Annotated in this window: 51 protein-coding genes and 1 pseudogene (2 of these 52 cut by a window edge); 23 read left to right on the forward strand and 29 right to left on the reverse strand. The window is 39.8% G+C overall.

The window, feature by feature from the left end; translation table 11 throughout:
- The 3 genes from FHR28_RS12400 to FHR28_RS12410 form a co-directional block, all read left to right on the forward strand.
- Positions 1 to 1,013, forward strand: partial view of a 3-oxoadipyl-CoA thiolase gene (locus FHR28_RS12400; protein ID WP_004721463.1) — the 3' portion only. It extends 193 nt beyond the left edge of the window; only the last 1,013 of its 1,206 coding nucleotides appear in the window; its start codon lies off the left edge, out of view; the stop codon is at positions 1,011 to 1,013.
- A gap of 121 nt (positions 1,014 to 1,134) precedes the next feature.
- A complete protein-coding gene (locus FHR28_RS12405; RefSeq protein ID WP_004721464.1) occupies positions 1,135 to 1,977 on the forward strand; it encodes an IclR family transcriptional regulator in 843 nt (280 codons plus the stop codon).
- An 88-nt stretch (positions 1,978 to 2,065) separates the two neighbouring features.
- Positions 2,066 to 3,241, forward strand: a complete 1,176-nt coding sequence (locus tag FHR28_RS12410) for an MFS transporter (RefSeq protein WP_166782702.1) — start codon at positions 2,066 to 2,068, stop codon at positions 3,239 to 3,241.
- A 63-nt stretch (positions 3,242 to 3,304) separates the two neighbouring features.
- On the opposite strand, the gene FHR28_RS12415 is transcribed toward FHR28_RS12410, so the two are convergent.
- Positions 3,305 to 4,276 carry an NAD(P)H-dependent flavin oxidoreductase gene (locus FHR28_RS12415; protein WP_004721466.1) on the reverse strand — a complete coding sequence of 324 codons (972 nt, stop codon included), beginning with the start codon at positions 4,274 to 4,276 and terminating at the stop codon, positions 3,305 to 3,307.
- Between the two features lie 50 nt (positions 4,277 to 4,326).
- Here FHR28_RS12415 and FHR28_RS21930 point away from each other — a divergent pair.
- Positions 4,327 to 4,452 (forward strand): annotated as a pseudogene (locus FHR28_RS21930) (enoyl-CoA hydratase); the annotation flags it as partial.
- Between the two features lie 95 nt (positions 4,453 to 4,547).
- Here the strand turns inward: FHR28_RS21930 and FHR28_RS12425 are convergent.
- On the reverse strand, positions 4,548 to 5,393 hold the full coding sequence (locus FHR28_RS12425; RefSeq protein WP_166782703.1) for an IclR family transcriptional regulator: 846 nt from the start codon (positions 5,391 to 5,393) through the stop codon (positions 4,548 to 4,550).
- 190 nt (positions 5,394 to 5,583) lie between these two features.
- Complete coding sequence (locus FHR28_RS12430) at positions 5,584 to 6,801, reverse strand: CaiB/BaiF CoA transferase family protein (RefSeq protein WP_166782704.1); 1,218 nt, start codon at positions 6,799 to 6,801, stop codon at positions 5,584 to 5,586.
- A gap of 329 nt (positions 6,802 to 7,130) precedes the next feature.
- On the opposite strand from FHR28_RS12430, the gene FHR28_RS12435 reads away from it, so the two are divergent.
- The 4 genes from FHR28_RS12435 to FHR28_RS12450 all read left to right on the forward strand — a co-directional run bounded on the left by FHR28_RS12435 (position 7,131) and on the right by FHR28_RS12450 (position 12,335).
- A complete protein-coding gene (locus FHR28_RS12435) occupies positions 7,131 to 8,282 on the forward strand; it encodes an acyl-CoA dehydrogenase family protein (RefSeq protein ID WP_166782705.1) in 1,152 nt (383 codons plus the stop codon).
- A gap of 61 nt (positions 8,283 to 8,343) precedes the next feature.
- The gene (locus FHR28_RS12440; RefSeq protein WP_004721472.1) at positions 8,344 to 9,594 is read left to right on the forward strand and encodes an MFS transporter; all 1,251 of its coding nucleotides are present in this window, start codon (positions 8,344 to 8,346) and stop codon (positions 9,592 to 9,594) included.
- 173 nt (positions 9,595 to 9,767) lie between these two features.
- Complete coding sequence (locus FHR28_RS12445; protein WP_166782706.1) at positions 9,768 to 11,480, forward strand: electron transfer flavoprotein-ubiquinone oxidoreductase; 1,713 nt, start codon at positions 9,768 to 9,770, stop codon at positions 11,478 to 11,480.
- Between the two features lie 264 nt (positions 11,481 to 11,744).
- Positions 11,745 to 12,335: a tetratricopeptide repeat protein gene (locus FHR28_RS12450; RefSeq protein ID WP_228722066.1), complete on the forward strand. Its 591-nt coding sequence runs from the start codon at positions 11,745 to 11,747 to the stop codon at positions 12,333 to 12,335.
- A gap of 77 nt (positions 12,336 to 12,412) precedes the next feature.
- On the opposite strand, the gene FHR28_RS12455 is transcribed toward FHR28_RS12450, so the two are convergent.
- Positions 12,413 to 12,742, reverse strand: coding sequence for a hypothetical protein (locus tag FHR28_RS12455; protein WP_004721480.1), 330 nt, complete (start codon positions 12,740 to 12,742; stop codon positions 12,413 to 12,415).
- 729 nt (positions 12,743 to 13,471) lie between these two features.
- On the opposite strand from FHR28_RS12455, the gene FHR28_RS12460 reads away from it, so the two are divergent.
- Both FHR28_RS12460 and FHR28_RS12465 read left to right on the forward strand, forming a co-directional pair.
- The gene (locus tag FHR28_RS12460) at positions 13,472 to 15,151 is read left to right on the forward strand and encodes an arylsulfatase (RefSeq protein ID WP_166782708.1); all 1,680 of its coding nucleotides are present in this window, start codon (positions 13,472 to 13,474) and stop codon (positions 15,149 to 15,151) included.
- Positions 15,148 to 16,152, forward strand: a complete 1,005-nt coding sequence (locus FHR28_RS12465; protein WP_056512937.1) for an SUMF1/EgtB/PvdO family nonheme iron enzyme — start codon at positions 15,148 to 15,150, stop codon at positions 16,150 to 16,152. The genes FHR28_RS12460 and FHR28_RS12465 overlap by 4 nt, the downstream gene beginning before the upstream one ends.
- A 127-nt stretch (positions 16,153 to 16,279) precedes the next feature.
- Here the strand turns inward: FHR28_RS12465 and tatC (FHR28_RS12470) are convergent, their stop codons facing one another.
- The 18 genes from tatC (FHR28_RS12470) to FHR28_RS12555 form a co-directional block, all read right to left on the reverse strand.
- Positions 16,280 to 17,053, reverse strand: coding sequence for a twin-arginine translocase subunit TatC (gene tatC / locus FHR28_RS12470; RefSeq protein ID WP_166782709.1), 774 nt, complete (start codon positions 17,051 to 17,053; stop codon positions 16,280 to 16,282).
- Positions 17,050 to 17,568, reverse strand: coding sequence for a Sec-independent protein translocase protein TatB (gene tatB, locus FHR28_RS12475; protein ID WP_166782710.1), 519 nt, complete (start codon positions 17,566 to 17,568; stop codon positions 17,050 to 17,052). The genes tatC (FHR28_RS12470) and tatB (FHR28_RS12475) overlap by 4 nt, the downstream gene beginning before the upstream one ends.
- A gap of 17 nt (positions 17,569 to 17,585) precedes the next feature.
- Positions 17,586 to 17,810, reverse strand: a complete 225-nt coding sequence (tatA, locus tag FHR28_RS12480; RefSeq protein WP_056512930.1) for a Sec-independent protein translocase subunit TatA — start codon at positions 17,808 to 17,810, stop codon at positions 17,586 to 17,588.
- 148 nt (positions 17,811 to 17,958) lie between these two features.
- On the reverse strand, positions 17,959 to 19,722 hold the full coding sequence (locus FHR28_RS12485; protein WP_166782711.1) for an alkaline phosphatase D family protein: 1,764 nt from the start codon (positions 19,720 to 19,722) through the stop codon (positions 17,959 to 17,961).
- 106 nt (positions 19,723 to 19,828) lie between these two features.
- Positions 19,829 to 20,842: a lipase secretion chaperone gene (locus FHR28_RS12490; protein WP_166782712.1), complete on the reverse strand. Its 1,014-nt coding sequence runs from the start codon at positions 20,840 to 20,842 to the stop codon at positions 19,829 to 19,831.
- 76 nt (positions 20,843 to 20,918) lie between these two features.
- Complete coding sequence (locus FHR28_RS12495; RefSeq protein WP_166782713.1) at positions 20,919 to 22,142, reverse strand: alpha/beta fold hydrolase; 1,224 nt, start codon at positions 22,140 to 22,142, stop codon at positions 20,919 to 20,921.
- A 718-nt stretch (positions 22,143 to 22,860) separates the two neighbouring features.
- On the reverse strand, positions 22,861 to 23,901 hold the full coding sequence (locus FHR28_RS12500) for an NAD(P)-dependent alcohol dehydrogenase (protein ID WP_166782714.1): 1,041 nt from the start codon (positions 23,899 to 23,901) through the stop codon (positions 22,861 to 22,863).
- A complete protein-coding gene (locus FHR28_RS12505; protein ID WP_166782715.1) occupies positions 23,870 to 24,085 on the reverse strand; it encodes a hypothetical protein in 216 nt (71 codons plus the stop codon). Before FHR28_RS12505 ends, FHR28_RS12500 begins: the two co-directional genes overlap by 32 nt.
- Before the next feature lie 8 nt (positions 24,086 to 24,093).
- The gene (locus tag FHR28_RS12510; protein ID WP_166782716.1) at positions 24,094 to 25,275 is read right to left on the reverse strand and encodes a maltoporin; all 1,182 of its coding nucleotides are present in this window, start codon (positions 25,273 to 25,275) and stop codon (positions 24,094 to 24,096) included.
- 188 nt (positions 25,276 to 25,463) lie between these two features.
- Positions 25,464 to 26,978, reverse strand: coding sequence for an aldehyde dehydrogenase (NADP(+)) (locus tag FHR28_RS12515; RefSeq protein ID WP_166782717.1), 1,515 nt, complete (start codon positions 26,976 to 26,978; stop codon positions 25,464 to 25,466).
- 30 nt (positions 26,979 to 27,008) lie between these two features.
- Positions 27,009 to 28,007, reverse strand: a complete 999-nt coding sequence (locus FHR28_RS12520; protein WP_004721504.1) for an ABC transporter permease — start codon at positions 28,005 to 28,007, stop codon at positions 27,009 to 27,011.
- A 49-nt stretch (positions 28,008 to 28,056) separates the two neighbouring features.
- Entirely contained in the window at positions 28,057 to 29,586 is a 1,530-nt protein-coding gene (locus tag FHR28_RS12525; protein WP_228722067.1) for a sugar ABC transporter ATP-binding protein, read from the reverse strand.
- Between the two features lie 46 nt (positions 29,587 to 29,632).
- Complete coding sequence (locus tag FHR28_RS12530; protein ID WP_166782718.1) at positions 29,633 to 30,742, reverse strand: sugar ABC transporter substrate-binding protein; 1,110 nt, start codon at positions 30,740 to 30,742, stop codon at positions 29,633 to 29,635.
- Between the two features lie 242 nt (positions 30,743 to 30,984).
- Complete coding sequence (rpiA, locus tag FHR28_RS12535; protein WP_004721510.1) at positions 30,985 to 31,698, reverse strand: ribose 5-phosphate isomerase A; 714 nt, start codon at positions 31,696 to 31,698, stop codon at positions 30,985 to 30,987.
- Positions 31,699 to 31,745: 47 nt separating this feature from the next.
- Positions 31,746 to 32,585 (reverse strand): MurR/RpiR family transcriptional regulator, encoded by an 840-nt coding sequence (locus tag FHR28_RS12540; RefSeq protein WP_004721513.1) that lies wholly within the window; start codon positions 32,583 to 32,585, stop codon positions 31,746 to 31,748.
- Between the two features lie 39 nt (positions 32,586 to 32,624).
- Positions 32,625 to 33,272: an HAD family hydrolase gene (locus FHR28_RS12545; protein WP_004721514.1), complete on the reverse strand. Its 648-nt coding sequence runs from the start codon at positions 33,270 to 33,272 to the stop codon at positions 32,625 to 32,627.
- Between the two features lie 16 nt (positions 33,273 to 33,288).
- The gene (gene xylB / locus FHR28_RS12550; protein ID WP_166782719.1) at positions 33,289 to 34,806 is read right to left on the reverse strand and encodes a xylulokinase; all 1,518 of its coding nucleotides are present in this window, start codon (positions 34,804 to 34,806) and stop codon (positions 33,289 to 33,291) included.
- Positions 34,807 to 34,809: 3 nt separating this feature from the next.
- Positions 34,810 to 36,294: an aldehyde dehydrogenase family protein gene (locus FHR28_RS12555; RefSeq protein ID WP_166782720.1), complete on the reverse strand. Its 1,485-nt coding sequence runs from the start codon at positions 36,292 to 36,294 to the stop codon at positions 34,810 to 34,812.
- Positions 36,295 to 36,585: 291 nt separating this feature from the next.
- Between FHR28_RS12555 and FHR28_RS12560 the strand changes: the two genes are divergently transcribed.
- The 6 genes from FHR28_RS12560 (at position 36,586) to tatC (FHR28_RS12585) (ending at position 41,538) form a co-directional block, all read left to right on the forward strand.
- Entirely contained in the window at positions 36,586 to 37,731 is a 1,146-nt protein-coding gene (locus FHR28_RS12560) for a fumarylacetoacetate hydrolase family protein (RefSeq protein ID WP_166782721.1), read from the forward strand.
- A complete protein-coding gene (locus tag FHR28_RS12565; protein ID WP_166782722.1) occupies positions 37,731 to 38,684 on the forward strand; it encodes a C-terminal binding protein in 954 nt (317 codons plus the stop codon). Before FHR28_RS12560 ends, FHR28_RS12565 begins: the two co-directional genes overlap by 1 nt.
- A 25-nt stretch (positions 38,685 to 38,709) precedes the next feature.
- Positions 38,710 to 39,471, forward strand: coding sequence for an SDR family NAD(P)-dependent oxidoreductase (locus FHR28_RS12570; protein ID WP_166782723.1), 762 nt, complete (start codon positions 38,710 to 38,712; stop codon positions 39,469 to 39,471).
- A gap of 566 nt (positions 39,472 to 40,037) precedes the next feature.
- Positions 40,038 to 40,256 carry a Sec-independent protein translocase subunit TatA gene (tatA, locus tag FHR28_RS12575; protein WP_004721526.1) on the forward strand — a complete coding sequence of 73 codons (219 nt, stop codon included), beginning with the start codon at positions 40,038 to 40,040 and terminating at the stop codon, positions 40,254 to 40,256.
- A 17-nt stretch (positions 40,257 to 40,273) separates the two neighbouring features.
- Positions 40,274 to 40,756 (forward strand): Sec-independent protein translocase protein TatB, encoded by a 483-nt coding sequence (tatB, locus tag FHR28_RS12580; protein ID WP_166782724.1) that lies wholly within the window; start codon positions 40,274 to 40,276, stop codon positions 40,754 to 40,756.
- Positions 40,753 to 41,538: a twin-arginine translocase subunit TatC gene (gene tatC / locus FHR28_RS12585; protein ID WP_166782725.1), complete on the forward strand. Its 786-nt coding sequence runs from the start codon at positions 40,753 to 40,755 to the stop codon at positions 41,536 to 41,538. Before tatB (FHR28_RS12580) ends, tatC (FHR28_RS12585) begins: the two co-directional genes overlap by 4 nt.
- A gap of 118 nt (positions 41,539 to 41,656) precedes the next feature.
- Here tatC (FHR28_RS12585) and FHR28_RS12590 read toward each other — a convergent pair whose 3' ends face one another.
- The 3 genes from FHR28_RS12590 to FHR28_RS12600 all read right to left on the reverse strand — a co-directional run bounded on the left by FHR28_RS12590 (position 41,657) and on the right by FHR28_RS12600 (position 45,237).
- A complete protein-coding gene (locus tag FHR28_RS12590; RefSeq protein ID WP_166782726.1) occupies positions 41,657 to 42,772 on the reverse strand; it encodes an NAD(P)-dependent alcohol dehydrogenase in 1,116 nt (371 codons plus the stop codon).
- Between the two features lie 33 nt (positions 42,773 to 42,805).
- Entirely contained in the window at positions 42,806 to 44,260 is a 1,455-nt protein-coding gene (locus FHR28_RS12595) for a benzaldehyde dehydrogenase (RefSeq protein ID WP_166782727.1), read from the reverse strand.
- A 95-nt stretch (positions 44,261 to 44,355) separates the two neighbouring features.
- Positions 44,356 to 45,237, reverse strand: coding sequence for a transporter (locus FHR28_RS12600; protein ID WP_166782810.1), 882 nt, complete (start codon positions 45,235 to 45,237; stop codon positions 44,356 to 44,358).
- A 637-nt stretch (positions 45,238 to 45,874) separates the two neighbouring features.
- Between FHR28_RS12600 and FHR28_RS12605 the strand changes: the two genes are divergently transcribed.
- Genes FHR28_RS12605 through FHR28_RS12615 form a run of 3 tightly spaced genes read left to right on the forward strand, consistent with a single transcriptional unit; the run spans position 45,875 to position 47,449 of the window.
- On the forward strand, positions 45,875 to 46,189 hold the full coding sequence (locus FHR28_RS12605; protein WP_166782728.1) for a hypothetical protein: 315 nt from the start codon (positions 45,875 to 45,877) through the stop codon (positions 46,187 to 46,189).
- A complete protein-coding gene (locus tag FHR28_RS12610; RefSeq protein WP_166782729.1) occupies positions 46,182 to 46,700 on the forward strand; it encodes a PAAR domain-containing protein in 519 nt (172 codons plus the stop codon). Before FHR28_RS12605 ends, FHR28_RS12610 begins: the two co-directional genes overlap by 8 nt.
- Positions 46,694 to 47,449: a hypothetical protein gene (locus FHR28_RS12615; protein WP_166782730.1), complete on the forward strand. Its 756-nt coding sequence runs from the start codon at positions 46,694 to 46,696 to the stop codon at positions 47,447 to 47,449. Before FHR28_RS12610 ends, FHR28_RS12615 begins: the two co-directional genes overlap by 7 nt.
- Before the next feature lie 835 nt (positions 47,450 to 48,284).
- Here FHR28_RS12615 and FHR28_RS12620 read toward each other — a convergent pair.
- From FHR28_RS12620 to FHR28_RS12630, 3 genes are all read right to left on the reverse strand, one after another.
- Positions 48,285 to 50,081: a sigma-54-dependent Fis family transcriptional regulator gene (locus FHR28_RS12620; protein WP_166782731.1), complete on the reverse strand. Its 1,797-nt coding sequence runs from the start codon at positions 50,079 to 50,081 to the stop codon at positions 48,285 to 48,287.
- A gap of 584 nt (positions 50,082 to 50,665) precedes the next feature.
- On the reverse strand, positions 50,666 to 51,358 hold the full coding sequence (locus FHR28_RS12625; RefSeq protein ID WP_166782732.1) for an LrgB family protein: 693 nt from the start codon (positions 51,356 to 51,358) through the stop codon (positions 50,666 to 50,668).
- Entirely contained in the window at positions 51,355 to 51,747 is a 393-nt protein-coding gene (locus tag FHR28_RS12630; protein WP_081409330.1) for a CidA/LrgA family protein, read from the reverse strand. Before FHR28_RS12630 ends, FHR28_RS12625 begins: the two co-directional genes overlap by 4 nt.
- A gap of 344 nt (positions 51,748 to 52,091) precedes the next feature.
- Between FHR28_RS12630 and FHR28_RS12635 the strand changes: the two genes are divergently transcribed.
- The 3 genes from FHR28_RS12635 to FHR28_RS12645 are packed head-to-tail and all read left to right on the forward strand — an operon-like array spanning position 52,092 to position 54,683.
- A complete protein-coding gene (locus FHR28_RS12635; RefSeq protein ID WP_056513011.1) occupies positions 52,092 to 53,549 on the forward strand; it encodes a cytochrome ubiquinol oxidase subunit I in 1,458 nt (485 codons plus the stop codon).
- Positions 53,542 to 54,546, forward strand: a complete 1,005-nt coding sequence (gene cydB / locus FHR28_RS12640) for a cytochrome d ubiquinol oxidase subunit II (RefSeq protein WP_034617970.1) — start codon at positions 53,542 to 53,544, stop codon at positions 54,544 to 54,546. Before FHR28_RS12635 ends, cydB begins: the two co-directional genes overlap by 8 nt.
- A gap of 14 nt (positions 54,547 to 54,560) precedes the next feature.
- Positions 54,561 to 54,683: a DUF2474 family protein gene (locus FHR28_RS12645; RefSeq protein ID WP_004721553.1), complete on the forward strand. Its 123-nt coding sequence runs from the start codon at positions 54,561 to 54,563 to the stop codon at positions 54,681 to 54,683.
- A 585-nt stretch (positions 54,684 to 55,268) separates the two neighbouring features.
- Here the strand turns inward: FHR28_RS12645 and FHR28_RS12650 are convergent.
- Positions 55,269 to 56,534 (reverse strand): OprD family outer membrane porin, encoded by a 1,266-nt coding sequence (locus tag FHR28_RS12650; RefSeq protein ID WP_166782733.1) that lies wholly within the window; start codon positions 56,532 to 56,534, stop codon positions 55,269 to 55,271.
- Between the two features lie 555 nt (positions 56,535 to 57,089).
- On the opposite strand from FHR28_RS12650, the gene catA reads away from it, so the two are divergent.
- Positions 57,090 to 57,671, forward strand: partial view of a catechol 1,2-dioxygenase gene (catA, locus tag FHR28_RS12655; protein WP_004721555.1) — the 5' portion only. The gene runs 363 nt beyond the window's last position; only the first 582 of its 945 coding nucleotides appear in the window; its start codon is at positions 57,090 to 57,092; the stop codon falls past the right edge of the window.

A 57,671-nucleotide genomic window follows, 5' to 3' on the forward strand; every position in this document is an offset into this window, starting at 1 on the left:
ACGTTGCCAGAAATGCCCTATTAATCGCAGGCTTACCTGTAACTGTTCCCGGCCAAACTGTAAACCGTTTATGTGCAAGTGGTTTAGGTGCTGTGATTGACTCTGCACGTGCCATTACCTGTGGCGAAGGCGACTTGTATATTGCAGGTGGTGTAGAAAGCATGTCACGTGCCCCATTTGTGATGGGTAAAGCTGAATCTGCCTATAGTCGTGAGGCCAAAATTTACGACACCACAATTGGCTCACGCTTTCCAAACAAAAAGCTGATTGCGCAATACGGTGGTCACTCAATGCCTGAAACTGGTGACAATGTCGCAGTTGAGTTTGGCATTACCCGTGAACAAGCAGATTTATTTGCTGCCCAATCACAAGCCAAGTATCAAACAGCCAAACAAGACGGCTTTTTTACTGGTGAAATTACCCCAATTGAAGTCTTTCAAGGCAAAAAGTTACCACCAAAACTGGTTTCTGAAGATGAGCACCCTCGCCCAAGCTCAACGGTTGAAGCCTTAACCAAATTAAAACCATTATTTGAAGGTGGTGTCGTCACTGCTGGAAATGCATCGGGTATTAACGATGGTGCTGCTGCATTGCTCATCGGTTCCGAAGCAGCGGGCCAAAAATATGGCTTAAAGCCAATGGCAAAAATCTTGTCAGCAGCAGCAGCAGGTATTGAACCTCGTATTATGGGTGCTGGCCCAATCGAAGCAATCAAAAAAGCCGTTGCACGTGCAGGGCTAACTTTAGATGATATGGATATCATTGAAATCAATGAAGCTTTTGCTTCACAAGTATTATCTTGCTTAAAAGGTTTAGATGTCGATTTTAATGATCCGCGTGTCAACCCAAATGGTGGTGCAATTGCCATTGGCCATCCACTTGGGGCTTCTGGTGCACGTCTTGCACTGACAGTTTCGCGTGAGCTGATCCGCCGCAATAAGAAATATGCTGTCGTTAGCTTATGTATTGGCGTAGGACAAGGCTTAGCCATGGTGATTGAAAACGTGTCATAACATTGACTGTTTAATCACTAACCGAGTATCCATTCATCACAACAGCGCAGTGATGAATGGATTTATTTTGCAGAGCGAAATATAATAGCCAAACTGTTGCTTTATTATATTTGAGTATTGAATGTCTCAGAATTCAGAAACTGAACAACCTATAAATTTTGATGAGATACGTCTTGATCCTATTTCACATATTCATCGGGAAAATAACCCCCAATTTATCGCTTCTTTAGCACGTGGTTTAGAGCTATTACGTTGTTTTTCTGCCAACAATCAAGTCTTGGGTAACCAAGAACTGGCAAAAATGACGGGTTTACCAAAACCAACCATTGCGCGGATAACCAATACCTTAGTGTCATTAGGCTATTTAAAACAACTACCTAATTCCACCAAATATACCTTGGATATCGGTGTTTTATCTTTAGGCTATGCAGCCTTGTCCAATATTTCTATCCGTAATATTGCACATCGCTATATGGAAGAAATGAGCCAATATGTACAAGCACCTGTTGCAATGGCAACCCGTGACCGTTTAAATATGGTCTATATCGATGTGGTTCAGATCGAAACCGCTTTAAATATGCGCCGTCCCATCGGCTCAACCCTACCCATTCACAGCAGTTCCATGGGTCGAGCTTGCTTGGCGGCTACACCTGAACGTGAGCGTAATTTTTTACTGGATGCGCTTAAACAAAAAAATGCTGAAAACTGGCCTGCAATTAAACGTTCTTTAGAACGAGCTTTCCGAGATTATCAAGATTACGGATATTGCCTTTCTTTAGGTGAATGGCATAAAGAAGTAAACTCTGTTGCTGTACCTTTAGTCAGCTCCAAACATGGTCTTTATGTGTTTAACTGCGGTGCACCAAGTTTTCATTTAAACCCTGAAAAACTTGAAGGTGAAATTGGACCCCGTTTAATCCATATGGTGCACAACATTCAAGATGCTTTGAGTGAAACGCCTTAACAACGATGTTTAAAATCAGATGCTTAAAATCAGCAGATACATGGTTGTGTGGATTAAAGTTCCGATTTCATAATGACAAACCATAGGCATGATGAAAAACACTCTCTATACCCCAACCATTATTTTAATGGCAGTTGCAGCAGGCATCTGTACTGGTGGGAATTATTTTAGCCAACCACTGATTCATTCCATTAGTCTAAGTTTAAATTTAGCAGATACCACCACAGCATGGGTGCCTACTTTAGCGCAAATCACCTATGCAGCAGGTCTGCTATTTTTAATGCCTTTAGGGGATATTCTTGAAAAGCGTAAGTTGTTGTTTATATTTATGCTGCTTGCCTCAATTGGGCTAATTATTAGTGGTTTTTCCCACAATATTTATCTGTTAATGTTCGGTACCATCATTACAGGGTTATTTTCTAGTTCAGCCCAACTGTTGTTACCACTGGCTGCCAGTCTGGTTCCAATTCAACATAGTGGTCGTGTTGTTGGTTTTTTACTGAGTGGGTTAATGATGGGTGTCTTATTGGCACGCTCATTATCAGGGATGATGTCGACGCTTTTTGCTTGGAATGTTATTTATCTGCTCAGCGGTTTTTTATTATTGCTCATTGCGATTATTTTGTACCGTAATATTGGCTTATTTCCTCCAACCAAATCTGAAAATTATCTCAAAACAATTCACTCACTGCCGCAAATCTTTATTCAAAATCGTCGCCTAAGAATCAGAACCTATATTGGTGGATTAACCTTTGCCTGTGTAAGCTTAACCTTTACCACCATGTCTTTACTCTTAGCTCCTGCGCCTTATTTTTTCAGTGATTTTACGATTGGCTTATTTGGGTTTGTCGGTGTTTTAGGGACATTCGTTGCCAATTTTTCAGGTAAATTTATTGATCAAGGCTATATTCATAAAATTTCGATATGTTGTGGTATCGGTCTGATTTTAAGTTGGCTATTGTTTTTGTTGCTCTCTTATAATTTTATCTTTTATATCATTGCCTTACTTATCCTTTATGCTTCGCTCTCGGCTGTTCATGTCACCAATCAGAGTATTGTCTTTAAGCTTAACCAACAATTGCGTTCACGTTTCAATGCCATCTATATGACAGGTTATTTCGCTGGCGGTGCTTTAGGGACCACGAGTGGAAGCTATGCATGGAAACATTTTGGCTGGACAGGTGTATGTATCTTGGGCTTAGTTTTTGCCCTGCTGTGTCTATATTATTGTCTTGCAGATGCTAAAAATCAGCACAATTCATAGTGTTGTGCTGATCTTTAAAAGCAGTCTTTCATCATCGAGATAAAGCTGAACTCAAATAGATGTTTATAAAAGCCCGAATAAACGTCCACGAATAATGTCTTCTGCATCTTTTACAATACGGTTGACCAGTTCATCACATGTCGGAATGTCATGGATCAGACTGGCAACCAAACCACATGACCACGCCCCAGCATTGACATCACCATCGATCATCACTTTAGGATAAACACCTGCAACTTCTTCAATGATATCTTCAAATTTAATCTGGTCACCAAGTGCTTTTTCTTTGGCTACAATTTTTTCTACAGCTGCATTATTCATAACGCGCTCAGTATTACGCAAAGCGCGCATAATTAAACGAGTATCTCTTTCTGTAGCATTCAGGATCGCCTGTTTCACATTTGCATGTACTGGCGCTTCTTGAGTTGCAATAAAACGTGTTCCCATATTAATACCATCCGCCCCCATGGCTAAAGCGGCAGCAAGTGAGCGTCCATCAGCCATACCACCTGATGCAACAAATGGAATTTCTAAGGTATCGGCAGCTAAAGGCAATAAAATCATATTCGGTACATCATCTTCACCGGGGTGCCCACCACACTCAAAACCATCGACAGAAACAGCATCACATCCAATTTTTTGAGCTTTTAGACTATGCCGAACCGAAGTACATTTATGAATCACTTTAATTCCAGCGGCCTTTAAATAAGGCATGACCTGTTCAGGATTACGACCTGCTGTTTCTACAACTTTTACCCCACCCTTAATAATTGCCTCGACAAAACCCGGATAATCAGGTGTATTGACTGTGGGTAAGAAAGTTAGATTGACACCAAAAGGCTTATCGGTCATTTCTCGACATCGGGCAATTTCTTTTGCTAGATTTTCAGGTGTTCGCTGGGTTAAACCGGTAATAATGCCTAACCCACCCGCATTTGAAACTGCAGCAGCCAGCTCGGCAAAACCGACATAATGCATACCGCCTTGAATAATCGGATGTTCAATTTCAAATAATTCTGTAATTTTGGTTTTCATATTCTTTCCACTCACTATTTTATATTTAGAGGCTCATTTCTTAGCATCCTATGCTTGTCGATAATTTATTAAATCTGATCGATCATGAGTCCACTGTATTCTCACTTTGTTTGCAAGGTGACGAGTTTAAACAAGCTCTGAGTACCTTGATGAAAAAAAACACCCATTTTCCGTAAGCAAACTATTTAACATGCATCTTATTAACATGCATCTTATTAAAAAGGCCAACAATGCAGATCGTTGCTGGCCTTTCAGTTTTAAAGCAATAAAATTAGCTAATTTCAGTGCGGATATTATTCACCATGTGGAGAAGACGCGGTGCAATATCCTCTTCAAGTTTTTCGCGGTTCATAATAAAGCTTGGTCCACCGCAGTTAAATACCAATAGACCATGTTGTTCATGAATCAAGGGAACTGCCACTGAATTGACATCTTTATGCCATTCACCAATTGAAAAACAATAGCCAAAATCTTGATAATCTTTAAATGCTTTGTCTAAATCACGGTTAATCTTGATCCAATCGTCTTTATGTTTGCTACGGATTGCATCAAGTAAAAACTCTCTTTCATCTTCAGCCATTGCAGCCAGACATGCACGTCCCATTGAACTTAAATGAATCGGCAAATAAGTACCGACTTGACGACGCATAGTCATATTACCCTTGCCTTGTACCACATCCAAATAAATCATATTTAGACGATCACGCGTTGCCATTGCCACAGCAGCACCTGCATAATCCGCTAAGTTTTTCATATAGGGATGTGCAATATTACGGATAGACACATTAGAAAGCATGGAGTAACCAAACGCCAAAACCCCAACTGAAAGTTGAAATTTGCTTGAATTTGGGACCTGCTTAATATAGCCCAAACGTGACAATGTGTGCGTTAAACGGGTAATGGTCGGTTTAGGCAAACCGGTCATTTGTGATAACTCTTGATTACCCAAATGCTGATGTTTTGGGGTAAAGCAACGTAAGAGTTCTAAACCACGTCCTAAAGCTGTAATAAATTGACGATCATTTTCATCTTGCATATCTTCAATCGGATGCAATAACTCATGCCTCAAAGGCGCTAATAATTTTTCTGTTTGTTCTGCATCTACGGCATCATTCATGGTTATACCAATTCACATATTTGTTTCGCACTGCGAAAATTATAATCTATTTTTTCTATAAATAGCAAAAAGCAATCATCTGATTCACTTTGAAAATAAAACGATGCATCTATCTCGATGTGAAAAGTCTAAATTTGCTTATTTTATTGAAAAAAATGGCTTTAGACTGCTCACATCATCTATTTAAAAACTATCCTATCACGCCTTTGGCTTTTAACTCATCAAGTTTTGCTGGAGAGATAATACGGCTTAAGATTGTTTGAGTATGTTCGCCTAATAAAGGAGGCGCATTTCTATACTCTACAGGTGTACGTGAAAGCTTAATCGGGGAACCGACCACAGTAAGTTTTTCACGTTGAGGATGTTGCATTTCTACCAGCATCTCTCGCGCAATTACTTGAGGTTCATTAAAAGCTTGCTCTAGATTATTAATCACACCAACAGGCACTTTAGCAGCATAAATTGCACTCACCCACTCATCGGCAGTCTTGCTTAAAAAATGCTTTGATAAAATTTCTATTACTTCATCACGATGCTTAACACGATCTGCATTACGGGTAAATCGAACATCATTGGGTAACTCTGGCAAACCAATACTTCTGCACAGTTGAATAAACTGGGTGTCATTACCACAAGCAATGATAAACTCTCGATCTGCGGCTTTAAATAATTGATAAGGCACAATATTGGCATGTGCATTGCCATAACGTACCGGCACTTTTCCAGATGAAAGATAATTCATTCCTTGATTTGCCATTGTGGCAATTTGCACATCAAGTAAAGCCATATCTATATGTTGCCCTAAACCCGTCATATGACGATTGAGCAAAGCCGCTTGTATGGCAATGGTTGAATATAATCCCGTTGATAAGTCTGAAAATGCGACACCTACTTTTTGCGGACCACCACCGGGTAAATCATCTTTTTCACCCGTGATGGACATGAGTCCACCCATTCCTTGAATGATAAAATCATAGCCAGGTTCTTCTGCTCTCGGTCCATTTTGACCAAAACCCGTAATCGAGCAATAAACCAGTTTAGGATTAATTTCTGATAAAGAAGCATAATCCAAGCCATATTTTTTCAAAGAACCAGCTTTGTAGTTTTCAATGACCACATCGGTATCTTGAATAAGTGCTTTGATGAGCGCCTGCCCTTCAGGATTTGCAATATCAATTGCAACAGAAAGTTTATTACGATTGGTCGACTGATAATAAGCGGCTTCTCGTGTCTCTTGTCCAGCGTCATCTTTCATCCAAGGTGGTCCCCAAGAACGCGTATCATCACCTAGTTTCGGTCTTTCAACCTTAATCACTTCTGCGCCTAAATCGGCAAGAATCTGTCCACACCACGGTCCAGCCAGTACTCGACTTAAGTCAAGTACACGAATTCCATTTAAAGCACCCATGTTTATTCCACTAACCTTTGATTAATTTCCTACAGGAAAATTTATTTAACATAAATTTCGCATAGCGATATATATTTTTAATATACACAGAAAAATTTAAAAATAAAACTTAATTTTTTCATCAAAAGTGATGATTTTTATTCAACAAATATAGATTAATTAAATCAAATAATTAGCCAACTGAAAAACAAGCACAATATACCGCATTGCGAAATTAATTTTCAAAATATATTGTTTTCTACTGATCCTTTGATTACTATCGCATCAATATGCAGGGTTTTAGCAACATCAGCTCGATGTTTTCAACATGTTGTACAAAGGACAAGACTATGATTCGAGATCAGGAAACACTCAAACAATTAGTAGATATGATTCGACAGTTTGTAGATGGTGTCCTTATTCCTCATGAGAATGAAGTCGCGGAAACAGATCAAATCCCTCAAGCCATCATTGAGCAAACGAAAGCTTTGGGTTTGTTTGGGCTGACGATTCCAGAAGAATACGAAGGTCTTGGCTTGACCATGGAAGAAGAGGTGTCCATCGCTTTTGAACTTGGACGTACTTCGCCTGCCTTTCGTTCACTGATCGGCACCAATAATGGAATCGGTTCGAGTGGCCTGATTATTGATGGTACCGAAACTCAAAAATCATTTTTCTTGCCCCGTTTAGCACGTGGTGAAGTGATCAGTTCTTTTTGCTTAACTGAACCAGATGCAGGCTCAGATGCTGCCTCTTTAAAAACCAGTGCTGTAAAAGAAGGTCAGTTTTATATTTTAAATGGCACCAAACGCTTTATTACCAATGCACCTCATGCAGGGGTATTTACGGTGATGGCACGAACCAATCCAGACATTAAAGGTGCTGGTGGAATTTCTGCTTTTATCGTAGATCGCAAAACCGCAGGAATCTCTCTAGGTAAAACAGATAAAAAAATGGGGCAAAAAGGTGCCCATACCTGTGATGTGATTTTTGAAAACTGTCGGGTTCCTGCTTCAGCACTGATTGGCGGTGTCGAAGGTGTAGGATTTAAAACCGCAATGAAAGTCTTGGATAAAGGTCGTTTACATATAGCCGCAATCAGTGTCGGTGCTGCCATACGTATGTTAGACGATACCTTAAAATTCGCCCTTGAGCGTAAGCAATTTGGACAAGCGATTGCTGAATTTCAACTGATTCAAGCCATGCTTGCTGACTCCAAAGCAGAAATTTATGCAGCGCAATGTATGGTTTTAGATGCAGCAAGACAACGTGATGCTGGGCACAACGTTAGTACAGAAGCATCATGCGCAAAAATGTTTGCCACTGAAATGTGTGGTCGCGTAGCCGATCGTTGCGTACAGATTCATGGTGGCTCTGGCTATATCAGTGAATATGCAATTGAGCGTTTTTACCGAGATGTGCGTTTATTCCGTCTCTATGAAGGCACCACCCAAATTCAACAAATGATTATTGCTCGAAATATGATTCGCGCTGCGTCTTAATTAATTTTTAGGCACTTTAAAACGATTTGAAGTGCTGTAAATCAAATGTAGGTAATGGATTATGGCGACAAACTACAATACACATCTCTCTTCAATACAACCTCACACTTGGAAAATTGCATTTGTTTTTGCATTTTTAGCCTTGTTGGTGGATGGTGCCGATCTGATGCTGCTGTCTTATAGTCTCAACAGTATTAAGGCAGATTTTGGTTTAAGTTCCGTGCAGGCAGGTATGCTGGGTAGTTTTACCTTGGCGGGTATGGCTGTCGGTGGAATATTTGGGGGATGGGCATGTGACAAATTTGGTCGAGTACGGATCGTGGTTATTTCTATTCTCACCTTCTCACTACTTACATGTGGACTAGGCTTTACCCAAAGCTTTCTTGAATTTGGACTATTACGCTTTTTTGCTTCTCTCGGACTTGGCTCGCTTTATATTGCCTGCAATACCTTGATGGCGGAATATGTACCTACACGTTACCGTACAACGGTATTGGGTACCTTACAAGCAGGTTGGACGGTTGGCTATATTGTTGCAACGCTACTCGCTGGATGGATTATTCCAGATCATGGCTGGCGTATGCTGTTTTATGTTGCCATTGTACCGGTGTTAATTGCTGTTTTAATGCATCTTTTGGTACCAGAACCACTCGCATGGCAACAGTCTCGTTTACAACAACCAACACGCGATAAAAATTCTGAGGAAACTTCAGCATTTAAACTGATTTTTAAAGATAAACGAAATCGCAATATGTTTATCTTGTGGGCGCTCACAGCAGGCTTCTTGCAATTTGGTTATTATGGGGTAAATAACTGGATGCCTTCATATCTAGAAAGTGAATTAGGCATGAAGTTTAAGGAAATGACCGCATATATGGTCGGTACCTATACCGCTATGATCCTCGGTAAAGTCCTTGCGGGGATGATGGCTGACAAACTTGGTCGTCGCTTTACTTATGCCTTTGGTGCGATTGGGACTGCTATTTTTCTACCACTGATTGTTTTTTATAACTCACCCAGCAACATTTTATATTTATTGATCGCTTTCGGATTTTTATACGGTATTCCTTATGGTGTAAATGCCACCTATATGACGGAAAGTTTCCCAACAGCGATTCGTGGTACAGCGATTGGTGGTGCCTATAACGTGGGGCGTCTTGGTGCAGCACTTGCGCCTGCAACGATTGGCTACTTGGCGTCGGGTGGTTCTATTGGTTTAGGTTTTGTGGTGATGGGAGCTGCATATTTAATTTGCGGCGTTATTCCCGCCCTCTTCATCAAGGAAAAACTCTACGATCCGCAAAAATCGTAAAAGTAACCTTGTAAAATCAGTTATCCCATTTTAAAGCCAGCTAAATCTAGCTGGCTTTTTTGTGGGTATCATTTTGAATTTGCTCATCAAGCAGCCCTTTTTTGATGCTTTTTTATTTGATATTTTTAGCCCAATAAATTAAAATACCGCTAAGCGAAATAGGATTTCTTTTTATGAAAGATTTACAACGAGAGTCAATGGAGTTTGACGTAGTGATCGTAGGCGCAGGCCCTGCGGGTCTTTCTGCTGCGATTAAAATTCGTCAATTAGCGCTTGAAAACAATCTTCCAGACCTTTCCGTCTGTGTGGTTGAAAAAGGCTCTGAAGTTGGTGCGCATATCCTTTCTGGTGCTGTACTTGAACCTCGTGCAATCAATGAACTTTTCCCTGACTGGAAAGAACAAGGTGCACCTTTAAATGTACCTGTGACTGAGGACAAAACTTATTTCCTCATGTCTGCTGAAAAGTCACAAGAAGCACCGCATTGGATGGTTCCTAAAACCATGCACAATGATGGTAACTATGTTATTTCATTGGGTAATGTAGTGCGTTGGTTAGGTCAAAAAGCGGAAGAGTTAGAAGTTTCTATCTTCCCTGGCTTTGCTGCCTCAGAAATCCTTTATCATGAAGATGGTTCTGTAAAAGGTATCCAAACTGGTGATATGGGTATTGGTAAAGATGGTGAGCCTACTCATAACTTTACTCCTGGCTATGAACTTCATGCAAAATACACAATTTTTGCAGAAGGTTGCCGTGGACATCTCGGTAAACGTCTGATTGCAAAATACAACTTAGATCAAGATGCTGATCCGCAACATTACGGTATCGGAATCAAAGAACTTTGGGAAATCGACCCTGCAAAACATAAACCTGGTTTAGTGATGCATGGTTCAGGCTGGCCTTTGGCAGAAACAGGTTCTTCAGGCGGCTGGTGGTTATATCACGCTGAAAACAACCAAGTGACCTTGGGTATGATTGTTGATTTATCTTATGAAAATCCACACATGTATCCTTTTGCTGAAATGCAACGTTGGAAAACACATCCACTGATCAAGCAATATCTTGAAGGTGGTAAGCGTATTTCTTATGGCGCACGTGCAGTTGTTAAAGGCGGTCTAAACTCTCTACCTAAACTGACCTTCCCTGGCGGTTGCTTAATTGGTGATGATGCTGGTTTCTTAAACTTTGCTAAAATCAAAGGCTCTCATACTGCGATGAAATCGGGTATGTTGTGCGGTGAAGCTGTATTTGAAGCAATCCAAGCCGGTCATGAGAAAGGTGGTGATTTAGCGGTTGCGCGTGTCGCTGAAGGCGAAGACTTCTTTGCTAAAGAATTGACTGCATATATGGACAAATTCAACAACAGCTGGTTAAAAGAAGAGTTACATCGTTCACGTAACTTTGGTCCAGCAATGCATAAATTCGGTTTATGGATGGGTGGTGCATTTAACTTTATCGATCAAAATATCTTTAAAGTGCCATTTACACTACATGACCTTGCACCTGACTTTAGTGCATTAAAAACTGTAGATGCTGCGACATTAAAACCTAACTATCCAAAGCCAGACGGTAAATTAACCTTTGATCGTTTATCTTCTGTATTTGTATCCAATACCGTACATGAAGAGAATCAACCAGCTCACTTAAAGCTGACCGATGCTTCGATTCCAATCAATGTCAACTTACCAAAATGGGATGAGCCAGCTCAACGCTACTGCCCTGCTGGTGTTTACGAGATTATGGAAAATGATGATGGTTCTAAGCGCTTCCAGATTAATGCTGCGAACTGTGTTCACTGTAAGACTTGTGATATCAAAGATCCATCTCAGAATATCACATGGGTAACACCGGAAGGTGGTGGTGGGCCTAACTATCCAAATATGTAAGCTGGATACTTAGGACGATGCTTTAATGCTGCTCACCACTAAACATGCGAGTGTTTAGATAATTTTGTGTAGTATTAACAGCGTCTTTTACCCCAATTTGTCGAGTGATATAAGCTCTTCATTTTCATTATTTAGGTAAGTTTAGTTCCCTAGGGAGCTAAGCTTGAAAGACAAAATAGACTAAGTCTTGGCTCAAATTAAGTTGACTATAACTTAATTTTGCACTTTAATTTTATTGATTAAAAGATACAAATGATTGAAAAAATGAAGAAATTTAAAATTAAAAAACTGATGTACCCTCTGATTATTCTTACATTTTTTCCCACTACACTTGTATTTGCAGAAAGTTTTGAAGCCCTACTCGAAAAAGCCAACAATGGGGACGTAAAAGCGCAATACCAAGTGGGTTATCTTTATAGCAGTGGCAATCAGGGTGTGTCCTTTGATGAAGAAAAAGGTGTTTTTTGGTTTAAAAGAGCCTCAGAAGCGGGTGATTCAGAATCTCAACTCAGTTTAGCAATGAGTTATTTATGGGGCTCAGGTGTCGGTAAAAATACCCGTAAAGGTATTGAATGGCTGACCAAATCTGCAAATCAGAACAATGCGATGGCACAATACAATTTAGCTGAAGAATATTCAGATGGGAAAAATATCAAGAAAGATCTAGATCTTGCAAATTATTGGTATCTTAAGTCGGCTGAAAATGGTGATGTGACAGCACAATTTAAATTGGGATCTCTATACTTAGATGGAAATTTAGGTCTACCTCAAGATATCAATAAAGCAAAAGAATGGCTGAAAAAAGCCGCAGATCAAGGCTATGAATTAGCACAACGGCAATTGGCTGTACTATGATTGAAGACAATAAAACGACCAACTTACCAATTTATAGAATTGATTTTTAATGATTATTTATTTTGACTGATACTTTTTTAAATCAGCGGTTTTACAACATTTAAAACCTCATGACTTTTAACAATTAAACAAATACATTGATCAAAAATGGCTTTTGAATTTTGTATAAATTCATCTTCCATCGCATCTAAATGTAAGTGGCTTTCTTTTTGGACTTTTTTGTACAAGGCAAATAAATCATGCTTATACTGAGACTTACAACTGAGATTGAAGTCCTTGAGTTCTTGCTCAAGTTCTAAACGCATATTTTCAATAAAATGCTGACGTGAAGCTTTATTATTCTGAATATAAAATAAGCGTGTTTGTTCATAAGTTCCTTTATGAAATATCATTTCATAAATTTTCATCGTAATACTTACCTATAGATTTGTATTTTCACTCTTAAAAGCAGAATTCATACAAATGTGTTATTTTATAAAATTTATCTATGTTCCCATTGAGATAATGTATTTTCAGTCTTTTATAAACATCTTTATCTGTTGTTTTTTATTAATCCTTAAAAACTCCTATTTCCCTTGGGGAAGGGAAATAGGATCAAGGCATCAAGAATCTTTAAAAAAGATCTCCCTCTAATTCTGTAGAATTTATCACATTAATCTTCAATTAATCAATACACCATCAACATAAAAACAGACAGTTCTGTATATTTTTGTTTAAAAAACATTCATTCGCAATCAAAGTGACTTGTTTATTTACATCGGCGTTTAAAGTTTAATCAGATTAAATTGTAGAACTGGATAAATTCAAATTGTTGCTATGCTAAAACCAATGATATTACAAAGGTGTATTTGAATATCATGTATTAAACTATCACGAATATAAAACTTTCCTAATATGCCTAAAGCATATCCAAGGCCTTGCTATAAGCTGATGGTGCTCATTTTTTTAAGCCTAGAAGTATTTTGGTTTTATTAAACAGCTCAACATACTTCCTTTTAAATGATTTCAACATCTATTCGGAAGCATATTGAGGGCTTTTCTTTTTTTCAGATTAACAATCAAATTTTAATTATTTTTACCATAAAAATTAACGCTCTAAACTCAGCCTAATTTTTTAAAAAACCAAGTCGACACGTATGTCTCATAAAAATCTGCTTACAACACTTTCTATTGCATTAATCAGTCTTTCTATTTCAGCATGTAATAATGATTCAGACCATTCAAATACTGTGGTGGAAACCAAGAAACAACCGAATATTTTATTTATCATGGCTGATGATTTAGGTTATTCGGATTTAGGGGCATTTGGTGGAGAAATACACACCCCAAATATTGACGCACTGACCAAAGAAGGTCGTATTTTAACGGACTACCATACTGCCCCAACCTGCTCACCGACGCGTTCACAATTAATTTCGGGTACAGACCATCACTTAGCTGGCATTGGGGCTATGGCTGAGCTCACTCCTGCCCACTTAAAAGGCCAGCCGGGTTATGAGGGCTACTTAAATGAGCGCTCACTCTCAATAGCAGAAGTGCTTAAAGATAATGGCTACCGAACCTATATCAGTGGAAAATGGCACCTCGGTTTAACCGCTGAAACTAACGCACATGTAAAAGGCTTCGATCATTCATTTACGCTATTGCAAGGTCTAGATTTACACTTTAAACAAGCGCCTAGTGCATATAAACGTAATGCCACCTATACGGAGGATGGTAAAGTTGTTCCAATTTCAGCATTACCCGATGACTTTTTCTCAACCAATTACTTCACCGATAAGCTAATTAGTTATTTAGAGTCAGGTAAAAATTCAGGAAAACCATTCTTTGCCTATGCTGCTTACACCGCACCTCATTGGCCATTACAAGCCCCAGCTGAATATCGTGACCGTTATCGTGGCGTTTACGATGCTGGTTATGATGCGATCCGTAATGGTCGTATTGCCCGCCAAAAACAACTTGGTCTAATTCCAGCTAACTTTACTGCAGCCGAACCGATTGCGACAAAAAATGCACCACAAAAATATGGCAAATGGAATGAACTTTCCACAGAGCAAAAAGTCTTAGAAGCACGCAGAATGGAAATCTATGCGGGTATGGTCGAAAACCTTGATGCCAATATTGGACGCGTGATTGAGTATTTAAAACGCAATAACTTATACGACAATACTTTAATTTTCTTTGTTTCAGATAATGGAGCTGAAGGCTTTATTCGTGGTAGTTATGGGGCTGAATCAGGTTTTGATAATCGGGTGAACAATGTCGGTACATCCAGTTCTTATCACTATGTCGGTCCGCGTTGGGCTGAAGTCAGTGCTGCACCTTTCCATTTATGGAAAGATACTGCGGGTGAAGGTGCAACCACAGCACCAGCCATTGTTAAACTTCCTCATCAAAATAAAGCGCAAGCAACCTATCATGGTTTTGCTTCAGTGCTCGATGTTTTCCCAACTGTTTTAGATTATGCCAATATTGCTGTCCCACAAAGTCAATATAAAGGTCGTCAGATTAATACCCCAAGCGGTTACTCGTGGAAATCGGTGCTTGAAAATAAAGCACAGGCGATTCGTCCTGTAAACTTTAGTTTTGCAGATGAATTGCATGGCAGTAAATATGCGCGTCAAGGCGAATGGAAAATTGCTTTACAAGGTAAAGCAGAGCTAGGAACGGGAGCTTGGGAATTATATAACTTAAAAAATGACCGTGGTGAAACCCAAAACCTTGCACAAAATAACCCAGTAAAACTACAAGAACTACTTGATGTGTATAACAAATATACCCAACAAAATGGGGTGAAGGAATACAACATTCAATGAAGTTTAGCCCTCTTTTAATTTCACTGTGCAGCCTGTTCCTTGTAACAGGCTGCAATAAAGCTACGCCCGACTCGCACCATTCTCCCAAACAAACCAGCAAAGCTTCTATACCACTTGGTTCATTGCAGCAATGCGAACACTATTCAGGTTTACCCAATGCATGGCAAAAAAAGCCAACAGCAGGTATGGTTTGGATTGCCAAAGGTTCATTTCAGCTCGGCTCCGATAAAGCCTATCCCGATGAACTCAATTTTGGGCAAAAACAACGTCAAGTTGAGGGTTTCTGGATCGATCAAACCGAAGTGACTGTGGCGCAGTTTAGTAGTTTTGTAAAAGCAACAGGCTATGTAACCGACGCAGAGCAACAGAAACAGGCAGCTGTATTTTCACCAGATGCCAATAAGCCTAATCAGTGGTGGCAACTCAAGTCTGATTACACTTGGAAAACGCCCAATGGCGCTTCGGGTCAAGCTCCACGCCCTGCTGAACCTGTTCGCTATGTGACCAAAAATGATGCTGAACATTACGCAGTTTGGTTAGGACGAGATTTACCTACCGAACAAGAATGGGAATATGCTGCAAAGGCGGGCTCAAAAACCGATACGCCACTGCATCAAGCGCCTCAGGATGCCCATCAACATCCACAAGCCAATTATTGGCAAGGTGAATTTCCAATGCATAATTCTGTTGAAGACCATTTTGCAGGTGTGGCACCTGTCGGCTGCTACCCTGCCAATGCGTTCCAATTGTTCGATATGATTGGGAATGTCTGGGAGTGGACCTCTTCTGTATATCAAGGCGCGCATGATCAACATATGGGAAATTATACTGATCTGCGTCAGCAAAGCATCGCAGCAACCCAATATGTGATTAAAGGTGGTTCTTTCTTATGTGCTTCGAGTTATTGCTCTCGTTATCGAAATAGTAGTCGATATCCGCAAGAGTTTGATTTGGCTGCAACGCATGTGGGGTTTAGAACAGTATTACGAACTCACCCATGAGACAAGGATAGGTTAAAATCTAGAGATCTGGCGAATTTATACACTTAAATATAAATTCGTCTGCTTTAAAAAAGAAGGGTTGAATAGAACAAAGCAACACTTAACCACTTTCGCTACAAATCAGCACTTATACACGTTTACGTTTTTCAATCATCTTGCCAAATACCAATCCCAATTCAAACAACATCCACATTGGAATTGCCAACATGATCATCGAAATAGCATCTGGTGGCGTGGCAAACATCGCAATAAAAAAACAGCCCACAATAATAAAGCGTCTTTTTTCCACCAGCGTTTGCGTGCTGACCAAACCGATTAAAATCAATACCAGTGTAATAATTGGAATTTCAAAAGTGACCCCAAACACCAAAAAGAGTTTTAAACAGAAACTTAAGTAACTATTAATGTCTGTCATTGGCGCAACGGTATCAGGTGAAACACTGATAAAAAAATGCAGAATCGAAGGTAAGGCAATAAAATAGGCAAAGGCAATCCCTGAATAAAACAAGCAAATACTGCTCAATAACAATGGGAATGCCAGACTCTTTTCTTTTTCATACAACGCAGGTTTAATGAATGCCCAAATCTGATAAATAATAAAAGGCATCGCCAGCATCAGCGCAATAAAGAAATTCAGTTTAAAAGGTGCCATAAATGTTGCAGTTACATCTGTAGCAATCATGGTCGAACTGGCAGGTAATTGGGCACGTAGTGGTTCAGATAACATTGAATAAGTTCTGTTTGCAAATGGCAACAAACAGAAAAAAAGCACAATCAATACCCCGATAATTTTAAACAGATGCTGACGCAACACCATCAAATGTCGGGTGATTGGCATTGCTTCAAGCTGAGTCGCTTCTTCGGAAACTTGCTCTTGTAGCTGCGGTATCATTGATGTCATACGGCCACCTTCAATTGCGATATTGACTTGGATTGAACAATATCAATACTGAGTTTTTCATCATTACATTGAACTTGTTTTAGCCAGATACTTGGCAAATAGACTGTAGGAATATCACGTGAGACAGGTTGATAAATCTGCTTCACTCTCAGCTGGGCTATTTGCTGTTCTTTTAATTGCGGTTGCTCTAATTGCTGTTTCTCTAATCGTGCTGGCGCTTGCTCTTGCTGTATAGCATCTCCAGGCATAGCCGATAATTGCTGTAGCTCATGCATCTGCGCCTGCATTTTTTGCTCTAATTCTTGAATACGCTGCATCTCATTCTGCATCTGTTCGCGCAATTCAGATAAGCGTAATTCACGGTCAATGTCGTTCTGAACATTGCTGATGAGACGTTTCAATTTACTGTACCATTTCGCAACAAAACGCGCAGCTTCAGGGAGTTTATCAGGTCCTAACACCAACAGCGCAATAATCCCAAAAACCAATAATTCAGAAAATCCGACATCAAGCATGTGTTAGTTCTCCAGTTTTAGTGCTTTACCGTAGAGTTCACATCAGCATTACTATTTTGATGTTCCTGTGTTCTTGGTTCATTCAATGCAGCAGTGGTTGTTTCATCATCTTGAATTGATTTTTTAAAATCCTTCACCGCACCGCCGACATCTTTACCTAAATTTTTTAATTTAGATGTGCCAAAAAGTAAGATCACCACAATTGCAAAAATAAGTACGTGCCAAATCGATAATCCAGCCATGGTTTTTTACTCCTGATATTCTTGTGTTATTTCAATCATTATGTGTACAAAGACAGTTTAGCCATGTACTACTGAAGAAATGATGTGATAGCAATAGCATCTAAATCTTCTTCAGTAGTCAGGCGATATAAAATTAAATAGTCTTTTGTTAAGCAGTTTTCTTAATCGAGCGGGCATTGACCAATTGATTATTCAACACCACTTGATGCCCACGTTTTGTATCCACAGTATATTGCGGCTCTTTAATGGTATCGACATAGATCCAGTCCGCTTGAACCTGCGTTGCAGTAAAGCTGACATTCAGATAACCACGTTGATTTAGGTTGGTATAATCCAATTCATCAATCAGTGTGGTAAACGCCATTTCAAACTGCTGTAACTGTTCCACTGGAATATTGAGATACTTTTCAATTCCCGGCGATGACACTGAACTTGTCGCCAGCTCAACACCGACAAAATCACCCGCCTGACTATACAACTCTGATGACCATGCATTATGGGTATCACCTGCCAGCACTACGACCTTCTTGTTCAATGCTTTTAAGGTACCATACAGAATTTCACGTTCAGCATAATAACCATCCCAAGCATCTAAATTATAAGGTGCGACAGTGGTTAAACGTGCCTTTTCAATTGCTGTCAATGTTGGATCGCCCTGTAGCACACGCATTTTCAGTTGCACTAACTCCATGATCATCGTATTGATTTGATTTAAAACCTCTTGAGTTGCGTTTCCACTCAGAACTGCACTCAACGGTACCAGTAATTCAGCAGGGATTAATATCTTACCCATCAACACTTGCTGACCCAATACATTCCACGTTGCCTTGGATTGAGCCAACTTTTGCTGTAACCATTCACGTTGGGTATACCCCATCAAGGTTCGATTCTGATTGGTTAAGTCAGTCTGAAAACGTTGAAAATCCATACCAGAAGCGGTGATATAATCGGTATATTCCAGTTGCTTATCTCTGGCAAGGATACGGGTATCTAACATGGTCAATTGCACCAGTGAACCAAAGTCAAACTGGCGATAAATATTGAGATGATCATTTGCGGAAATAGGACGAATCGGCATCCATTCAAAGTATGCTTGTAATGCAGCAAGTTTACGATCGAGGAAAGCCCCTTCATTGGCTTGGTGATTTTCAGCACCATCTCGCCATGTATCATTTGCCAACTCATGATCATCCCAAATCACAATAAATGGATGACGGTGATGCAATGTTTGTAAATCTTTGTCTTTACGATATAACGCATAGCGTTTGCGATAATCATCTAACTTGATAATTTCTTGATTATTGTCCGCAGCCAAAGTACGTCCTAACTTCACTGCATCTTCTGTTGCATAACCACCTTGACCATATTCATAAATATAGTCACCCAAATGAATTACCACATCAACATCTTGCTTGGCCATTTCACGATAAACATAGAAATACCCTGCTGGATAATTCGCGCAAGAACATACCGCAAAACTGACTTTGCTGGGGTTGATTGGTAGCGTTTTGGTTTGTCCAACTGGTGAAACTTTATTGCCAAAGCTAAAACGATAGAAATAGCGTTGATCTGGTTTTAAGTTTGTGGCATCAACTTTCACCGTGAAGTCTTGTGCTTTTGCTGTGGTGACTTTGTCTGTTTTAATGATTTGCTTGAATTGATCATCTAAAGCAATTTCCCAAGTCACTTGCAAACGTGCGCTGCTATCATTGGGCGTTAAGCGTGTCCATAAAATCACGCGATCTTGTAAAGGGTCTCCACTGGCAACCCCATGTTCAAAATTGACTTGTAGTGTTGTTGATTCTCGATCTGAACTGTCATTACATCCCGTAAAACCCGTAGATAAAGACAGTGCACCAAAACCGAATAGGCTTTTTTGAATAAGTTCTCGTCGTGTAATTTTGGCTGTCATACTTTACTCCTTAAACTATGGCTAGATTACAAATACTAAATAAGACCTAAATTTATTTATTCTCTACGGTCCCATTAACTAGATTGATTCATTGAATACACTTACATTAATTGAGAATATCTAGCGATTTTTCCGTATCATAAATTTTTTCCAAACTGATAATTCTCCGTTTATCATATCTGTCACTAAAAATTTCTTTTCTAAGCGCTTCAATTGATTTTTCCTGATCAAGCATATTTAAATCACGTTGCAAAATTTCACCTCGCTTTTGCATATATATTTCTGCTTGGTTTTTAAATTGCACTCTTGATTTATCAACAGCTTCCATGCGCTCGGTCACTTCAGGACCAAACACTTTTAACCGCTCCTTGCGTATATCTTCCTGTGAACCTCCTCTATTTTTTATTTCCTGAACTTTACGAGATACATCGTTAAAGTCTTTATTAAACTTTATGGCCTTTCTAGATTTTTCAGGCAGATTGTTTATCGCTGCATTGAGTTCCTGTTCGATTTCATCATCTGTCTTCCCTGTAGATTCATTTATTTTTAAAACAACCAACTCATAATCTTCAATTTTGTCACTTGCACCAAATAATGCCTTTATCTCAAAGGGGGTGAAAAATCTTGCTCGGATAGATCGAATCGCATCTACCAGTTTTTTCGCATTTATATAATTCGCTTGATTTTTCGAATGTGCCTTATGCGTTAAAATGACCTGATCGGTATATTTGACATACCTTATCCATAAATCCTTTACAATGCTTTGAGTCGGATCAACCAACAGCTTATTGAAAAAATTTAAACCAAAATTGGTAGGATCAGATTCAGTTGGATTATTTTTTAACAACTTATCAAAACAATCCTTGGTCATATTATCCAAAACAAAAGTTTGATTTGCATCAAAACTTAATTCACAGTAAATATTCCCTCCAAACGCATCAACCGCAATGGGTATAAAACCACTGTTTGGTTTTATACTGCCTATATTTAAAGCGGCCGCTTGATCTGGCTTCAAATCCTCCTGATTACTTATTTGTTTATCTGTTTGCTTAAACATAATCCATAGAAAACAAACAATAACCACTAGAAAAAAAGATGAAACTAAAATACTTTTTTTCATTTAAAATCCCTGATTTTTGTTTTAAATAAAATCAGACTATATTTATTCTTTATAGATCAATATAGCCCAAAGTCAATCACATATTATTTTCCTTTAAATAATTTGCATGATCTTTTAAAACATCAATTGGGTTTGGAATTGTTGCCCATTTTGTCGGTGTTTGAACCCAACCCCAATTCCAAGGCCAGCCTGAAACTGAGAATGATTCATCGTATTTATTAAACGTTCCTGACTGTTCTCTATGTTTCCAGTTATAAATTCCTTTTAAGTTTCCTAGACGACTACTACATACCGAGACCGTACCATCATGTGCTTGGTTGGGAAATAAATTTACCACTTCATCAATTTTTCCCGTCCACGATGTCATATAAATAGGATAGGAATGTCCATCGGATCCTTTGATAAAATATCGATCAGGTGTATTAGGTAAATTATAATCGCTTGGATTAGCTGTCTGTTTTAGACATTGAGCGGAAATGGGAATACCTTCAGGGAATAAAGTATTAAAATCTTGCATACTTTTGGCACTATTGGCTCGGATCCCTTCAAGCAAATTAATATAATTTAGACTGTTACGACGATAATCTTCATCTGGTAATTTTCTAACACCCTCACCGCCCCACACCCAGAACGAGGTGTTGGCATTAAAGGTTTTAATATCATTTTCATCTAATCTGCCATCAATTATAATTTTATGAAGTGCACTTAAAAAATCATGTCTATAAATGATATTTTGCAAAAAATTCAACACAGACTGTAGCGAAGAATAAGGCAACATACTGCTAATATCTAATTTTCCAGTTGCTTCATATTCTTGGATATTTTGATCAGCAAATGGACTTCCCCGATGTGGAGAACCAACAGTCGCGATGGAGGACACCAACTCAGGTTTAACCCCAAGCGCATAACGAGATGTCGGTCCACCTTGACTATGTCCTACTAAATTAAATTTAACGTCATCACGATAGTAAGTCGTTTGAATATACTGTAAATGCTTGATTAATTCTTCACCACGATATTCATTGCTATTTAAAGGACTTATAGAAACTGCTATCGCTGGTGTAGACTGTTCAGCCAATTGAGTTAATGTTGAGCCCCAGTAGTCATAAATAGAAAATTTTCCTAAAAACTTTACATGTTCTGCCCCTGCTAAGCCATGTACAAGCACAATTGGTTGAGGACTATTTTTATTTTCATAGCTGTCTACAATTGGATTTACATTAAAACCCGCAAAAGAATAGCTTGAATAAACTACTGTTGAAATTAAAAATGCCCACTTGGATAAATTAAAATCTTGCATACGTACTCCAATTTATAAAAATTTTCTTGTCATGGTCTATATCGTCGTCTCAAACTAAAATACATACCAAGATTCACAAATCCTTCGTGCTGTCTTATCGATTGGTATTGATTTAAATCATTTCTTAAAGTTATAAAAGTTGTGGAGTTTTATTGATAAATATTCACAACACAGTGTTAAAGTATAAAATTTAGAAATATGCGTATTGACATTTCACCACGAATTCATTGACAAATTACGACAAATATAAAGACCGATATGTATAAAGTATTTTCTTTTAGGGTTTTAGTAAATTCAATTGAATTAAACATACAAATAAAAATCACTTGAATAATAAAAAACTTATTATCTTAAATGCTTAATTATTATTTATGATGATCAAAAAATTCAGACTATAAATAAAAAATTAAAATCATACCATCCAAGGTTATTATTTAATTTTCATTTGATTAATATAATAAATACAACCAAACCAACGCATTATTTATACAAGTGATTTATATCTAGTCATTGATCATAAATAAAGCATATATTTTTGTATAAACTTTTAGATACTATTGGTTATTAATTCGTTTTTTGTACTTTTGAATCCTAGATGGTTGTCCTACCATAGGGCGACCTAGATGTCTCTGTTGGTAAGGGGCACATATTTTTAAACACTACATTTTTAAATAAAAGCATCCCTCCTCGCCTATTTAAGTGCTTAATGATTCAGAAATTAAAGATCAAAATCAATAATAATTTTAATCATATCTGCAGGTGCCGATGCCGCCAACTCAAATGCTTGAATACTTTGATTAAAATGAAAATTTTTTGAAATTAGAGGCTTTACATTAATTTGACCAGAAGCAATCAGCGCAATAGAACGCTCATAATCATTTGCATAACGGAAAATTGAAATCGTCTCAATCTCTTTGACTTGCATGGCAACAATATCCATCGGCACAGCGTGTTGTGGCATTCCAACAAAAATCAGTTTTCCCGCAGGTTTTAGACAATCGGGCGCTGCTGTAATTGCACTTGCATGACCACTACAATCAACAAATAGGTCGACACCACCGACAAAGTGCCGTTGCACAAAGCACTTTAAATCTTCCTGTGCGACATTACATGCAATTAAACGCTCACCATAATGCTGGACTAAAAAATCCAACTTCTGTTGTTTTATATCCGTAATGATGACTCGACTACAACCTGATGCGAGTAATGCCAATGCCATTAAAGCACCAATCGTCCCTGCACCAGTAACCACAGCAGTATCTCCAGGTGAAATACCCACTTTGCGAGCCACATGTACACCTGAGGCCAAAGGTTCAACCAGCACCGCTTCTTCAAGGCTGACATGATCTGGTAACTTAAAGGTTAAATTTGCAGGATGAACCACAGACTCACGCAATACACCATGTACAGGCGGTGTTGCCCAAAACTGAATATTCGGATCAAGATGATACAAACCCTGCATCGCTTCTGGAGAATTTGGCTCAAAAACCCCAGGCTCCATACATACACGATCGCCTATTCTTAAATGTTGAACTGCTGAACCTACTTCAACAATGATCCCACTCGCTTCATGCCCCAGAATCATTGGTGCATTGACAATAAAATCACCAATTCGACTATGCTGATAATAATGCACGTCACTGCCACAGATACCCACTTTGGCAATTTTAATGCGTACATCAGTTGCGCTTAGATATTCATTGATCTCAATATCACGAATTTGCAGTTTATCTTTTTCTTCCAGTACCAATGCTTTCATTGTGATTGCTTCCTTGGGTGTTGTTTTCCGTTGTTGCTTTTTTTGTTGTGCCTTTCTGCTGCTGACTTATTCCACTGGGTTGTGTTGCAATGGTTGATGTCATTTTTAATTGAGTCATATTTTCAATTGAGACGCATTTTTTAAAATGAGCGATCTTATAAGACCACTCATTTTGAATAATCAATTAAAGCCTTACCACCAATATTCCAATTGAGCACCAAAGTTTGAACCACGATTCACATTGTGAAAATTGTTATTCGGCATCACCAAGTCACGCATTTTTTGCTCATTATCGTTCCAAAATGCATAGGTATAATAAAGGCGCAGTTCTGGACGATCATAATAGCCTGTGCCTTTTATCGACCAGGTTGGTGCCAGTGTCAATTTGGTCAGATTACGGGTTTGGTCATTGGCCTTGATTTGGTCATAGCCAATTTCAGTGGAAATTTTAAAATGATCTTGAACCACATAAGCCACCCGAGAGCCCACTGAAATCCAATCACGATCTTGTTGATTCTTTAGTTGGTCTTTTTGGTAAATAAATTGAGCTTGTCCATTGAATTTCTTACTGTCTGAGGTCCAATCCAAGATTTCAAGAAAGCGCAGTGAAGAAGTATCACGATCCAGCTCAGGGTTACCGGTATAACTCAGCCCGATCCCAGCGCCTTGACCATATTGTAGCGCCACGGTATTTTTACCATTCAATACCTCAGCCGTGACATTTTGCACAGTCAGTGCCCAGCCCATCTCATCTGCATCAATCAATGACAAACCAGTATTGATTGTATTTTTAGAACCGATTGGAATCCCTTTCACTGTCACATCATGTCGATTGATATATTTTTTCTGAAATACATTGTCTTTTCGGGAAAATACATAACTTAAGGACAAGTCATTGATTTTATAATCATCAATACCGAAGCCAGTAGCACTCTGATTCCAATAAAAGAAATCGGACATGTGAATGTCATTACGTTGATAAAATCTCCTGCCTGCCCAGACATTTGCCCCATTCAGATAGGAAATATTTCTCCAATCCAAATAAATTTGGTTCATTCGGGTAAAACCATTGTCGTCATTAAAACTTAATGTTTGCCCATATCGGTTATAAAACTGAAGCATTCCGTTGATGTTAATTTCGGAATTATCTTTTAACTTGATCAGGTTTTGTTTGGCAAAAAACTCACCGTATTGTTCACATTCATTTCCAAGACGATACTTGGTCGGCGCTCCCGTGAGTTGAAAACACTCTTGTGTTTTGCCATTTTCAGTTGCACCGATTCCCGTACGAAAATAGCCACCAAATTCAATCGCAGATGCAATTTGCGACAATAAAAAAACCCCTGTTCCAACAATCCATACGTTTGTTTTCATGTTAAATTCCTTTTTTAAGCATGAGTTTGCCTTATCCCTCTGATTCATTCAGTTGGATGGAGTAAAGAGCGCACTCATTAAAATTATATTTATTTCAATTCGGGTTAGAGTTTAATGATGAGATAAAACCATCTCCTTTAATTCATCTCATTGCCTTTATTTTCAAGCACATTGCGCTTGATTTTTACTTAACGTAAATCCACAGGAAGTAAGTCTTCCGTAATATTTTGATAACACACAGGACGCATAAAGCGACGAATCGCCAGCGTACCTACAGAGCTTGCACCAAAGTTTGTTGAAGCTGGATAGGGTCCACCATGAACCATGGCATCACATACCTCAACCCCAGTCGGGAAACTATTTGCAAGAATACGACCTGCTTTACGTTCCAGTACAGGCAGTAATTGACTTGCAACATGATGATCTGCTTGATCAAGATGAAGCGTACAAGTAATCTGCCCCTCAAGGGACTTCGCCACGTGCATCAATTCATCGATATTTTTAACAATAACCACTAAACCCAGCGGTCCAAATACTTCTTCTTCTAAGGTCTTATTCTCCAGCCATGCTTTGCCTGTTGTAACAAACAGATAAGGACTCGCATTACGCAAATCACTGCTTGAACTAAAGACTTCACTTACATCTGCTGTATTTGCCAAACGTTTATGCCCTTCACGATAAGCCTCGGCAATCGCATCGGTTAACATGACCTGTGCTGGAACAGATTCAAGTGTTTTTACAACAGTTTGAATATAGGCTTCTGCTGCTAAACCTTCGATCAACACGGCGACCCCGGGATTGGTACAGAATTGACCAGCGCCTAATGTCAATGATTCCGCCCAGCCTTTGGCAATTTCAGCACCACGATTGGCAATCGCATTGGGCAAAATAAACATTGGATTGACAGAACCCAGTTCACCAAAGAACGGGATCGGTTCTGAACGTGCAACACAAAGATCATATAAAGCACGTCCACCACGCAACGAACCTGTAAATCCAACCGCTTTAATCAACGGATGTTGTACTAAACTTTGACCAACATCTAATGCTCCACCGTGGACTAAACTAAATACACCAACGTGCAGTCCACATTTTTCAATCGCAGCATGAATCGCTTCAGCAACAATCTCCGCTGTACCTGGATGTGCCTCATGCCCTTTAACCACAACTGGACACCCTGCGGCCAATGCCGATGCTGTATCCCCGCCTGCCGTTGAAAATGCCAGCGGAAAATTTGATGCACCAAACACTGCAACTGGTCCGATTGGGCGTTGCATCAAACGAATATCTGGACGTGGCAGTGGCTTTCGATCCGCAAGTGCAACATCATGACGGCGATCCAAAAACTCACCTTTCAAAATATGTGCAGCAAAAAGTCGCAGCTGCCCCACAGTGCGTCCACGTTCTCCTTCCAGTCGAGCCTTGGGCAACCCTGTTTCTTGGGTTCCAATCTGGGTAATCGCATCTGCTCGAGCTTCGATTTCATCAGCAATGACATTGAGAAAAGTCGCGCGCTGCTCAAGCGTTGAGTAACCATAAGTGCAAAAAGCATCTTCTGCCGCTTGGCATGCTTGATTGACAAGTTCACGATGACCGACAGAAAAACGAGATACTGAACCATCAATCGGGTTATTGGTAAAAGTCTGATCAGTCGCAATCCACTTCCCTGCGATTAAGTGCTGACCATGTGGTTGAAAAGACATTGTGCTTTTTCCTCGATCAAGTTGAGTAAATTAACCAAAATAACGGACGCGGAAAGCATCAATCAGTACTGCAATAAAAATCATGATTCCTCCAATCATTCCGACATAAAAAGAAGGCACATTGATAATTGCAAGTCCGACCTGAATGATCGTGAGTAGCAATACACCACCCAATACGCCTTTCACATTGCCACGCCCACCAAATACACTGACACCACCAATAATGGGCGCCGCAATCGCATAGAGTAGATAGCTTGAGCCTTGATTTGATGTAATCGCCATTTGCCATGAAGCCAGTAAGAATCCCGCAAGAGCAGCAAGAAACCCAGAAATGGTATAGGTCATAATTTTGATACGCTTCACTCGGATTCCCGCAGAGAGTGAAGCAGCAGGATTTCCACCTACAGCATAGATTGAACGACCCAAAACGGTATGTTTCAACATCACGCCAATAATCAACAACATGATCAGAAATACCACCGGCATTAATGGCCAAGTCCCGAGGGTTGCTTGCCCAATCCAGGTATAAGCTTCTGCAAAATTATTCAGCGTTTTGCCTTGTGTTAAGGCCAAAAGTGCACCTTGAAGGATGATCATCATTGCTAGGGTTTGGATCAACGCAACCATTTTTAATTGGGTGATACACCAACCGTTAAAGAACCCAATAAAAGTACCGACCAATAAGCCCAGTAAAATCGCGGCAAACCAAGGTAATCCCCAATCAGAATAAGCAAGTGCACCTACAGCAGCGGAAAAACCGGCATTTGCTGGAATTGAAAGATCGATTTCAGCAATCAACAATGGCAATGCGACAGCCAAACCCAAAAGCCCTAAAACGGTTGCCTGCACCATGATATTTTGCAAATTAAACACGGTAAGAAAGTATTCATTAAATGCACCAAAAATGATGACCAAAGCGATCAACCAAATCCAGACCACGTTGTGGAGCACCCAACCTAAAATTTCGCGAGTATTTTTCTTTGCTGTAATGTTGGTGATCTTATTGTCTGCTGCTATTTCATTACCCATTGCATCTCTCCTTACTCATTGCATCTATCCTTATTATTGTCTCGTGACATCACGCCTGAACGGATGCGCGTAGACGGTCGACGGTAATCTCCTGCCCCGTCAATGTTTCTTTTACAGTCCCTTGATCAAAAATACACACGCGATCGACCACACGAGCCAATTCGTCCATATCGGTTGAAACAATGATGACCGCAACACCAGCACGACTAAGTTCATCAATGATGCGCAATACATCTTGTTTCACCCCAATATCAATTCCACGTGTCGGTTCATCCACCATCAGCAATCGTGGCTTTGCTGCCAACACTCGTCCCAAGCACACTTTTTGCTGATTACCACCACTCAATGTATCCACTGCATATTCAGCATTCGGTGCTTTCACCCCCATTGCGTTAAAATAATGCTGAATCACCGAATCCTCTGCCTGTTGATCGATAAATCCCAATTTTGAGCGTTGCAATAAAGAAGACAGCGCAATATTCGATCCAATTGACATCTGTCCAACCGCCCCATCATGACGACGATCATCAGAAAGATAAGCAATTCCCATATCAAAGGCTTCATGTGGAGATGTTGCTAAAGCTTGCGCATCTTCACCATGCATTGAGATCGAACCTTTTGCAGGATGCAATCCAAAGATTGCCCGAGCAATTTCTTTGGCGCCTGCGCCAGGCAGACCAGTAAATCCAATCACTTCGCCTGGACCTATGTTCAGTTGTTGCAAGGCCAAATCTTTGCCATATATATTTTGTAAACGAACAGCAGGGATTTGACTGGTGTAATCACATCGCTCCCGTTGAAAAAGCGCAAGGTCTCTCCCGATCACCAACTCAGTCAGTTGTTCAGCGCTCATGTTACTCACATTGTCAGAACCACCTGCCAAACTGCCATCACGTAATACAGTCACCGCATCACAAATTTCAAGAATTTCATCGTTGTAGTGTGAGATAAAGATAAACGTTACCCCCGTAGCTTTTAATTTATGCATAAAATCAAATAACTGACGGCGATCAGCAACAGTTAATGCCGCTGTTGGCTCATCCAAAATAATCACCCGACCACCAGAGAACATCGCCCGTAGAATATTTAACTTACGTCGTGCCACCGCATTTAAATGCCCTGCTAGCGCTTTGGCATCGATATTGGTTCCTTCAAGCATGCGACTTGCATTGCCACGCAAAGTTTTCCAATCGATAAACCCTTTTTTATTCGGCCAGATACCCAACATCAGGTTTTCTTCTGCGGTCATGTTGTCAATGATCATTGGCTCTTGTGTCACCAAGAAAACCCCAGCGGCTTCCATTGCTTTGACATCAACATGCTCAAGTACACGACCATTTAAAATAATTCGCCCAGATGTAGGGGTGACTTGTCCCGAAATAATGCCAACCAATGTGGATTTACCTGCACCGTTTTCACCCAGCAAGCCATGAATAGAACCTTTACGAATCTCAACCGTGACACCGCGTAGTGCTTGAACCACACCATAACTTTTAGTCACGTTCTCAATGCTTAGGATCTTCTCATTAATTGCCTTATCAATATTCCGTTCATGTAATCCCATTTTTTCTCTCAACATTGCTTATTTGTCATCACTGGAACAAGTCTGCTTTACTCAATGCGAATTAAGCATAGGGAATGCCCCAATCCTTCTCAGCCACTGCCCCCCAATGTCTTGCATCACTTGCATTGTCCTTATTGATGACAAAAGCTGGAATAATCAGTGTTGGTCCTGTTTTACCTTTTACGATGACGCCTTTTTCCCAAAAGTACTTGGTGTTGTGGTATTCACCCAAAGGCACTTCTGCATTTTTCAATGAATGCTTAGTTAGCATTTCAACCGCAATCTCACCATAAGCAATTGGGTCTTGAGATACACATGCATCCATATAGCCTTCCTGAATCCATTTCAAAGCAATTGGCTCACCATCAATCGTCACAAAAATAACATGGCCTTCCTCACCGACCTTCTTCCAACGATTTCTTTGTTGCAATGCAGTCGCAATACCGCGTGCAGGAGAGTCAGAAGGTGCATGTACTGCATCTAGATCAGGATGCTCAGATAAGGTAGATAAAGTTACCGCCAGCATTTTTTCCAGTTGTCCTTCAGTCGGTCGAGACAAATAGGTAATTTCTGGGTATTTCGCAAAAATTGAATCCATACCTTCTTTACGTAAACGCCATGCCACAGAAGCCAAAGCACCAAAACAATTCAAGACTTTACCTTTTGGCTTTCCGTACTTTTTGACCAAACGACTTACAATTTCCTCAGCAGCAATGACACCGCCTTGAAAATTATCAAAACTTACAGTAATTGCGACATCACCACCATCCGCAGGCGTATCGATGATACCGACAGGAATTTTTTGCTGGTTATAGCGCTGGATGGCAGAAACAATCGCCTGACTGTCTATTGAATCTGAAATAATTGCAGATGGTTTTGATAAGAGTAAGCTCTGCCACTGCTCAAGCTGACGGGTACTGTCAAAGTTTGCATTGGTGGCTTGAAACTCGCCTGAGTTGGCTTGCACCGCACGTTTAACAGCTTCTTCCTGAATCACAAAAAAGTAGTAATCAAGACTTTTATTGGAATATGGAATTGAAAGACGAGTTGCGGTTGATGTAGAACGACTACATCCTATAAGCCCTCCCCCCAAACTCAGTCCTATACCTGCTGCAACTGCGCTTTTAAATAGATTACGGCGGGTTATTCCGCCCTGATTTGATTTTGTCATTGGAATATCTCCTTTATTCCTTATTTATTAAATCTAGTAATACTACATTTTTAATTAAACTGTCAATAACATCCCATGCAGAATATTTAAAAAATAATCTTTAGATACAATAAATAGATACTTAAAATTAAACAATAAAAGCTTAAATATATAATAAACACGGATATTTAAGAGAAATATCAACCATTTTATTCTGGTAAATCGATTTTAGTTTTATAACAATAAAATATAGTTTTACTATATTATCGCATTTTTACGTAAGAGGTTCCATCAAAACACGCCACCACCATCCCCACCGCTTCACGAGTAAACAGACCATTTTCGACCACACCCGGAATTCGATTGAGCTCAATCTCTAATGGTGATGGATCTTTGATTATTGGCCCACAATGGCAGTCTAGAATAAAATGACCACTGTCTGTCACGACGGGTTGCCCATCACGCATTCGACGTTCAATCCGTATATTGTCAATACCATGTTCTGCAAGTACACGTTCAACCATTGCTAAGGTTTGCTTCCATGCAAATTGCACCACCTCAACTGGAAGCGGAAAGCCACCCAAACAATCGACAATCTTGGTTTCATCACAAATACAGATCATTTGTTTAGAAGCGTGTGCGATGATCTTCTCCCAAAGCAAACAAGCACCACCACCTTTGATCATATTAAACTGGTGATCAACTTCATCTGGACCATCAATGGTCAGATCAATTTCACCGATCTCATTGGGATCCGTGATTTCAATCCCCACCTGTTGTGCCACCTCAATGGTTGAACGAGAAGTGGTGGTACACGTCAGGGTTAATCCATGTTCTCGGATGTGTGCACCCAACTCTCGAACAAAAAAATGCGACGTCGTTCCAGAACCTAAGCCCAATTTCATACCATCATGGATAAAATCCTGAATTACTCGGCGTCCTGCTACTTTTTTTGCTTCATCCTGTTGATTACTCATTCAGTACTCCTGTTACTTACGCAGCTTCACTGCTACTTTTTAATTGATCAAATCTTGTCCGTGTGCCATAAATCAAGCGCCGGCAATTGATCAGGAAATTGACTACCACTTGCGATTGCAATGGCAGTGACTAACATATTGGTCACCAGATGATGGTTCAGGCGTGAAGCCAACGGCGTCATAAGCTCGGTATGCTCATAAGGCTGCACAGCAATCAGCACATCTGAAATCTGTGCCAATGGACTATCATGTGCCGTAATCGAAACCACTTTCGCACCACGTTTACGGGCAATGCTGGCAATCTCGACCATTTTTCGCGTATGTCCAGACTGCGAATAAATCAAAATAACTTCTTCAGGTCTGGCACTATCGGCATGAATACGTTGGTGCTTTGTACCAAGCAAGGCCTGACAGCGGATACCCAGTCGTTGAAATTTATGTTCTGCATCCACAGCATTGATTTCAGACATTCCTGTGGCATAAATGCCAACCCAATTTGCCGCTTGAAGGCAACCTGCTCCCGCCGTGATTTGCTCTGGCACTAAATCTTCAGCCAAGCGCTGAATTGCATTCAGTGAATTACGACAGGTTTTCCGCACAATATTTTCAATACTGTCATTGGGAATAATTTGCTCATAAGCAAATGGTGCAGATGGCACTAAGCTCTGCGCCAACTGAAGTTTTAAATCCTGATAACCCTCAAAACCAAAACGGCGGCAAAAGCGCATAATGGTTGGATCACTGACAGAACAGACTTCAGACAGACTCGCCATACTCATCTGAATCACTTCAGATGGTGATGTCACCACAAAATCAGCCACACGTCGTTCAGCACGATGCATGTTTTCACTTTCTTGAAGAATCCGCTGTAACAAACTGACGGTCATACCACCACACTCCTAGCCGCCACCTGACAGCACATCAAATCAAACTTGTAATAAATCCGCCAAACGACTTAAGCGTTGCTTGGCAGAAATTTCCACCTCTGGACCACCGCCCCAAGGTACAACAAAAAAAGGCACATCGGCACCCACTGCGGCTTGTTGATCAATGGGTGTATCGCCAACATAAGCCCAACCACCAGAAACCAAATTCATCGCGTCCGCCACAGCCAACAAATGTTTTGGATCTGGTTTACAGGCAGGTACCGCATCCGCACCTAAGGCCACATCAAATAACTCGGATAAGCCCAATTGCTGCAACACTTTAGCAGTGATTGCATGGGTTTTGTTGGTACAAATACCCAATTTTATCCCAGCCGATTTTAACGCCTCAAGATCTTCACGTACGTGTGGAAAAATTCGGGTATGCCCCGCAGGATTGGCCAGATACGCCTGTTGATAACATTGTAAAGTTTGCTGTAATGTTACTTCGTCATAGGCAACATCCAATTCATCTAAAATATCGATAATCAGCCGACGTGGGCCATTGCCAAGAAATTTTTCAACAAAATGCGCCTCAAGCTTGGGCCAACCATTTTGAGCAAAGCCAATATTTAAAGCCTCCGCAATATCAGGCGCACTATCAATCAGTGTGCCATCTAAATCAAAGATAAATGCAGAATAAGCAGTCATAAAAAACTCCTGAGAATTATTGGTCAAAAATTGGCGAACTTAACGCGGTAAGCGTTTGCCCCAATACGGGATAGAGACTGCGATACATTTCATGCGCTTGTGCATACACCTCAGCGACTGCCAAATTTGGCTGTTCTCTAGAAATTGCCCGAAAGTTTTTGATTGCACTCTGTGCATCAGGCCAAATCCCCACTGCTAAGCCAGCAACCAATGCAGCACCAAAGGCGGCACCTTCAGCAGCACCATCGGTCGTCACCACCTCACAACCAAATACATCGGCCTGAATTTGTCGCCAAAGAGTAGACTTTGCACCACCCCCAGAAGCTTTAATCACTTGCTTTTCAATCCCTAATGGCTGCATTAAGGAATACATATCCGCCAAGGCATGCACCACCCCTTCCATCACAGACCGAGCAACATCACCACAATCATGTCGCGCAGTGAGACCGATAAGCGCACCACGCGCTTTAGGGTCGGCATGTGGGCAACGCTCACCATACAGATAAGGTAGAAACAATAAGCCCTTTGCACCCGCCGTACTCGCTGTTGCTTTGGCGACAATTTGCTCAAATGAAAGATGTTGCCCGTCAGCAATATGACAAAAATTCTCACGGAACCAATTCATTGCACTGCCAGCATTGAGAGAGACACCCATACAATGCCATTTATCAGCAGCCACATTGCAGAAAACCTGCAAACGACCTTTTGGGTTTTCTTGTGCTGTATCTAAGGCAGCAGCGAGAATCCCACCTGTACCAAGTGTGGTTTGCAGTTCACCCGGCTCAATCACACCTGAACCAAAAGTCTGAATTACCGAATCCCCACCCCCACCCGCAACAGGCAATCCCTCTGGAAGACCGAAGAGTGCTGCACCTGCTGCTGAGACGTATCCTGAAATCACTTGTGATTCAAATACCGGTGGGAGTATCGCAGGATCAATTCCTATCTTTTCAATCAAGCCCATCGCCCATTGTCGTGAACGCACATCAAACAAGCCTGTGCCAGAAGCATCAGAAACCTCAGTGGCAATCACCCCAGTCAGACGTAAACGCAAATAATCTTTCGGGTTCAACATGCTACGCATACGCGCAAACAGCTCAGGCTCATGACGTTGCATCCAAAGAATTTTGCCACCGGTATAACCCACCAACATTCTGTTATTGGTTGCCGCAAGCAATCCATCTAAGCCACCAGCAGCCACGACAATATCATCACATTCAGCTTGATTACGTTGATCATTCCATAAAATAGCTGGGCGTAAAACTTGCTGTGAAGCATCAAGTGGAACCAAACCATGCATTTGCCCAGACAAGCCAATACATAATATTTGCACTGGAGGCGCTTTGGCCAATGCCCCCGCGACAGCCTGACGCGCACCCTCCACCCACAATTCAGGATCTTGCTCTGTCCAACCTGGTCGAGGTCTAGACAATGGATAAGTTGCGATATCGGCTGAAACAACTTTTCCTTCAATATTGATCAATAAAGCCTTACATCCTGAAGTTCCTATATCTATCCCTAGAAGTACTTGCATAAATCAATTCTCCACGCCGTGGTGTAAACGAATATGTTTGAAATTAAAATATTCAAGCAATCCTTCACGACCATGTTCGTAGCCAACACCACTCTGCTTACGACCACCATAAGCAGCATTCATTATTCCAGCATCAACGTTATTGATCGCGACATTGCCATAGTCAAGACCCGCTGAAACCCGATGAATTTCTGTCAAATTTTGTGCATAACAATAAGCCGCTAAACCATAAGGCGTATCATTGGCATAGCTAATCGCCTCATCCAAATCATCAAAAGGAGCAACTCCAACCAAAGGACCGAACGTTTCTTCGGTCATGACTTGCATACTATGCTTACAATCCGCGATCACTGTTGGGCGGAAAAAATGTCCTTTGGCATATTGAGCCCCCTCTGGTGCTTTACCGCCAGCCACCAATCGTGCACCTTTAACCAAAGCATCTTGGAGATGGATACGCGTTTTATCTAAAGGTTCAGCAGATGCCATTGCGCCGAGATCAGCAGATGGATTTTCCAAGCCATTATCGACACTCAATGCATCAGCCGCTGCTGCAAGTTGAGTAACAAACTCCTCATATACTGCGCGATGTACATAGATGCGATTAATCGCAATACAGATTTGCCCACAATTACGGAAGCTACGACGTGCTGCACCTTTGACCGCTGCATCAAGATCGGCACTCGCAGTGACAATCATCGGGCAATTGCCACCCAACTCTAAAGACAGACGTTTCACTTGTGGGCAACTTTGTTGAATATGCAAACCCACTGCACTTGAGCCCGTAAATGCAATTTTATCCACTAGCGGATGCTCGACCAGTGCCTGCCCCACTTGTGAGCCTTTACCCGTCAATACATTGACTACTCCTGCAGGAATACCCGCTGCATGACATTTTTGTGCAATTGCCAAAGCAGTAAATGGCGTCAATTCAGCAGGTTTAATAACGATGCTACATCCAGCAGCAAGGCTGGCACATAATTTCCACCCCACCAACTCAGCGGGATAGTTCCATGGTGTAATTGCAGCAACCACACCAATCGGTTCACGTACCACTAAACTTTGGAATCCTTGTTGATCATTGGGAATAATTTCACCATGCACTCGCGTGGCTTCTTCAGCATAAAAATGACATGCTTCAGCGAGTTTTAGAATTTCACCTTTTGCTTCATTAACAGGCTTGCCTTGTTCCGCTGTCATGATCATTGCCATATTTAAGGCATCCGCAGCAATAAGGTCGCCTAAACGATGCAAAGCGATCGCACGCGTTTTTGGCACAAGCTTAGACCATGAAGCAAATGCATGACGTGCAGCAGAAACAGCCGCATCAATCTCATCCGTTGTTGCTGCAGCAATATGACCAATCACCTCACTCGTTGCAGGGTTTAGCACAGGCAAGCGAGACCCTTTGCCTTTAGAAAATTTTCCGTCGATATATAAAATACTGTCGAGTACAGCGATTGATTCAGCTAAAGCATTATTTTTCATCATTTACTTCACGCCTTCCTATGCGAGTAATCTTGTTATTCATTGTTAAAATATATAGTAATACTATTTTTATGCAACAATAATTTATAAATTATCTGAAAACCCTTTGGGAAAACATCAAAACCAACAATAAAAATAAAATAATTTATAAATAAAAAACAAATAAATATATTAAAAACCCATTAATGTAAGCGAATAATATCTGCATATACTCAATACACTACTTGACCAAAGCTAAAATTAAAAAGTAGTATTACTAGATAGAACAAATGATAAACAAAGGAAGGATTCTCCATGTTACCCACATCACTCAACAGCGCCAAATTGGTTGGACGTGTTTGGCTTCCTCACAAAGGGCCATCGGTTGTCATCTTACGTGACAACATACTGATTGATGTTACTGAGTCGGTCATCTCAATGACTGATTTTCTTGACCATGATCCTGCTGGTCGTTTTGACCAACTCACAGGTGAAGTCCTTGGAAGAGTTGAAGATTTGGTGCTTGATCCTACCGAAATGGGTTACCACGCAGATCGTCCTTGCTTACTTGCACCCTGTGACTTTCAATCCTTAAAAGCTTGTGGAGTTACTTTTGCCAAAAGTATGGTTGAACGTGTCATCGATGAACGAACCTCGGGTGATCCAGCTCGTGCCGAAGCATTACGTCAACGTATAGGTACACTAATCGGTGGCAGTTTATCGAATATTCAAGCAGGTTCTGAACAAGCAGCAGAAGTTAAAGCGACCTTGATCGCTGAAGGTTTATGGTCACAATATCTCGAAGTCGGGATTGGGCCAGATGCCGAAGTCTTCACCAAGTCACAACCCATGTCTGCTGTTGGTTATGGTGCACAAGTGGGGATTAATCGGATTTCAGCATGGAACAACCCTGAGCCAGAAATAGTGTTGGCGGTGGATAGCCAAGGCAATATCCGTGGTGCGACGCTGGGCAATGATGTCAATCTACGTGATGTTGAAGGCCGTTCAGCGCTATTACTCGGCAAGGCAAAAGACAATAACGCATCATGTTCAATTGGCCCATTTATCCGTCTATTTGACTCAGATTTCACCCTTAGCGATATTGAGAATGCCACGCTTCACATGTCTGTAATTGGTGCAGAAGATGGTTTCAGCATGTCGGGACACTCCAATATGGCGGAAATCAGTCGTAAACCCGCGCATCTGGTCGCACAAACCTACAATGACTCGCATCAATACCCAGATGGCTTTATGTTATTTTTAGGCACAATGTTCGCGCCAACACAAGATCGAGAAGGTCAAGGTTCTGGCTTTACCCATAAACCTGGTGACGTGGTCGAAATCTCAACTCCGCTTTTAGGCACATTACGCAATACTGTTGTTTATGCTGATCAAGCACAACCATGGACTTATGGAACCCGTGCACTGATGCGTAATTTAGTAAAACGAGGAGTGCTCTAATGAAATTAGTGGTCACTGATCAAGCCTTTGGTAATACACGACATGAGCAAGCGGCCGCGCAAGTTGCTGGGGCAAGTTTTGCAGCATTTCAATGCCGTAGTGAAGCAGAAACAGTACAAGCCGTTGCAGGAGCAAATGTAGTACTCAACAACTTTGCACCAATGACCCATCGTGTGATGCAGGCCATGGCAACTGGTGCAACCATTGTACGTTATGGGGTTGGTGTCGATAATGTTGATCTCGTCGCAGCAAAACAACTTGGGATACAGGTTTGTAATGTACCTGATTATGGTATTGAAGAAGTCGCTGATCATGCGGCTGCCATGACCTTGATGATGGCACGTAAACTCAATCAGTATGACCAAGGTATCCGCGCAGGTGAATGGAAGATCGACCAGATGGTTACAGGTATTCGTTCGTTGCGTAATACCACTGTAGGTTTAATCGGGCTGGGACGTATTGCGAAAGCTTATGCCTCACGCCTCGCAGCCTTTGGTTGTCATATGATTGGCTTTGACCCATATGTCACTGAAGCGCAAGCAAAAACACTAGGCGTTCACCTGATGTCACAGGATCAAGTGATTTCTTCTGCCCATGTTTTATCGCTACATGTTCCACTGACTCCTGCAACACGTCATTTAATTGATGCGGAGGCGATTGCAAAAATGCCTCAAGGTTCAATCATTATCAATTGCTCAAGAGGTGGACTGATTGATGAATCAGCATTAGCCACAGCCTTGCTCAGTGGACAAATCTCAGGCGCAGGACTGGATGTCTTTGCACAAGAGCCATTACCAGCAGACTCGCCTTTACGTACAGCACCTCATTTAAGCATGTCTCCACATGCGGCCTTTTTTTCTGACACATCGGTAGATACCTTACAGCGCTTAGCCGCTGAAGAAGCATTACGCAGTTTACGTGGTGAACCGTTACGATGCTCACTCATCACATAAAATGAAAAAGACAAAGAGAAAAGATATGGATTATCACAAGAAAATGGACTTAAGTAATAAACTGGCGCTGGTCACAGGTGCAGGTCAAGGCATAGGTGCAGCAATTGCTGAAGCACTGGCAGCGACAGGCGCCGAAGTTATTTGTACCGACATCTTACTGGATCGTGCAACAACAACTGTACAAGCGTTAAAGGCCAAGGGCTATCTTGCACGTGCGGAAAGCTTAGATGTCACGGATAGTGCAGCGATTAACGCGCTTGCTCAAGCATTACCAGCGCTGGATATATTGGTATGTAATGCGGGCATTGTGACGAATACCCCAGCTGAGCACATGACAGATGAGGAGTGGGATAATGTCATCAACATCAACTTGACTGGCATCTTTAAGACTTGTCGTGGCTTTGCCCGTCAAATGCTGGATGCTGGACGAGGATCGATTATCAATATTGGTTCAATGTCAGGACAGATTGTCAACGTGCCACAACCGCAATGTCACTACAATGCCTCAAAAGCAGGCGTGCATCATTTAACGAAATCGCTTGCAGTTGAATGGGCTCAACGCCATATTCGGGTGAACGCTGTTGCCCCCACCTATATTGAAACACCGTTATTAAAAAACCTTGAAAACCAAGATAACTTAGTCAATCAATGGTTGGATATGACACCGGCTAAACGTATGGGGCAAGCGCATGAAATTGCGTCTATTGTGCAATTTCTGGCTTCAGATGCCTCAAGTCTAATCACAGGTTCAATCATTACGGCGGATGCTGGCTATACCTGTATTTAAAATCAACACGCTCAATGCGATCTATTAAGCTTAGGCCTAACTCGAAAATAAAGGAAGATGATCTTATTCAAGCATTGGAACAGAATCAGATTATGGGGTATGGTACAGATATAGTGGATCAGCAATCCAGTTGAGCGGCTTGTTGTTTAATCAAGTCGAATAGCCCAAAGTAACTCAAGCCTCATCTGCTTAATTTATCCATTACAGGAGAGATGACTAAAACAACCACTGAAACATGGCAATGATTATTTTCAATGCTATTTCGATATTAAAAAACGATTTAAACAAGAATATCCCAAGGATTAAACGGAATTTAATTGACTGGACAAACAAAGTGAAAATGATGCTGAAAGAGAAAAAATTCTTGTGAATTTATTGAAATTTTCTCTTTTAAAAACTTAACTTATACCCTACTCGCTCAAAACCTATTCATTTTAAATGCACTGCTTTTAAATGTAAGACCCTAAATGATTAGGTTATTTAAAACAATGAATTGAATCAATGGATGTTGATCTCAATACAGTAAAAATCAATTCTCATGGACAGGAATAACAAGGGAGAACACTATGGCTGGTTTATCAATTTGGCATGTGATCATTTTTGCAATTGTGGTTATTTTATTATTCGGGACATCTAAGCTTAAAAATATTGGTAAAGATGTTGGCGGCGCAGTCAAAGACTTTAAAAAATCAATGCGTGAGGAAGAAAACATCGCATTAAAAGAGACCAACACACTTGAACATGAGGAGACCAAGAAACCATCCGACTCAACCATTAACAGCTAAGTTTAGGGATGATATAGATGTTTAATGTTGGAATGTCTGAACTTTTTGTGTTTGGCATTATCGCTCTTCTGGTACTTGGGCCAGAAAAACTGCCAGAAGCCGCTCGTTTCGCGGGGAAATGGTATGCCAAACTCATGCATTTTGTGAACAATGCCAAACAAGATATTGACCGTGAACTCGGGTTATCCGAACTACGTGAGCAAGTCCAACAAGAAATGCAGCGTATGGCCGAGCTTGAACAAAAAATGCAATCCCAACTTGCTGAACTTCGGCAGCAAACAGAGGCAAGCGACGCTAAACAACAGCTACAAAGCAGCGCTACTGAAAAAACAGTAAAGTTTAACAGTTTGATTTATCGTGACTTATTGAATAATAAAGCCTATTACTCAGTATTTACACCCTATTATTTGCAAAACTATTTACAGCATCAACAAGCATCTGATGATCATCAGACAGAGCCTAAAGCCTCATCTCCGGTAAAATTAAAGGTGATCGCATGAATACACAGCTCCCTCAATCTTCATCACCCGCTGTGATTGCAAAAGACCTACCGTCTGAAGAACTACAGCAAATGCCACTGATTGAACATTTGGTGGCGCTTCGTCAACATTTGTTTAAAACGGTAGGGGTTCTATTCGCACTATTTTTTTGTTTATTGCCTTTTGCCAATCGAACGTATCAACTACTCTCAGAACCGTTAAGAGCTCAGCTTCCTGCCAATTCATCCATGATCGCAACAGATGTTACTGCAACATTTATGGCACCATTTAAGCTTAACTTTTTTGTGGCGATTCTGCTGGCAATGCCTTTTATTATTTATCAGCTCTGGAGCTTTATTAAACCCGCACTTTATGAAAAAGAAAGATCACTGGCACTTCCCTTGTTGTTAGGTAGCATCCTATTATTTTACGCAGGGATTGCCTTTGCTTACTTTATTGTACTGCCTTCTATTCTGCACTTTTTCATTAGCGTCTCTCCCGAAACCGTCGCACCCATGACCGATATCAATAGTTATCTCAGCTTTTGTTTAAAGTTATTTTTGGTGTTTGGGGTAACTTTTGAAATTCCAATGATCACACTTTTATTGATTTTAATTGGTGTGGTTAGCACTCAGAGTTTAATTGCAAAACGCCGCTTTATTATAGTGGGCTGTTTTTTTATCGCTATGTTTGTAACACCACCTGATGCAATTTCCATGATTATGCTTGCGATCCCAATGTTGTTATTGTTTGAGCTGGGTTTATTATTTGGAAAATTACTGGAAAAGCGAAGAAAGCGCTAAACTCATCCAACTAGCTTAAAACACTAAACCTAAAATCTAAAACTAAACCCAAAATTTAAACTTAAAAAACTTATAATCAAAGAAATGGCATGCTCATCAATGAGCATGCCATACAAGATTATGCAATTTTAATAATCGGTTTGAGTGTAATACCCTTGTGACTATCTATCGCAGCTTGATTGATTTCATCAAATGCATAGAATTTTACAAGTTGGTCAAAGGGAAATTTCCCTTGTTGATATAAGCGGACTAACTCAGGGATAAATTTCTTGGGCGAACCACTCCCCTCAACGACACCTAAAATCGTTTTCCCACCCAATAACAGATCATTTACATCAAATTGTGCAGTTGTGCCTAATTGAGGTGCACCTACCACGGCGATTTTGCCTAAAATACCCAGCGCATCAACACCTTGTTTTAATATCTCAGGTCGCCCAGTAGATTCCAATGCAAAGTTGACTCCACCATCAGTAATCTCTTTAATCGCAGCCACAGGATCTTGAGTTTTACTATTGATCACATGAGTTGCACCCAATTGTTTTGCCAATTCCAAACGTGATTCAACAATATCAACAGCGATAATGATCGAAGCGCCACACACTTTTGCCGCAAGTAAAGCACTCAGACCAACAGCGCCAGCACCCCAAGTCACAAAACTACTGGCAGGTGTCACTTTTAAAGCATTTATACATGCGCCAGCACCTGTTTGAATACCACAACCTAATGGTCCTAATAGTTCAATTGGTACGTCTTTGGTCACTTTAACCGTGTTATTTTCACGACTTAAAGCATAGGTTGCAAAGGAGGATTGGGCAAAAAAATGATCATTAACCACGCCATGATCATGGGTACAAAGTGCATGTTGTCCTTCTGAATCTGCCCCACTAAAATTTCGTCCAAAAAACTCTGAACAATAGGCAGGATTACCAGTATTACATTGGGTACATTTCCCACAATAACCATAGCTTAAAACCACATGATCGCCGACTTGAAGCTCGGTTACGTTAGGGCCAATCGCCTCAATAATTCCTGACCCTTCATGTCCAAGGACGGCAGGCAGCGGTACCGGATAATATTGATCACGTACAATCAAATCGGTGTGGCACATTCCTGTAGCAACCACTTTTACCAATACTTCATCACCTTGCGGCTGACGTATTTTTAAAGCTTGCAGCTCAAAGTCAGCACCTTTACATGGGGTCACTGCGGCAATAATATCTTTTAATTCACTCATGGTATAACGTCCTGTCATGATTTATTTAATTGTTTAAAAAGGATAATGTGGCGCTTGAGCCTGTACTGTAATCCATTGCCACTGGGTAAATTCATCGGCATTGGCAGGGCCGCCAATACGCGTACCATTACCTGATGAACCAAAACCACCAAATGGATTGACCGTTTCATCATTTACGGTCTGATCGTTGATATGTAGCAAGCCCACTTTGAGCTGCGCACCGAGTTGCATACCGCGTCCCACATTGGAGGTAATAATGCCTGCTGAAAGCCCATAATCGCCGTCATTGGCTAATTCAATGGCCTGTTCATCTGAGCTAAACGGGATCAATACCGCAACAGGACCAAAAATCTCTTCACTAAAAATCGAATTGTTTGCAGTCACATCTGTCAGTACAGTCGGTTGAAAAAATACCCCATCGGCATGCCCGCCGATTTCCAAAGTTGCGCCTTCATTAACCGCAGCACTGACCAATTGTTCTACACGTTGCGCTTGTTTGGCATTGATCAATGGCCCAATGGTGACATTCTTGTCACAAGGATTCCCTACCACAAAATTCTGCACTTTTTCAATGACACGCTGTTTGACCTGTTGATAAATTTTTTGGTGAATCAAAATCTTGCCAGAAGTCATACAAATCTGCCCAGAATGTAAAAATGCACCCCATGCAATATTTTCTGCTGCTAACTCAATATCCGCATCATCCAAAATAATCAGTGAGTTTTTCCCACCCAGTTCTAGAGAAACTTTCTTTAAGGTCTTTGCCGCATTCGCCCCAACAATCCGTCCAACTTGGGTTGATCCCGTAAATTGGATACTGGCAATATTTTGATCCAAAGTCAGTGCTTCACCAACTTCTACCCCACCTGGCAATACATGCAGCAGCCCCTTTGGTAATCCTGCAAGTTCAAAAATCCGTGCAATCACATAGCCACTGCACACTGCTGTACGCTCATCAGGTTTTAACACCACCGCATTACCAAAGGCCAAAGCAGGTGCCACAGCACGTAAAGCTAAGTACAGTGGAAAGTTAAATGGAGAAATGACCCCAACAACACCTAAGGGCAAGCGTTTCGCTATACTTAGTTTGCCATTTTGCGTAGGTAATAATGTGCCCTGTTCAGTTGCAGGTGAAGCAATACAATGTTTAAGCACTTGAATCGCAATACTCACTTCAAAGCCTGCTTTCAGTTGTAATGAGCCACTTTCCTTAACCAGCCACTCAATCACTTCCGCTTGATTTTCTGTCAGTAAAGCAGCAGCTCGCTCAAACACTGCCTGACGCTCTTGATAATTTAAAGCCCACCACTGTTGTTGAGCGGCTTTGGCTTGTTGTGCAGCACTCACCACATCAGCGGCAGTGGCATAACCGATTTCACCAAGCACTTGACCTGTTGCTACCTCAATCACACTGTAGGTGTCTTGGGCTGACTGCCATGAACCGTTAAATAATTTTTTATCCCAAAGCTCTTTTGTGAATATAGACATGATGACCTCTTCAAAATTTATTTAGACAATTGCTTTACTGTTCCAACTGCATCCTTGTAAAAATGACGCAATCAATGTGTTACACCTGCTTTAAATTAAAAAATGTAAAACACACGAAAATTCAGACCGTAATCTTTCTTAAATCCGCTTTCTGTTCGTGTGTCTGAAAGCAACTGTGCACTTAATTGAGTTTTTGCATTCAGCATTTGCTGAAACTCCAATCGCGCTTGTTGCTTTTCCATGTTCTGATCCAGTTTGATTCCATCCAGCTGTTGTTCACCCCCATAATTTGCGGCATAACCGAAGGCGATTCTCTGTTTAGAATTCAAGTCGTAACGTAAGTTAAATTGAGTTTGATAGCTGGTCGCTTGTGAAAGTGTTTGATCACCCTTTCCTGCTTCATCGTTGTCTCCATACCAAATCACATCTTGATAAAGTTCAAAAGCAAACTTGCCATATAGCGGCTGTACCCATGCCAGTTGAAGATCATACTTAAATCGATTTTCGCCTAAATTCACCGCATCATTTCGATCATAATGCCCAACTGGCAAATAAATAAATGGGGTAAATGCCAGATAACGACCCGATGAACCTTGTTCAGGTTGATTAATCAACCAAAATGCAGAAGCAATCACTGGATCTGCAAAACCTGAGGCATTGTTTAAATCAGTATCGCCAATTTGCGTATGCCGTACTGTTCCAAACGGTAAAATTATTTGAGGTGTTGCACGTAACCCAGCGATGTCGATGTAATGAATAAAGCGCGCGATACCGATATCCGATTTAGATTCAGCTCTGGTTTTTTCACCATTTTGATAATAACCCTCCATTTGACTATGTTGATAATAGAACACACCTGCATTGGTGCCTTTTGGCAACGCTGTATAATCCCCCACGTTTACGTCAATCGCATGGCTATACTGTACAAACATGCCACTCAACATAAGAAGCAGGCTATTTTTATTGCTAAAACACATCATCTCTTCCCTTTAGTTTCAAGCATCCTTTTCACTGCTCATTGCACTTGTTTAAATTTTTAATCAAAAATCAATCGATTTATCCATGACGAATCGACCATCTACACTTGATAAATCGTTTGATAGATTTGTTTTAATCAAATATGAGCCATAGAATATTTGCAGTTAGCGTGCCAATATTTTTATAATTAATAATCATAGACTTAAGATAAAGTTACATTCCCAGCGTCCAATAAATGGACAGCATTGAGAATACACTGTCCAATCAATGGACAATCACTGAGGGCATAAAAATATGGATGGGGGGTTAGCGATGTTGACGAGTAGATGAAATATTCTCTAAACAATTAAATATGGCGTTTGTTGAACTGGTCGTGAACGATAAAGCGAAATTATGTTAATAAGACAAAAATTAAAATATAAGTTATTAAAAAACACATATGACTAATTCTTAAATTTACTATTTAAATAAATCGTACGATCAGAACATGAAAGCTATAACAAAGGCTGCCATGAATTTGAGTAAATAAATTTAAATTATTAAACATAATTAACAATTAAATTAAATTTGTCTTAATAGTTGGTTTTATGTTTTAATCTCTATGTTCTTCATTCAATAACAATAATTGGACTAAGTATGACGAAACCTAAATTTTTACATGAATTACCAATTGAACAGTTAAAACAGATTTCTCAACAAGACATAAAGCAAACAATAAAAGCAGAACAGCTTTATTTTCGGCATAGGCCGAAAAAGATCTATTACCTTGCGGTAAATGGAGCTAAAAGCAAAAATGGTGGATTAGTTAAAGCGAGTGCGTTAGTAGGAAGCTTCTTAGAGAATGGTGATGAGATTGTCGATAGCCCTAACAACACTGTAGCTATAAATATCTTTATCGGTGATAAGGCCCCTGAAGGCTTTTTGTACAAAAAAGGTGTTAATCATGGCTAAAGGTTTTGCAATTCATAACTCTATGACAAATCATGGAGGAATCATCCAAGCAACACAACAACGAACATCCCAAATGGGAAACCTATTTCTACGTGCTGGAGATGGTCACTTTTGCCCTAAGTGCAAATGTTGGTCTGAAATTGTTAAAAGCCATGATCATATTATTATGGATGGCAAAGCTGTTGCTTATGTTGATGACTTATTGACTTGTGGAGCTAAAATTTTACCTAAACAAGATCATGTTGTTGGAACAAGTCAAGGGGAAAACTATAGTAAGAATACAAACTCATCAAGCTTTTTAGCTCAAGGCTTAACTCTATATTCAGGTCAATATCAGTTAGTAAATAATTCAAATAATCAACCCTATAGCAATGTAAAATACATTGTTACCTATACTGATGGTCGTACTATTGAAGGTGTCACTGATGAAAATGGCATGACAGAAAAACTAGAATTTACAGAAAAAGCAGAAGATATTGAAATTAAACTTTTTGAGGCTGATTCATGGTAGATCAACATCAGACTACAACAACCAAAATTGCAAAAGTAGAAATTGTAAAATTAAAATCACCTACCCGCCTCGTCCTATACGGTGGTGCCCGATCTCTTGGAGATAATGGGGCTTTTTTTCATGCCTCTAAAAATGTGATTGCTGATTATAAAAATGATCTACCTCTGAAATCTTATTTTATTTCAAATGGAATGAGGCAGTTTATTGATCTAATAAATGTTCAACCTGAAAATTCCATTCAATCTTTAGACGTTTTTAGCCATGGTTCTGATCTAGGTCTTTATAGTGTGATTAGTGCTTCTTTAAAAAAATCAATGACATTTGAATATTCTCAGTCAAATAATTTATCATCTAATTTATATAGAAATAGATCAACAAAATTGGATCAATATGAATTTTTTGGTGGAGCTAATTGGAGAAATTCATTCATTATTTCAGACATTAATTTTAAAGTTTTTACAAATGAATCAAAAATAGAAATACATGATTGTAATAGTGCATTTGATGGAGAGCTAGACACTCTTAGCTCTTTAATATCAGTTGCTTTATTCAAAGCTGGTAAAAAAAGAAGTGTTGTTATTGGGCATGCGGATTTTGCTAGTCCAAATAGAGGGGGGACAAAGGATATGTCTAAACAAGATTATCGACATGAGACACGAATAATTTATAATAATGGTAAAGTCATTGCTAAAACACGCAGAGAAGGTCGTCTTTCAGCCGAATTTATAAAAAAAGCTTTAGGAGGGTGAAGTCGTGGAAAATTATGAATACTGGGTTAACGTTTATTCTGCTGTTTTTTCAATATTAATTATATCTTTAAGCTTAAATTCTATTATTTTTATAAAAGATAAAATTAATAAAGTACTCTCTTTTTTTGTCTTTACTGGTCTATATTCTTTAATTTTAAGCTACTTTTTTGGAAAAGCATTTATTGGTTACACTCAACAAGAATTGCTTTTTAAATTCATTTTTGAAGGTTATAGGGCTCATATCTTTCATGGAAATATATACCTATTAATAACTTTAGTCCTTTTAATTCTTTTAATTCTAAGACTATTAATTAATAGAAAAAACCTACATCGACAAGTAAAGGATAGAGCGTCTTGAATTTTTCAGGCTCTCTTTCAGCTGAATTTAGAAAAAAAGCTTTAGTATGGTGAAGTCGTGGAAAATTATGAATACTGGATTAACGTTTATTCTGCTGTTTTTTCAATATTAATTATATCTTTTAGCTTAAATTCTATTATTTTTATAAAAGATAAAATTAATAAAGTACTCTCTTTTTTTGTCTTTACTGGTCTATATTCTTTAATTTTAAGCTACTTTTTTGAAAAATCTTCAATTGGTTATACACAACAAGAACTTTTACCAACGTTTATTTATAAAGGATATAATTCTCATATATTCCAAGGGAATACATATTTGTTAATAACTTTAGTCCTTTTCATTCTATTAATTATAAGACTATTAATTAATAGAAAAACCCACATGGACAAGTAAAGGATTGATCATCTTGAATTTTTCAGGCTCTCTTTCAGCTGAATTTATAAAAAATGAACTAAAGGGCTGAATAGAAAATTACAATTAATTGCCAATATATTTATAAATCGTTGTTCTTGAGATATTTAAGCGCTTCGCTGTCCTTGCGATATTGCCATTTTCTTCTTGTAACACCTGCACAATCATTTGCTTGGTCAAGCTATTTAAGTTTTTATTTTCATCTAATATCAGTTGCTTACTTTGCTGCTGAATCGCTAAATCAGCTTCAGGTAAATATAAATGATTTAAAATTTCACTGTCTTTAAATGCTGCGGATAGCTTCACTACATGAATTAATTCACGAATATTTCCTTCCCATGCGTGCCTATTAAATTGTTGTTCTACATGGCTCGACCATTGCGCTATACCAAATTGATCCAGAACGTGATGTAAAATAACCTGTTTATCTTGACGTAAGCGTAAGGGTTGTAAATGTACCTGAAAACCGCAAATACGATAATATAAATCACGGCGGAATGACTGCTGTTGTATTTTACTTTTTAAATCCTGATGTGTTGCACATAACAGTTTAAATGCTGACTTGATTGGTTTACGTCCTCCGACCCGATAGAACTGCTGATCTTGTAACACTCTTAAAATTTTCACTTGTAAATGTAAAGGCAAATCACCAATCTCGTCGAGAAAGAGTATGCCCTGATCTGCCAGTTCAATTAAGCCTTTTTCGCCTTGCCGTTTAGCACCTGTAAAAGCGCCGCCTTCATAACCAAATAATTCTGCTTCAAGCAAATGATCTGGTATTGCACCGCAATTAATCGAAATAAAAGGTAAATCTACATCGAGCTTCTGATGTAACTGCTGAGCAAAATGATCCTTACCTGTGCCGGTTTCTCCGGTAATCAATACAGGAATATCGGCTTTTAATGCTTTCAGCGCCTGATCAAGCAAATGCTGTGTCATGATTTTGCTTGTTTTATTCTGCAACTGCCCATTCACACTACGTAGCTGGGCATAAAAAAATGCATGGTCAAAACTTTGAATTAAAAAACAATCACTCGAATTTAATGGATTCAAATGCTCAGTGAGTAAAAAATGATCCATTGGTTGCTGCAACAATTGCTCAATAGAACAATTTAGCAGTTTCAACGCCATTTGGTTGGCTTTGAGGATTTTTCCTGATTGATCCAGTACGATCATGCCCGTATAGGCATTGTCCAGCAAATCTTTAGAATGTTGAAAATAAAGGACCCGTTGTTCAGATTGTAGCGCTGCCTGAATAATCTTATTTTCCAAAATATAACTTTGGTAAAGTAAGTGGCGCAACCAATTGCTCGCCAAAAGCCCTTGTGGTGAAGTGATATCTAAAGCACCGAGTACATCACCACAGCCATTGAATATCGGAACCGATGCACATGAATAATTTGAAAATTCATCCAGATAATGTTGATGCCCTGTCATGATCATAGGCTGTTTAGACATCACACTACATGTCGGTGCAATCGCACCAAACACAGAGGGCTCAATAATACGACCCGTGCATAAATAATGATATTGGTCATCTAAATCAGGATTGTGACGTTCAGCAATAATTTTAAGCTGATGATTAATTAAGAAAACGATAACATCCTGTTGCCCAAATAAGCGCCAGACATCATTTAATACACCTTCAGCCAATGCGGCTAATTTTATATCGCCCTGTGAAAGGTCAGCGACAGGAAACTCGTCTAAGTCAGTGATTTTGGAGAAAGGACTTAAGCCCGAATTTTTTGCACTTTCCCAAAGCTGTAAAATAGGTGAATCTCGTTGCACAATCTCTGGCAGTTCTCCAGTATTGTAAAAGTTATATTTAATATTTTGCCAAGAAAATTCAGATAACCCATCCATAAGCCTATTCCAAATCCAGCAGTTGCTTTCGATCATCCCTTTGATGATCCCAATATAAAATCACCCTCTCTAGAATATGACAAGGGCTAAATACAATTAAATATGTAGCACAAAATCTGCATCATCACAAAATCCTATACGGAGGTTTAAAATAAATATTCATGTAAATCAATTATATTACACATTGCATACTGTCTTTAAATGCAGTCTAGACTTCATTCTTAAATGTTATTTTTCAATCTAAATAAAATGAAATCAAACAATATGTTTGGGGTCTGTTGAAAATTCGCCTATGTTTGCGACTATGTGTGTTTTTTAGACGATACTAGACGCGAAATACGAAATTTAGCCATTCTAAATGATGAGAAACATCGTTTCGCAAGGTAACAACGTAGCGGCAAAAAACACGCTAGTCCCCCGCTGCGCCTTGCGCTGCAAACAAAGCAGTGCTTTGTTCTTGCTCAGGGTTGTAGCTAAAATTATCTCAGCCTTCGTTATGAAACTCGAAAATAGTCTCGCTATTCTCTTCGTTTCATGCCTTGCCTGCTCAATTTTAGCCGACAACGCAAGCCATTTATGAAATATCAACAGCCCCTCATCAATGAAATCATAAAGGGTGCAAATAACACCATGATGATTCCTGAAATAATCATGGATAGACTAGCAATCACTCCTTCTAACTCATGACGTTGTCTTGCTCGCGCAATCCCCATCGCATGAGCGGCATTTCCTAGAGCGGCGCCTTGTGCAATACGGTTTTTATAGCGCATCCATAACAGTAAAAAATCACCAAATAACATCCCCACTAAGCCTGTTATGACCGTAAACAAGGGAATTAAACTGATTGAGCCGCCAATTTTTTCAGTCAATTCCAAGGCAAATGGAATAGAAATCGAACGTGCCAAAAGACTATTTTTCAAAATTTCGTCGAAATTGAACATACTTGCCAATAGCCAACTACTTAAGATCCCCACCAGCATAGACACACTAGAACTGACGATTAAAACGAAAAAATATTGTTTGATGATCGCTCTATAACGAAATACAGGAATCGCAAATGCCACTGTAATTGGTCCTAACATGGCAACCAAATATTGGGTATATTGGTAATAGTCTTGAAAGCGATGCTGAAATATAAAGATCAAAATAATACTGAGACTCGGCACCACAATAATCGGAGAAAAATATATTTTCTGGGTAAAAACAAATAAGCGCTTTGCCAAGAAGTAACACAGTACCGTCCAAAGCAAGTAAAAAATTCCCCACAACTCCGTCATTCCATATCATCCTGTTGCAAGAATATTTTCACCATCAACACAGAGCTTGCCATCACCAAAGCGGTACTGAGTAAAATCACCAGAAATATTTTCCAACCACTGATCAAAAGTAATTGCTGATACTGAATCACACCGACCACTGGTGGAATAAAAAACAGCAACAGCTCACCCAACAGAATATCGGCACCTAGACTCACCTTTTCCAAGTTAAGCCATTGCATTTGCAATAAAATCAGCAATATAAAAAAACCTAAAACACCTGATGCAATGGGTAAATTCAACAGTTTTTGCAACATATATGCAAAACCCCAAATCGCTATAATCAAGCTGATTTGGTAGCTCGCGCGCTTAATCGTGGTTAACTCAGATATTGTATAAAACACTGTCATTTACATCCGTATATTCATCATGACTCAAGCTAAATTTAACGGTACATACCTTTTTTCAACTTAAAATTGAGTGATATATCCATAGTTTGTAGTGCATTAAAGAAAAAAAATAGCTACAAAAGCAGCCGATAAAAATATAACAGTTTAGCCATGTTTTAAAAATCTGTTATATTTTTTCTCCTCATTTTCTGTACCTACATCCCAACTAGATTATCGTGCAACATCATAATAATTATTTCTAAGTAGGTAGTTTTTATGGAACGATCTATGGTTTTTTCCAAACTTAATCATGACGGTCATGGGCCTATAGTGGTCCAATGCCTCAAGCAACGATGGGGCATGCAATGAGTCTCGGATTAACTGCACTAGAACTGGCAAGAATTCAGTTCGCTTTCACTGTGTCTTTTCACATTATTTTCCCTGCAACCTCTATTGGTTTAGCCTGTTTCCTTGCACTGCTGGAATGGAAGTGGTTGCGGACACAAAACCCTGTTTACAAAGACCTATTCAAATACTGGATTAAGATTTTTGCTGTTGCATTTGCTATGGGTGTTGTTTCAGGCATTGTCATGGCCTACCAGTTTGGTACCAACTGGAGTGAGTTCTCGCGTATCTCAGGGAGTGTGACGGGGCCATTGCTCACCTATGAGGTTTTAAGCGCATTTTTCTTAGAAGCAGGCTTCTTAGGAATCATGCTTTTTGGTTGGGGCCGAGTCACCGCAAAGGCACATTTTTTTGCCACACTTATGGTCGCCATTGGAACCTGTATTTCAATGTTCTGGATTTTGTCCTCCAACAGTTGGATGCAAACACCACAAGGCTTTGCAATAGAAAATGGCATCATTGTTCCGACAGACTGGTGGGCAATTGTATTTAACCCATCGTTCCCCTATCGCTTTGCACATATGGCAACAGCTGCATTTTTAGTGTCTTCATTATTGGTTGTGGGCACAGCTGGCTGGCATCTGCTTAAAGGTCGTCGTGATGAATTAATTAAAAAATCATTCTCTATGGGTTTATGGATGGTGCTGGTAACCTCTTGTTTACAAGTGGTTATTGGCGACAACCATGGTTTAAATACCTTAAAACACCAACCAGCGAAATTGGCAGCAATTGAAGGACACTGGGAGACCAACCGTGACCATGCGATGCCACTTCTGCTGTTTGCGACACCAAACATGCAACAAGAAAAAAATACAACTGAATTCGGTATTCCCTATTTAGGCAGTTTGATTCTAACCCACTCCTTAGATGGCGAAGTCACTGGATTAAAGGACTTTGCAGCTGAAGATCGTCCAAATGTAGCCATCGTTTTCTGGAGCTTCCGTGTCATGGTGGGTCTTGGCATGTTAATGGTATTGCTGTCTTTAACAGCCTTATGGTTACGCAAAAAGAATCGACTCTATGAGTCTACATGGTTTCATAAATTTGCCATTGTGATGGGCCCAACGGGTTATATCGCTTTACTCGCAGGTTGGGTTACAACAGAAGTAGGAAGACAGCCTTGGGTGGTTTATGGCGTATTACGTACCAAAGATGCGTTATCGCATACCGTAACAGCAGACCAAGTGGGACTCAGTCTGATCATTTTTGTACTGGTGTATACCGTTGTATTTGGTGCAGGGATTTATTATATGTTCAGACTCATGAAATCTGGACCTGAGTTTTTAACTCATTTAGATCCTGAAATAACAGGTTTAGGGCATTTTAAAACCCCATTACGTCCCCTCAGTGCTGTGGATGATCCAATCGATGGACAACAAGCGCCGCTAGATCAAAATAAGGAGAAACATCATGATTGATCTCGCTTTAATATGGGTCGGCATTATCGGTTTAGGTGTACTGATTTATGTAGTGATGGATGGCTTTGATTTAGGCATTGGAATTCTCTTTCCATTTATTCCAGACCGACAAGAACGTGATGTCATGATGAATACGGTCGCCCCTGTCTGGGATGGTAACGAAACATGGATGGTGCTTGGCGGCGCGGGATTATTTGCAGCCTTTCCGCTGGTCTATTCTACGGTACTCTCTGCTTTATACCTTCCCATTATATTTATGGTGGTCGCATTGATTTTCCGTGGTGTTGCCTTCGAGTTCCGCTTTAAAGCAACTCGAACCAAATACTTATGGGATCAAGCCTTTATTTGGGGATCGATCTTATCTAGCTTTTTCCAAGGGGTTATCCTTGGTGCATATATCCAAGGTATTCAAACCACTGCAGGTATTTATAGTGGCGGTGTATGGGATTGGTTTACCCCTTTTTCACTTTTCACTGGTTTAGGTGTTGTTGTCATGTATGCCACTTTAGGTTGTGGCTGGTTGATTTTAAAAACGGAAGCGCGTTTACAAGACATCATGTATACGCTGATGCCAAAGCTGTTAATTACGTTAATGATTATTTTTGCTGCCGTCAGTATCTATACCCCGATCACACATCCTGAAATTGCCCAGCGCTGGTTTGCATTACCAAACCTTATCTATTTCAGCCCTGTGCCTATTTTAGTTGTACTCTTTTCTGGTTTAATTTTACATGCTTGTAAGCAACGACATGAGATTAAACCTTTTGTTTATACGCTGGCATTGGTTTTTCTGGCATTTACTGGATTTGTAATTAGTTTATGGCCCAATATCATTCCACCTTCAGTTTCAATTTGGCAAGCCGCTGCACCAGAATCAAGTCTTAAATTTACCTTGGTCGGCGCGGCAATTCTGATCCCAATTATTATCGCTTATACCTTCTTGTCTTACTGGGTTTTCCGAGACAAAGTCCGTATTGGTGATGAAGGCTACCATTGATCAAGGAGTTTTAGATGAACAAATACATCAAACAACTCAACCCTGCAACATGGTTTATTTTGTTGTGGTGTTTCGGTTTTGCAGCATTGGCTCTAATTGCGGGGTTGTTTAGATTAATGCTTAGTTTTGCCTATTAGGCATATACCTGTTGATGATCTGACTAACGAAGAAAGGATAAGCATTTAACTATGCTTATCCTTATTTATAGCCAAACCACCTAATTATTTATACAACTGACTTTGCATCAAGTCATTGATCAGAAATGAAGCTTAAGTATTAGTATAAACTTTTAGAAACTGCTGGTTATCAATTCGCTTTTTGTGCTTTTGAATCATAGATAGTTATCCTACCGTGGGGCGACAAGGATGTCGCCGTTGAGCGGGGGTATAGGATGTACCCCTCGCTCAATATGAGCAAAAACAAAGCACTGCTTTGTTTGCAGCGCAAGGTTTGGCAACCCCTTCGAAAAGGGAGGTATCGCCTACGCAAAGATATTTAAACTTTGAATGTAAGGTGTGGCATTGCAAGCTTTTTAGAATCAAACAATTTATTTTCTCCATACAATTGATTTAATTAAAAATGTTAATTAGGAGAAATTATATTCTTGTGTCTCAGTTTTTACAGATTAACTATACTTGGACGCTTAAATGTCCTGACTGCTAAAGATGGTGCCCCTTATTTTTAATAAGGGGCACCATTCGATTTATCGGATTGAGCAAAAATTAGAATTTAAAGGTATAGGTTGTGATAAAACGATTTTCCACAAAATCTCTACCTGGAAGGTTTCCAACACCATATTTAATATCAGCATCAATATAGCGCCATTCCACTCCAAGTCCCTTTAACCATCCTTCTGGAACAGTATAGTTTACAATCAAATTTTTCTCGGTTTCTTTATTATCCTTAAAGCCAGCCCGATAAATGTCACTACCATTCAAATAACGCAAGGTCAGTTTCAAGCCTGGTACGCCATGATCTTTAAAGTCATAACTATATAAGGCATGCCAAGTAAACTCTTTCGCTTTATAAAATGCAATTGCAGACCAAGTCTGTAAATATCCTTGCGGGACATAACCATTTAAAAGTGGAATATTGTCCTCACCCATATGCTTTTGCACACCCGCTAAAAAGGTATTTGGCCCATGTTGTGCACTCGCTTGTAATCCTACAGACTGGACATCGATATTTCCAAAATAAGCATCGCCATCCTCTTTATAATTAAAATAGCGTGCATCTACTTTTAGCTTGGTCTCATTGACTTTTTCTGTATAAACCGCATTGAAATAGTGTTGTTGGTAAATATCTTCCAACTGACCAAACCAGTATGAACCAGTGAAGTTTGGGGTAAACTTATAGTCTAATCCGATAAAATTTAAACCATCACTTCTTTTGTTGGGATCTGTGGAGTTGCCCAAAGTGAATTTTCTATATTCATCATCATCTCGGGCATTGACATGGGTAAAACGACCTGCGGACAGTTTTAAATTTTGAATGTCTTGGCTTTCTAGCATTACCCCAGCATAGGTCGTCACCAATTGTCGAGAATCATCAATAAATAAAACTGGTGTTTTTGGAAAAAGCTCCCCCACTTTAAGCTCTGTATTTTGATATTTAAGTTTTAAGGTGGCACCTAATTTTAAATAATCCCGTGCTTGTTGGGCTTCACTTTTGTCATATTTAAAAACGGTATCTAAACGTTCATCATAACGATCATTTAAACGTAGGGCATATTGAAAACCAAAATCCAAACCGACTTGTAGCGCAGTGTCGCTATAACCCGATTCAAAGCGCCCAGATGCCGCCTGCGACCAACTGCCGAGGTCATTCTTGGTATCTTCGTAGTCACGTTCATTATAGAAATTGCGTAAATAAATACTGGTGTTACTCTCTTCTAAAAACTCGGCATAAGCAGCATCTATACTCAGACATCCAAACAGCGTATAAAGTGCAACTCGTTGAGTTCTATAAAGCAGATTTAGCTTTAACATGGGAAATCCTTTCCTGAATCTTTGAAATTCTTGTTGTGTAAGTTCTAGGGTGTTCTTTGTCTTATCCTCCAGACAAAAACTTTTGCACTTCCTTAAAATATAAATAAATTCAAAATGATATAATTAAGAAAATACATCAGCATTACTCATTATCAGAATTATTAATGTAATTTTCCATGTATAATGTGGTATATGTTTATACCTTTTCAGTCATACCACTGCTATTTTAAACCTAGATAAACAATTTTTATGTATAAAAAACATTTTAAGATATTGAAAAATAAATATTTTTTATTATTTTTAATGATCTAACAACATGGTTATTTTCAAGCTATAGCATGACAGCATCACAGTTTTATGATTTGAGCGGGTTAAATATACCTTTTAAGTATTTAAAGATACCGAATTCAGTCTAGATAAGGGGATTACATTCAATTAAGGTATATAGAAGGATTTATGAACCAAGCAAGATTAGGAATGATGCTGGCTCAACGCACAACATATCTTAAAAGATATGACGCAAACCAGCATTATGGCAAGATTAAGGAGATAGCCATGACAGCCAATAATATTAGAATTTTCGAGACGGAAGAAGTACAGAATTTCATTAACCTACTCAGCGGACTTGAGCAAGACGGTGGAAATCCTCGTACTAAGCAAATCATTCATCGGGTGGTTTCTGACTTATTTAAGACCATTGAAGATTTAGAGATTTCTTCTGACGAATATTGGGCTGCAATTGCATATTTAAACCAGCTAGGTACCAGTCATGAAGCAGGCTTACTTTCTCCTGGTTTAGGCTTTGACCACTTCCTTGATATGCGTATGGATGCAATTGATGCCGCTTTGGGTATTGAGAACCCAACTCCGCGTACCATTGAAGGCCCACTTTATGTCGCAGGTGCACCTGTTGCCCAAGGTTTTGCTCGTATGGATGATGGCAGTGATCCAAATGGTCATACCCTGATTTTGCACGGTACAATTTACGCTGCAGATGGTCAACCACTACCAAATGCACAAGTTGAAATCTGGCATGCCAATACCAAAGGTTTCTATTCACACTTTGACCCAACTGGCGAACAACAGCCTTTTAACATGCGCCGTACCATTATGACAGATGCTCAAGGTCAATACCGT

Source organism: Acinetobacter sp. BIGb0196 (genome assembly GCF_011759595.1).
GTDB lineage: Bacteria > Pseudomonadota > Gammaproteobacteria > Pseudomonadales > Moraxellaceae > Acinetobacter > Acinetobacter guillouiae.

Bases quoted from the DNA above. Each gene is read 5' to 3' on its own strand.
- FHR28_RS12405 (WP_004721464.1), top strand. From the start codon at position 1,135: ATGTCTCAGAATTCAGAAACTGAACAACCTATAAATTTTGATGAGATA.
- FHR28_RS12410 (WP_166782702.1), top strand. From the start codon at position 2,066: ATGATGAAAAACACTCTCTATACCCCAACCATTATTTTAATGGCAGTT.
- FHR28_RS12415 (WP_004721466.1), bottom strand. From the start codon at position 4,276: ATGAAAACCAAAATTACAGAATTATTTGAAATTGAACATCCGATTATT.
- FHR28_RS12425 (WP_166782703.1), bottom strand. From the start codon at position 5,393: ATGAATGATGCCGTAGATGCAGAACAAACAGAAAAATTATTAGCGCCT.
- FHR28_RS12430 (WP_166782704.1), bottom strand. From the start codon at position 6,801: ATGGGTGCTTTAAATGGAATTCGTGTACTTGACTTAAGTCGAGTACTG.
- FHR28_RS12435 (WP_166782705.1), top strand. From the start codon at position 7,131: ATGATTCGAGATCAGGAAACACTCAAACAATTAGTAGATATGATTCGA.
- FHR28_RS12440 (WP_004721472.1), top strand. From the start codon at position 8,344: ATGGCGACAAACTACAATACACATCTCTCTTCAATACAACCTCACACT.
- FHR28_RS12445 (WP_166782706.1), top strand. From the start codon at position 9,768: ATGAAAGATTTACAACGAGAGTCAATGGAGTTTGACGTAGTGATCGTA.
- FHR28_RS12450 (WP_228722066.1), top strand. From the start codon at position 11,745: ATGAAGAAATTTAAAATTAAAAAACTGATGTACCCTCTGATTATTCTT.
- FHR28_RS12455 (WP_004721480.1), bottom strand. From the start codon at position 12,742: ATGAAAATTTATGAAATGATATTTCATAAAGGAACTTATGAACAAACA.
- FHR28_RS12460 (WP_166782708.1), top strand. From the start codon at position 13,472: ATGTCTCATAAAAATCTGCTTACAACACTTTCTATTGCATTAATCAGT.
- FHR28_RS12465 (WP_056512937.1), top strand. From the start codon at position 15,148: ATGAAGTTTAGCCCTCTTTTAATTTCACTGTGCAGCCTGTTCCTTGTA.
- tatC (WP_166782709.1), bottom strand. From the start codon at position 17,053: ATGACATCAATGATACCGCAGCTACAAGAGCAAGTTTCCGAAGAAGCG.
- tatB (WP_166782710.1), bottom strand. From the start codon at position 17,568: ATGCTTGATGTCGGATTTTCTGAATTATTGGTTTTTGGGATTATTGCG.
- tatA (WP_056512930.1), bottom strand. From the start codon at position 17,810: ATGGCTGGATTATCGATTTGGCACGTACTTATTTTTGCAATTGTGGTG.
- FHR28_RS12485 (WP_166782711.1), bottom strand. From the start codon at position 19,722: ATGACAGCCAAAATTACACGACGAGAACTTATTCAAAAAAGCCTATTC.
- FHR28_RS12490 (WP_166782712.1), bottom strand. From the start codon at position 20,842: ATGAAAAAAAGTATTTTAGTTTCATCTTTTTTTCTAGTGGTTATTGTT.
- FHR28_RS12495 (WP_166782713.1), bottom strand. From the start codon at position 22,142: ATGCAAGATTTTAATTTATCCAAGTGGGCATTTTTAATTTCAACAGTA.
- FHR28_RS12500 (WP_166782714.1), bottom strand. From the start codon at position 23,901: ATGAAAGCATTGGTACTGGAAGAAAAAGATAAACTGCAAATTCGTGAT.
- FHR28_RS12510 (WP_166782716.1), bottom strand. From the start codon at position 25,275: ATGAAAACAAACGTATGGATTGTTGGAACAGGGGTTTTTTTATTGTCG.
- FHR28_RS12515 (WP_166782717.1), bottom strand. From the start codon at position 26,978: ATGTCTTTTCAACCACATGGTCAGCACTTAATCGCAGGGAAGTGGATT.
- FHR28_RS12520 (WP_004721504.1), bottom strand. From the start codon at position 28,007: ATGGGTAATGAAATAGCAGCAGACAATAAGATCACCAACATTACAGCA.
- FHR28_RS12525 (WP_228722067.1), bottom strand. From the start codon at position 29,586: ATGTTGAGAGAAAAAATGGGATTACATGAACGGAATATTGATAAGGCA.
- FHR28_RS12530 (WP_166782718.1), bottom strand. From the start codon at position 30,742: ATGACAAAATCAAATCAGGGCGGAATAACCCGCCGTAATCTATTTAAA.
- rpiA (WP_004721510.1), bottom strand. From the start codon at position 31,698: ATGAGTAATCAACAGGATGAAGCAAAAAAAGTAGCAGGACGCCGAGTA.
- FHR28_RS12540 (WP_004721513.1), bottom strand. From the start codon at position 32,585: ATGACCGTCAGTTTGTTACAGCGGATTCTTCAAGAAAGTGAAAACATG.
- FHR28_RS12545 (WP_004721514.1), bottom strand. From the start codon at position 33,272: ATGACTGCTTATTCTGCATTTATCTTTGATTTAGATGGCACACTGATT.
- xylB (WP_166782719.1), bottom strand. From the start codon at position 34,806: ATGCAAGTACTTCTAGGGATAGATATAGGAACTTCAGGATGTAAGGCT.
- FHR28_RS12555 (WP_166782720.1), bottom strand. From the start codon at position 36,294: ATGATGAAAAATAATGCTTTAGCTGAATCAATCGCTGTACTCGACAGT.
- FHR28_RS12560 (WP_166782721.1), top strand. From the start codon at position 36,586: ATGTTACCCACATCACTCAACAGCGCCAAATTGGTTGGACGTGTTTGG.
- FHR28_RS12565 (WP_166782722.1), top strand. From the start codon at position 37,731: ATGAAATTAGTGGTCACTGATCAAGCCTTTGGTAATACACGACATGAG.
- FHR28_RS12570 (WP_166782723.1), top strand. From the start codon at position 38,710: ATGGATTATCACAAGAAAATGGACTTAAGTAATAAACTGGCGCTGGTC.
- tatA (WP_004721526.1), top strand. From the start codon at position 40,038: ATGGCTGGTTTATCAATTTGGCATGTGATCATTTTTGCAATTGTGGTT.
- tatB (WP_166782724.1), top strand. From the start codon at position 40,274: ATGTTTAATGTTGGAATGTCTGAACTTTTTGTGTTTGGCATTATCGCT.
- tatC (WP_166782725.1), top strand. From the start codon at position 40,753: ATGAATACACAGCTCCCTCAATCTTCATCACCCGCTGTGATTGCAAAA.
- FHR28_RS12590 (WP_166782726.1), bottom strand. From the start codon at position 42,772: ATGAGTGAATTAAAAGATATTATTGCCGCAGTGACCCCATGTAAAGGT.
- FHR28_RS12595 (WP_166782727.1), bottom strand. From the start codon at position 44,260: ATGTCTATATTCACAAAAGAGCTTTGGGATAAAAAATTATTTAACGGT.
- FHR28_RS12600 (WP_166782810.1), bottom strand. From the start codon at position 45,237: ATGTGTTTTAGCAATAAAAATAGCCTGCTTCTTATGTTGAGTGGCATG.
- FHR28_RS12605 (WP_166782728.1), top strand. From the start codon at position 45,875: ATGACGAAACCTAAATTTTTACATGAATTACCAATTGAACAGTTAAAA.
- FHR28_RS12610 (WP_166782729.1), top strand. From the start codon at position 46,182: ATGGCTAAAGGTTTTGCAATTCATAACTCTATGACAAATCATGGAGGA.
- FHR28_RS12615 (WP_166782730.1), top strand. From the start codon at position 46,694: ATGGTAGATCAACATCAGACTACAACAACCAAAATTGCAAAAGTAGAA.
- FHR28_RS12620 (WP_166782731.1), bottom strand. From the start codon at position 50,081: ATGGATGGGTTATCTGAATTTTCTTGGCAAAATATTAAATATAACTTT.
- FHR28_RS12625 (WP_166782732.1), bottom strand. From the start codon at position 51,358: ATGACGGAGTTGTGGGGAATTTTTTACTTGCTTTGGACGGTACTGTGT.
- FHR28_RS12630 (WP_081409330.1), bottom strand. From the start codon at position 51,747: ATGACAGTGTTTTATACAATATCTGAGTTAACCACGATTAAGCGCGCG.
- FHR28_RS12635 (WP_056513011.1), top strand. From the start codon at position 52,092: ATGAGTCTCGGATTAACTGCACTAGAACTGGCAAGAATTCAGTTCGCT.
- cydB (WP_034617970.1), top strand. From the start codon at position 53,542: ATGATTGATCTCGCTTTAATATGGGTCGGCATTATCGGTTTAGGTGTA.
- FHR28_RS12645 (WP_004721553.1), top strand. From the start codon at position 54,561: ATGAACAAATACATCAAACAACTCAACCCTGCAACATGGTTTATTTTG.
- FHR28_RS12650 (WP_166782733.1), bottom strand. From the start codon at position 56,534: ATGTTAAAGCTAAATCTGCTTTATAGAACTCAACGAGTTGCACTTTAT.